General features: G+C 26.9%; 42 protein-coding genes. 20 read left to right on the top strand and 22 right to left on the bottom strand.

Annotation, left to right across the window (positions count from 1 at the left end; all coding sequences use genetic code 11):
- Positions 1 to 131: 131 nt before the first annotated feature.
- Positions 132 to 1277: a glutamate 5-kinase gene (proB, locus tag Q0K52_RS06935; RefSeq protein ID WP_297297874.1), complete on the top strand. Its 1146-nt coding sequence runs from the start codon at positions 132 to 134 to the stop codon at positions 1275 to 1277.
- Here proB and Q0K52_RS06930 read toward each other — a convergent pair.
- The 7 genes from Q0K52_RS06930 to pyk form a co-directional block, all read right to left on the bottom strand.
- On the bottom strand, positions 1272 to 2273 hold the full coding sequence (locus Q0K52_RS06930; RefSeq protein WP_297297873.1) for a DUF4931 domain-containing protein: 1002 nt from the start codon (positions 2271 to 2273) through the stop codon (positions 1272 to 1274). The two genes, proB and Q0K52_RS06930, sit on opposite strands and share 6 nt — an antisense overlap.
- 9 nt (positions 2274 to 2282) lie before the next feature.
- The gene (locus Q0K52_RS06925; protein ID WP_012670232.1) at positions 2283 to 2645 is read right to left on the bottom strand and encodes a response regulator; all 363 of its coding nucleotides are present in this window, start codon (positions 2643 to 2645) and stop codon (positions 2283 to 2285) included.
- Between the two features lie 138 nt (positions 2646 to 2783).
- A complete protein-coding gene (gene proC, locus Q0K52_RS06920; protein WP_297297872.1) occupies positions 2784 to 3575 on the bottom strand; it encodes a pyrroline-5-carboxylate reductase in 792 nt (263 codons plus the stop codon).
- 109 nt (positions 3576 to 3684) lie between these two features.
- Positions 3685 to 4107, bottom strand: coding sequence for a PaaI family thioesterase (locus Q0K52_RS06915; RefSeq protein ID WP_297297871.1), 423 nt, complete (start codon positions 4105 to 4107; stop codon positions 3685 to 3687).
- Positions 4108 to 4147: 40 nt separating this feature from the next.
- Positions 4148 to 4930: an EFR1 family ferrodoxin gene (locus Q0K52_RS06910; protein ID WP_297297870.1), complete on the bottom strand. Its 783-nt coding sequence runs from the start codon at positions 4928 to 4930 to the stop codon at positions 4148 to 4150.
- Between the two features lie 100 nt (positions 4931 to 5030).
- Positions 5031 to 6422: a sodium-dependent transporter gene (locus tag Q0K52_RS06905; RefSeq protein ID WP_297297869.1), complete on the bottom strand. Its 1392-nt coding sequence runs from the start codon at positions 6420 to 6422 to the stop codon at positions 5031 to 5033.
- A gap of 145 nt (positions 6423 to 6567) precedes the next feature.
- Entirely contained in the window at positions 6568 to 8001 is a 1434-nt protein-coding gene (gene pyk / locus Q0K52_RS06900) for a pyruvate kinase (protein WP_297297868.1), read from the bottom strand.
- A gap of 166 nt (positions 8002 to 8167) precedes the next feature.
- On the opposite strand from pyk, the gene Q0K52_RS06895 reads away from it, so the two are divergent.
- Positions 8168 to 8719, top strand: a complete 552-nt coding sequence (locus Q0K52_RS06895; RefSeq protein ID WP_297297867.1) for a hypothetical protein — start codon at positions 8168 to 8170, stop codon at positions 8717 to 8719.
- Here the strand turns inward: Q0K52_RS06895 and rsmA are convergent.
- Genes rsmA through Q0K52_RS06875 form a run of 4 tightly spaced genes read right to left on the bottom strand, consistent with a single transcriptional unit; the run spans position 8716 to position 12026 of the window.
- Positions 8716 to 9561, bottom strand: coding sequence for a 16S rRNA (adenine(1518)-N(6)/adenine(1519)-N(6))-dimethyltransferase RsmA (rsmA, locus tag Q0K52_RS06890; protein WP_297297866.1), 846 nt, complete (start codon positions 9559 to 9561; stop codon positions 8716 to 8718). The genes Q0K52_RS06895 and rsmA overlap by 4 nt on opposite strands.
- Positions 9551 to 11278, bottom strand: a complete 1728-nt coding sequence (locus tag Q0K52_RS06885) for a hypothetical protein (RefSeq protein ID WP_297297865.1) — start codon at positions 11276 to 11278, stop codon at positions 9551 to 9553. Before Q0K52_RS06885 ends, rsmA begins: the two co-directional genes overlap by 11 nt.
- The gene (locus Q0K52_RS06880) at positions 11275 to 11709 is read right to left on the bottom strand and encodes a tol-pal system YbgF family protein (protein WP_297297864.1); all 435 of its coding nucleotides are present in this window, start codon (positions 11707 to 11709) and stop codon (positions 11275 to 11277) included. Before Q0K52_RS06880 ends, Q0K52_RS06885 begins: the two co-directional genes overlap by 4 nt.
- Positions 11710 to 11720: 11 nt before the next feature.
- A complete protein-coding gene (locus tag Q0K52_RS06875) occupies positions 11721 to 12026 on the bottom strand; it encodes a hypothetical protein (RefSeq protein ID WP_297297862.1) in 306 nt (101 codons plus the stop codon).
- Between the two features lie 273 nt (positions 12027 to 12299).
- Between Q0K52_RS06875 and Q0K52_RS06870 the strand changes: the two genes are divergently transcribed.
- Both Q0K52_RS06870 and Q0K52_RS06865 read left to right on the top strand, forming a co-directional pair.
- Entirely contained in the window at positions 12300 to 12953 is a 654-nt protein-coding gene (locus tag Q0K52_RS06870) for a hypothetical protein (RefSeq protein WP_297297860.1), read from the top strand.
- 28 nt (positions 12954 to 12981) lie between these two features.
- Entirely contained in the window at positions 12982 to 13728 is a 747-nt protein-coding gene (locus Q0K52_RS06865) for a hypothetical protein (RefSeq protein WP_297297858.1), read from the top strand.
- A 76-nt stretch (positions 13729 to 13804) separates the two neighbouring features.
- Here the strand turns inward: Q0K52_RS06865 and rarD are convergent, their stop codons facing one another.
- From rarD to Q0K52_RS06835, 6 genes are all read right to left on the bottom strand, one after another.
- Complete coding sequence (gene rarD, locus Q0K52_RS06860; protein ID WP_297297856.1) at positions 13805 to 14662, bottom strand: EamA family transporter RarD; 858 nt, start codon at positions 14660 to 14662, stop codon at positions 13805 to 13807.
- A 167-nt stretch (positions 14663 to 14829) separates the two neighbouring features.
- The gene (locus tag Q0K52_RS06855; RefSeq protein WP_297297854.1) at positions 14830 to 16830 is read right to left on the bottom strand and encodes a tetratricopeptide repeat protein; all 2001 of its coding nucleotides are present in this window, start codon (positions 16828 to 16830) and stop codon (positions 14830 to 14832) included.
- 84 nt (positions 16831 to 16914) lie between these two features.
- Positions 16915 to 17562 (bottom strand): ribulose-phosphate 3-epimerase, encoded by a 648-nt coding sequence (gene rpe, locus Q0K52_RS06850; protein WP_297297852.1) that lies wholly within the window; start codon positions 17560 to 17562, stop codon positions 16915 to 16917.
- Between the two features lie 503 nt (positions 17563 to 18065).
- Entirely contained in the window at positions 18066 to 18788 is a 723-nt protein-coding gene (gene rnc / locus Q0K52_RS06845) for a ribonuclease III (protein WP_297297850.1), read from the bottom strand.
- A 103-nt stretch (positions 18789 to 18891) separates the two neighbouring features.
- Positions 18892 to 20355, bottom strand: a complete 1464-nt coding sequence (locus Q0K52_RS06840; RefSeq protein ID WP_297297848.1) for a VWA domain-containing protein — start codon at positions 20353 to 20355, stop codon at positions 18892 to 18894.
- Positions 20356 to 20363: 8 nt separating this feature from the next.
- On the bottom strand, positions 20364 to 22040 hold the full coding sequence (locus Q0K52_RS06835; protein WP_297297845.1) for an AAA family ATPase: 1677 nt from the start codon (positions 22038 to 22040) through the stop codon (positions 20364 to 20366).
- Positions 22041 to 22197: 157 nt separating this feature from the next.
- Between Q0K52_RS06835 and Q0K52_RS06830 the strand changes: the two genes are divergently transcribed.
- From Q0K52_RS06830 to pgsA, 4 genes are read left to right on the top strand one after another with little or no spacing between them, the layout of a single operon-like run.
- Positions 22198 to 23145 (top strand): ABC transporter ATP-binding protein, encoded by a 948-nt coding sequence (locus Q0K52_RS06830; RefSeq protein WP_297297843.1) that lies wholly within the window; start codon positions 22198 to 22200, stop codon positions 23143 to 23145.
- The gene (locus tag Q0K52_RS06825; protein ID WP_297297841.1) at positions 23146 to 23880 is read left to right on the top strand and encodes an ABC transporter; all 735 of its coding nucleotides are present in this window, start codon (positions 23146 to 23148) and stop codon (positions 23878 to 23880) included. It abuts the gene before it with no gap.
- A 41-nt stretch (positions 23881 to 23921) separates the two neighbouring features.
- Positions 23922 to 24944: a DUF4340 domain-containing protein gene (locus Q0K52_RS06820; protein WP_297297839.1), complete on the top strand. Its 1023-nt coding sequence runs from the start codon at positions 23922 to 23924 to the stop codon at positions 24942 to 24944.
- 30 nt (positions 24945 to 24974) lie between these two features.
- Positions 24975 to 25532: a CDP-diacylglycerol--glycerol-3-phosphate 3-phosphatidyltransferase gene (pgsA, locus tag Q0K52_RS06815; RefSeq protein ID WP_297297837.1), complete on the top strand. Its 558-nt coding sequence runs from the start codon at positions 24975 to 24977 to the stop codon at positions 25530 to 25532.
- Positions 25533 to 25647: 115 nt separating this feature from the next.
- Here pgsA and Q0K52_RS06810 read toward each other — a convergent pair whose 3' ends face one another.
- The 4 genes from Q0K52_RS06810 to galK form a co-directional block, all read right to left on the bottom strand.
- Complete coding sequence (locus Q0K52_RS06810) at positions 25648 to 26220, bottom strand: DUF3996 domain-containing protein (RefSeq protein WP_297297835.1); 573 nt, start codon at positions 26218 to 26220, stop codon at positions 25648 to 25650.
- A gap of 133 nt (positions 26221 to 26353) precedes the next feature.
- Positions 26354 to 26926, bottom strand: a complete 573-nt coding sequence (locus Q0K52_RS06805) for a hypothetical protein (protein WP_297297833.1) — start codon at positions 26924 to 26926, stop codon at positions 26354 to 26356.
- A gap of 114 nt (positions 26927 to 27040) precedes the next feature.
- A protein-coding gene (prfB, locus tag Q0K52_RS06800) for a peptide chain release factor 2 (RefSeq protein WP_297297831.1) occupies positions 27041 to 28145 on the bottom strand; the annotation gives its coding sequence in 2 pieces (ribosomal slippage) (positions 27041 to 28072 and positions 28074 to 28145; 1104 coding nt in all).
- Positions 28146 to 28181: 36 nt separating this feature from the next.
- Complete coding sequence (galK, locus tag Q0K52_RS06795) at positions 28182 to 29363, bottom strand: galactokinase (protein ID WP_297297829.1); 1182 nt, start codon at positions 29361 to 29363, stop codon at positions 28182 to 28184.
- A gap of 237 nt (positions 29364 to 29600) precedes the next feature.
- Here galK and Q0K52_RS06790 point away from each other — a divergent pair, with 237 nt between their 5' ends.
- The 12 genes from Q0K52_RS06790 (at position 29601) to fabF (ending at position 41626) form a co-directional block, all read left to right on the top strand.
- On the top strand, positions 29601 to 30869 hold the full coding sequence (locus Q0K52_RS06790) for a serine dehydratase subunit alpha family protein (protein WP_297297827.1): 1269 nt from the start codon (positions 29601 to 29603) through the stop codon (positions 30867 to 30869).
- Between the two features lie 700 nt (positions 30870 to 31569).
- Positions 31570 to 32412: a hypothetical protein gene (locus Q0K52_RS06785; protein WP_297297825.1), complete on the top strand. Its 843-nt coding sequence runs from the start codon at positions 31570 to 31572 to the stop codon at positions 32410 to 32412.
- Positions 32372 to 33295 (top strand): tetratricopeptide repeat protein, encoded by a 924-nt coding sequence (locus Q0K52_RS06780; protein WP_297297822.1) that lies wholly within the window; start codon positions 32372 to 32374, stop codon positions 33293 to 33295. The genes Q0K52_RS06785 and Q0K52_RS06780 overlap by 41 nt, the downstream gene beginning before the upstream one ends.
- Before the next feature lie 47 nt (positions 33296 to 33342).
- Complete coding sequence (locus Q0K52_RS06775) at positions 33343 to 33798, top strand: DUF721 domain-containing protein (protein WP_297297820.1); 456 nt, start codon at positions 33343 to 33345, stop codon at positions 33796 to 33798.
- Complete coding sequence (locus Q0K52_RS06770) at positions 33791 to 34669, top strand: sigma-70 family RNA polymerase sigma factor (RefSeq protein ID WP_297297818.1); 879 nt, start codon at positions 33791 to 33793, stop codon at positions 34667 to 34669. Before Q0K52_RS06775 ends, Q0K52_RS06770 begins: the two co-directional genes overlap by 8 nt.
- 3 nt (positions 34670 to 34672) lie before the next feature.
- Complete coding sequence (locus Q0K52_RS06765) at positions 34673 to 35164, top strand: hypothetical protein (RefSeq protein ID WP_297297816.1); 492 nt, start codon at positions 34673 to 34675, stop codon at positions 35162 to 35164.
- Positions 35165 to 35179: 15 nt separating this feature from the next.
- Positions 35180 to 35737 (top strand): DNA-3-methyladenine glycosylase I, encoded by a 558-nt coding sequence (locus Q0K52_RS06760; protein WP_297297814.1) that lies wholly within the window; start codon positions 35180 to 35182, stop codon positions 35735 to 35737.
- Between the two features lie 57 nt (positions 35738 to 35794).
- A complete protein-coding gene (locus Q0K52_RS06755) occupies positions 35795 to 36970 on the top strand; it encodes a cyclic nucleotide-binding domain-containing protein (protein ID WP_297297811.1) in 1176 nt (391 codons plus the stop codon).
- A 65-nt stretch (positions 36971 to 37035) separates the two neighbouring features.
- Positions 37036 to 38484, top strand: coding sequence for a phosphoglucosamine mutase (gene glmM, locus Q0K52_RS06750; protein ID WP_297297809.1), 1449 nt, complete (start codon positions 37036 to 37038; stop codon positions 38482 to 38484).
- 726 nt (positions 38485 to 39210) lie between these two features.
- A complete protein-coding gene (gene fabG / locus Q0K52_RS06745) occupies positions 39211 to 39960 on the top strand; it encodes a 3-oxoacyl-[acyl-carrier-protein] reductase (protein WP_297297807.1) in 750 nt (249 codons plus the stop codon).
- 88 nt (positions 39961 to 40048) lie between these two features.
- Complete coding sequence (acpP, locus tag Q0K52_RS06740) at positions 40049 to 40285, top strand: acyl carrier protein (RefSeq protein WP_013115070.1); 237 nt, start codon at positions 40049 to 40051, stop codon at positions 40283 to 40285.
- Positions 40286 to 40372: 87 nt separating this feature from the next.
- Entirely contained in the window at positions 40373 to 41626 is a 1254-nt protein-coding gene (gene fabF, locus Q0K52_RS06735) for a beta-ketoacyl-ACP synthase II (RefSeq protein ID WP_297297805.1), read from the top strand.
- A gap of 101 nt (positions 41627 to 41727) precedes the next feature.
- On the opposite strand, the gene Q0K52_RS06730 is transcribed toward fabF, so the two are convergent.
- Entirely contained in the window at positions 41728 to 42354 is a 627-nt protein-coding gene (locus Q0K52_RS06730) for an SIS domain-containing protein (protein WP_297297803.1), read from the bottom strand.
- Positions 42355 to 42554 lie beyond the last annotated feature (200 nt).

Below are 42554 nucleotides of genomic sequence, written 5' to 3'. Positions count from 1 at the left end.
TTTCTAGAAATTTAAATTATAAGGAATACCTTCTTTTTTTAAAATAAAAGTGTGCAATATCTATGGCTCTTAAACAAATAAATAGTAAATTATAACTTTATTTTTTTAATTTTTAATTTATAATACTTCGCATGAAAAAGATAGATTTAAACAATATAAATAGAATAGTATTCAAATTTGGTACAAATGTTTTAAGAAATGATGAAGGATATATTTCATTAGCTAGAATATATTCTTTTATAGAGGCAATAGCAAAATTCCATAGAATGGGAAAAGAAGTTTTAATAGTAACTTCCGGAGCTGTTGGACTTGGTGCTAAAAAAATTAATGTAAAAGATTTAGATGAAGTTGCTCTAAAACAGGCTTGTGCTGCTATAGGACAATCTCAGCTTATGTCTATATATGAAGACGGATTTTCAAAATTCGATATAGTAACAGCTCAAATTCTATTAACTGAAGAAGATTTTTCTAATAGAAGAAGATATTTAAATCTTAATTCTACATTAAGTATGCTTTTAAAATATAAAGTTATACCTATAATAAATGAAAACGACACAGTTTCTAGTGATGAACTTAAACAATTATATGATGTTACACAAATAAGTTTTTCTGATAATGATAAACTATCTGCTTTAGTAGCAAGCGAACTAGATGCTAATTTACTTATAATACTTTCTGATATAAATGGTCTTTATGATGATAATCCTAAAACTAATCCTAATGCTAAATTCATACATGAAGTATTTGAAGTAACAAAGGAAATAGAAAGTTTAGGTCTTGATGCTTCTAAAGGCGGACGAGGCGGAATGAAAACAAAACTTCAGGCTGCTAAAATAGTTACAAGATCCGGATGTGCATTATTCATAGCAAATGGAAAAAGACCTAATGTTCTTAATGATATATTTGAAACTAAAGATAAAACAATATTCTACCCTGTTGAAGAAACAAGCGAACTTTCCACTAAAAAAAGATGGATTGCTTATGCTACAACTATAATAGGAAAATTAATAGTAAATGCCGGAGCTAAAAAGGCAGTTTTAGAAAAAGAATCAAGTTTACTTCCTATAGGTGTAATAAAAGTAGTTAATACATTCAAAAAAGGCGATATAGTAAGCATTGTAGATGAAAGCGGAAATGAATTTGCAAGAGGTATAATCAATTATAACTCTGATGATGTAGAAAAAATAATAGGCCATCATTCTGATGATATATTAAAAATATTGGGATATAAAAATTACGATGCTGTTATTACTAGAGATTATATAGTAATATTATAATACAGATTTAAGGTGTTCGGTAGCATCTTCAGGTGTAATTGAATTAATAAATACTCCGCTTCCTAATTCATAACCTGCCAATTTACTCATTTTTGGCATTATATCTAGAAACCAATGACTTGAATGATCATATTTATTTTCAAGTACTGGCAAAAGTGTATGAAGCACATAATTGAAACTTACTTCACCAAGAAGTTTATACAATCTATCAAATATATTCTTAAGTAAACTAGCAAAATCTAATATTTGAGGACTAGATGCATAAGTTATACTGTTTGAATGCTGTTTAGGTATTACATATATTTGATAAGGCGACCTTGAGGCAAAAGGAGAAATAGCTATAAAACTGTCATTTTCACATATAACTCTTTTATTAATTATTTTTTCTTCTTTTATTATATCACAATAAACACATCTTTGATTTTCATTATAATATTCTAAAGCACCGTTAATTTCATCAAGCATTTGTATAGGTATGAAAGGTGTTGTAATAATTTGTGAGTGGGAATGGGAAAGACTGGCACCAGCTTCAGGTCCGAAATTTTTAAAATGAAGGCTGTATAACATATCTTTATTTTTAGCTAAATCTTTAAGCCTCATCATTACTGCTTTAAATATATAGAAAAAATCCTCTGTTTGAGCATGATAAAAATTAAAATGATGATTAGGGTGTTCTATAATAACATCATGAAACCCTTTAGAACTGCTTGCACAAAAAAGCTTATTTGTTTTAGGCAATTCATTTTCACGAGTTTCAGATATTATGGGATATTTATTAGGCACTATTCTGACCTGCCAAATTTCTTCCTGTTCAGCATAAACCGTATAAACAGGATCAGGTGTTTTCATCTCATGGCCGCGGCAAAAAGGACAACTTAATTCAGAATTAGCTACATGCTTTTCATTCATATTAACATAATCACTAGGTCTTCCTGTCCTTTCCGATGAAATAATAACAGACTGCTTTGTTACAGGGTCTTTACGAATATGTGGCATAAAAAATATTTAACCTATAAGTCTCTTTATCTTGTCCTTAATCTCTGTAAGATTACCAGATTTTAATATATAACCGTCAGCATTCCAAACAGAGAACTCATGTCTATAATTGTTATAAGCTGTACATATTATAATTGGTAACTCTCTATGTTTCTCTCTAACTTTGGCTAAAAAGTCTAAACCGTCCATTTTTGGCATTTTTATATCCAAAGTTATCAAATCAATATGAGGAGTACCTTTGTCAAGCATTTCTAAGGCTTCTTCTCCACTATCAGTGGATACTACATCATATCCCTCATCTTTAAACTCTTCTTCAAAGAGAGTTCTAATGCTCTTTTCATCGTCTAAAACTAAAATTGTTTTCTTAGGCATATTTTACTCCATATATCTTATATTCATATTATAATAATTGAATTAAAAAAGTCAAATAGAATTTTTTAATTTGATTATCATAATTTTGTTTATTTCATACAAAAAATTATTTATTGTATATATATTATAGTACAATTTTTACTTTTTTTCACTTTCTATTGACTTATTATAACTAGCAATAACACTTTCTATAAGTCCGCTTCTAAGTCCTTTTTCCTCTAATACTTCAACACCTTTAATAGTAAGTCCGCCAGGTGTACATACTCCGTCTTTTAATTGTGCTGGGTGCTTTCCAGACTCTAAAACCATTGCTCCTGTACCTTTAAATACTTGAGCAGCCATTTCTATAGAAGTTTTTCTGTCTATTCCCATAACTACACCAGCATCACTCATAGCCTCTATTAATATATACATAAATGCAGGAGAACATCCGGCCATAGCATTATAAGCATGTATTTGTTCTTCTTTGATCACCTTAACCATTCCAACACGTTTTAATAGCTCTACAACACCATTTTCCACAACTTTATTTTCTGTTTCTACAACGGATATAAAACCATTACAAGTTTTTACAGGTGTATTAGGCATTATTCTTACTATTCTGCTTCCGTTAAAATACATAGCTAAATCTTTTTTAGATATAGAAGCAGCAACACTTATTATTGTAGCACCAACTTTAATAGATGATGATATTTCAGCAGCTACAGCTCTAACCATATACGGCTTAACTGCTATAAATAATACATCAGCCTCAGAAGCTACTTTTCTATTGTCAGTATAAACTTTTATTCCTAAATTCTTTTCAAGATAATCTTTTTTTTCCATAGTTTTTACGCTTGCTATGATATTTGTATACTCTATTCCAGATTTAATAAATCCTTCTATTAAAGCTCCGCCCATAGCACCAGCACCAATAAAACCTATAATCATATTAAAAACTCCATAAAAATTATTTATTATTAAAAATTATTAGCTTTTAAAATATATTAAATTCATAAAATAAAATATTAATAATTTTTGTATTTTAAATATAAAAATATTATTTTAAAGAAGTATCAATTACAAACATAGTTGCTATCATTTTTGAAAGCATATTATCTTCTTCATCTTTCACTACTGATTCTACTATAATGAGATTTTTTCCCTCACTAATAACCTCGCCTACTGCTATTACTTTTTTACAAACAACAGGCTTTAAAAAATGTATTTTCAATTCGGAAGTTACTACTCCTTTTCCTTTTTCAAGAACGGTAGAAGCAGCATTACCTCCTGCAGTATCAGCCAAAGCAGCAACCATTCCGCCATGCATATAGCCTAAATACTGAGAAAACTCTTTTTTATTTTCGCATGATATTATAACCTTGCCTCTTTCAACATGCTCCAGTTTCATTCCAACGAAAGACAAAAAATCTTGAGAATAAAATCTTTTTTCTACTTTTTGATATATTTCCTCATCTGTCATTTAATTATCAGCTCCTAAAATTTATACAATAAATATCAAACTATTTCAGTAAATTTAAACAGTCCTTAATGCTATATTGTGAAAAAACTTTTTTACCAAGCAAAGTAATAGCCTGAACCGGACATTCATTTACACATCTATAACACAAAGTACAATTATGATTACTGCAAGCCTTTTTATTTTCATTCAAATTTAAATTTTTCATAGGACATAATTTAACACATTTTCCGCATCCTATACATTTACTTACATCTATTTTTAATTTATTACTAAAATCTCTATTACCAAACCAAGCTCTTTGAGATAAATATCCAAGCATAAAACTTAAAAAACTAAGTCCGTCTTTTGGATATTTCCCATTTTTTAATAATTTTACTGTTTCCTCTATTTTTAATTTTGTTTTTCTTATCATATTGGTGTTATTTTCTATAGTTTTGCAGGTAAATTTTCCATCGCTTATAGAATCAGGCATTTTTAAATGAATTGCTCCAATTATATTAGCTTTATATTTTTTTAATTCTCTTGCCAATACTCCAGCACCATCACCGCTGAACATATACATAGTAGCTATTATAAATACTTTTTTATTATTAAAAATACTTCCATTACTATTCACAAACTCCATTAATATTCTAGGTACTGAACTAAAATAAATAGGATAAGAAATAAATATATTTTCATCATTAGAAATTTCATTAATTAATTCTTTATTATTATTTAATTCTTCTACAGAAAATATTTTATAATTATCAGTATAGCATTCCAAAAAATATTCCAAACAATATTTACTATTGCCTGTACCGCTGAAATAAATACCAGTCATAAAAAAACTCAAAAAAATAATTTATATTTACAATAATAATATTTTTTATAAATAAAGCCAAGCATAAAATGTACTTGGCTATTATATTTAATATAGTAGTTTAATTAATAAAAAATTTATATATATAATTAATAATAAACATAGCAAATAATATTATTGGAAGAACATAAGTTACATAAAATCTTGAAGAATTTGGAAACTTGATTCCGGTACCAGAATCAACTTCTTGCAAGAAATTATTCCAGCCCCAGCCATATTTAGATACGCAGAATATTATTATATATATTCCTCCAAGCTCAACTAAATTATAACTAACTATAAAATCAAATAAATCTAAGAAGCTTGTATTCGCTCCCATAGGCTGAATAAATGATAAAACATTAAAACCCAAAGCAGTACTTAAAGAACATATAAATACAACTATACCAACTATTATAGATGCTTTATTACGCTTCATATTAAATTCTGACATTGTAAATGCAATCAAATTTTCAAATACTGTAACAACAGTAGTTAAAGCAGCCATTGATAAGAAAATAAAGAACAATGTTCCCCATAATCTAGGCAAAGGCATAGAATTAAATATATTAGGCAATGTAACGAATGCAAGTCCGGCACCTTCTCCCGGATTTACTCCAAAAGCAAAACATGCCGGAAATATTACAAGACCTGAAAGAAATGCTATTAAAGTATCCAATATTACTATTATTATAGATTCATTGGTAATAGATTTCTCTTTTCCTATATAACTTCCAAATATAGTCATGCTTCCTATACCAATACCCAATGTAAAAAATGCCTGGCCAACTGCGGCATATATAACTTCAAAAAAATTCTCTATTCCTCCGTTAAACATCTTTGATAAATCTGGAAGTAAATAGAATTTTATGCCTTCTATAGCACCATCTAAAGTTACAGATCTTATTATAAGAACTATAACTATAACAAATAATGATGACATCATAAATTTAGAAGATTTTTCAACTCCGCCCTGAAGACCTTTAAAACATATCAATGTCCCTAAAAATACAGCTATAAATAAACTTATAACCATTACTTTAGGATTAGAAAGCATATTTCCAAAGAACTGTGCAACTCCATCTGGACTTAATCCTAATGTAGCACCAGTAGCCATATAATAAGCATAAGTAATAGTCCAGCCTGTAACACTGGTATAAAACATCATCAGTATAAGACAGCCAAGCATTTGTACATATCCTATTAGATGCCATTTTGAACCTTCTTTTTCTAATACTTTATAAGAACCTGCAATATCTCTTTGACCAGCACGTCCTATACTGAATTCCATTATTAGTATTGGAAGACCTACAACTGCTAAACATATTAAATAAATAAGTACAAATGCAGCTCCGCCATATTTACCTGTTATGTAAGGGAATCGCCATATATTTCCAAGCCCTATAGCACAGCCTGCTGATACTAATAAAAAACCGAGCCTGTTTGATAATCTTTCCCTCTTTTCATTATGCATAATAGCAACTCCATACAATTATTTTAATTCAAATATTATACATCATAAAAATATTACTTCAAGCAGTAATAATAAAAATATTTAAATTTATTATAAAAAAAGGACCACTAAATATAGTGATCCTTAAAATTTCATAATATTGATATTAGTGTATTGTAACTATACGAACACTATTTTCCTGCCATCTTCCCTGCCATTTACTGCCGCTGACAAGTATAGCTGTATCTCCATGTGAAGCCAAATTATGTTTAACTAAAGTATCTTCAAGTATATCAATTTGACCGCTATGACTAATACCTGCACTAAAGTTCAAATCTTCAGGCATATTTATAGTATAAACATTATGACATATAGCAAGACTATTACATAAATTACTATCAGCTGACATAAATACAATAGGAGTTTTTGGTCTTTTCTTAGATAAATTTTTAACTGTTCTTCCAGACCTTGAAAGAGCTATTATTATTTTATTAGGCAAACTATATGATAAATAAGATGCACTATCTGCCAAAGCATCATTAAGGCCTCTGTCTAAATATGTCATATTTTCATGAGATGTTTTTACAATAGATTTTTCAGCAGCTTCAACTATAGAAACCATAGCTTTTACTGATTCTACCGGATAATCACCAGAAGCAGTTTCTGCAGACATCATAACAACATCGGTACCATCTAAAACAGCATTAGCGACATCGCTTGCTTCAGCTCTTGAAGGAACAGGGCTTTTTGTCATACTTTCAAGCATTTGAGTAGCTATTATTGTAATTTTACCCATATTGTTAGCCATTTTTAATATTTTCTTTTGCCAAACTGGTACTTCTCCAAAAGGTATTTCAACACCTAAATCTCCTCTAGCTACCATAACACCATCAGAATGCTTTATTATATTTTCTAAATTTTCTAAAGATTCAGTATTTTCTATTTTAGATACTATTCCAACATGCTGTAAATTATTATCATCTAAAATCTTTCTAAGTCTGATTACATCTTCATCTCTTCTTACAAAGCTCATTCCTAAATAATTAACACCATTTTTTGCAGCAAATAAAGCATCGTTAACATCTTTTTCCGTTAAAACTTCTGTTGTAACATGTGCTCCCGGCAAATTAATACCTTTACTGCTTAATATAGTTCCTCCGGTTATAACTTTACATACAACAAGTTTTGAAGCTTCATCACTAGATTCTACTATTAATTGTATTGTTCCATCTGCTATCAAAAGCATAGATCCATTTTTTACATCATGAGCTATATTACTATGAGTTGTAGGAATTATACTTTCATCATTTGTTTCTTTATAACCGCTTAATTTTACTGTATCGCCCTCTTTTACTGTAATAGGTTCTTTTAATTTTCCTATTCTTATTTTAGGACCTTGTAAATCTGCAAGTATAGCCACAGGCTTTTTTAAATCATTTGAAACTTTTCTTATTATATTGATTCTTTCCAAATGCTCATCATAAGTACCAAAAGAAAAGTTTAATCTGCATACATCAGCACCATTCTCTATAATCTTTTTTACCATATCTTCACTAGACCATCTAGGGCCTAAAGTCGCTATTATTTTAGTTTTTCTCATTAATACTTCCTTTATTCAAATTTACACTTATTAATCATAAAATTTTATAATATAAATATAAAAAATTATAGAGTAATGTAAAAATAATTTTTTAATTTTTCTAAAAAAATAATAATATAATAAATTTTACACTTTAAAAAATACATTAATAGTATATAATAAATATATGATGAAAAATATAATTATTATTTTTATAATTAGCATATTAATATTGCCTATATATGCATGCAAAGCTCAAAATACAACTATAACATTTAATGATATAACTGTAGATATTCCAAAAGATTTTAAAAAAGGTTTTTTAGATAACACTGTTGCTGTTGATAATTCTGTGGAATTTAGTGAATCTTATGGAGTTGAAAGAAAAACAGCTATATATACTGTAGTATATATAAAATATAAACTAGCTTACAGCGGAAGAGTAAGTTTGGAAAATGCAAGAAACACAGTAATAGATGGACTACGAAACAACAAGGCAATACAAGAATTTCAGATAGTTAATGAAGGCCCAGTAGAAGGATATGAAAACTCCTATCAAATTTTACTCAGTTTTTATTATGGCCCAAATAAAACATATCATAAGTCTTTTTTAATGCTTCATGATAATGCACTGCTTCAAATAATGTGTATGTATAATGCTAACAGTAAAAAAGATGATAAAGAAATAAATAATATTATAAATTCAGTAAGAATATTAGAAAATAACACTAATAATTAAATATATTCAAGTAATATAGAAGCTAATTCTTTAACTTTATCTATATGTAAAGTTTCACCTCTTATATTTCCATCTATATTGGCTTTCTTTAATATTTCATCAGCATATTTTTTATCTATATTTAAATAAGGTGAATTAACAAAGTTATTTTTTATTGTTTTTCTTCTATTATGAAATAAAGTTTTTGATAAAGATTTGAATATTTCTATCATATTAACATCAACTTCTTTAGGTACTACACTTATAATAGACGATGTAACTTTTGGTATAGGATAAAAAACATCTTTGGAAACATTATATTCCAATTTTATAGTTGACATAAAATTAGCAAATAAAGTTAAAGAAGAATAATCCTCTGTATTTTCTTTGGCTATCAATCTATTTGCAAAGTCGCTTTGAACCATAAAAACAGCATAATTCCATTTACCGTAAGATTTTTCTAAAAGCCACTCCATTATTGGGCTTGCTATATTATATGGTATATTTCCATAAACATCATATTTATTTTCTGAATTTGAAATATCAACAGTAAGTATATCTTTATGAATTATATTAATATTTTGAAATTTCTCTATTAAATGATTATATAAAGCATTATCATATTCTACTATAGTCAAATTTTCTTTATATATGTCAACAAGCATATTACTTAAAGCTCCAAGTCCTCCGCCTATTTCTAAAGCAAATTCACCTATTGAATAATTTTCTGGAACTGTAGATGCTATATTATATGCTATATTTCTATCGCATAAAAAATTTTGACCTCTATTTTTGTTTGGAAATATAGATTTATCTTTTAAATATTCTATTACTTCTTTTTTTGAGTATAAATTATCTAACATCTCTTGGAATTCTAGCCATTTGGAATAATACTATTAATATCAATATCAAAGCTATAACAATAATAATAATTACACTTAAAGTAATTTGAGATACCATAACAAGAAGCATAGATATATAGCTTACAATTACTTTAAATACTAAGCTTAAAAGCAATGTACCAACTACTCCAGTAACTCTATTATATATATGGAAATAATCTGTACAAGTTGACATTCTAAATCTAAATGAATAATAAGCTATTATAACAAATAACAATAAAAATGTTATAGGTTCTATACTTTTTGTTATTAATTCAAAATTTATATCTTTATCTGAATATCCAAATTTAGTAATTTCTTTTCTCAAAACAAATAAATCAGATAAATTTATATATTTTAACTCTAAACTTGCATAATTTTTGATAACATCTATAGTATTATCTGATATAGATATAGGAATAATTATACTATTTGTATCATCAAATGTATAATTTTTATTTACAGTATCAAAGTGTCCTTTTAAAATTATATTTTTATTATTATTCGTTCCTTTAAATACATCAGCTATTTTTCCATACATATAATCTTCGCATGAAATAATTTTCAATTCATCATCTAATTTAATTAAAGAAATATCAAATAGATAAAAACTATCTTTAAAAATAGCACTGCTTGCTGATGATAATAAAATATTTTTATCCACCATTAAATTGATGCCATTATGATTCAATGCTGAAGAATATTGTAAGATAGCAGGATTATTAATATATGCTTCTCTGATTTCTCTAGCTTCTTTTATAAAGAAATCGTATCTGCTAATAGCATCTTTTATAATAGAATAATAGTTATTTACTTCTGCAACTGTAGGAGCTTCCATATACAATTTAGAAATTCCATCATAAGCTTCCCATAATCTTCCAGTTTCATAAAGAGTAATGATTTCTGATAATCTGCTGTATGTAGAAGCTTCTTCCGTAGTAGTACTATGATAAAGCGGTTTCTCATTATTAGCTATGCTTATTCTATTTATATAATATAATGCTAATGGATTATATTTATCTAATGATACAACTTTATCAAAATACTTATATGCTTCATTATAATTTGATAAACTAAATGCTCTTGTACCTTGTTTTATCAAATTATTAATATTATCAACTTCTGTTTTATGAAGCCTAATATGTTTCTTTCTTTTCTCTTCCTGAATACCTTTTATAAGAAGCAAAGTATTTCCGTCATTTTTATCATAAAATAACGCTTCTTCTGCAAAAGATGAAGCCATTTCTAAATTACCATTTAAAAACTCATTTCTAGCTTTTTCATAAGCTTCATTTTTTAACTTAAGACCATATTCATAGTATACTTGCATATCTCTTTCAGCATTATGATTTCTTACTGTAGAGATAAAAATATTTACAAAAGAATAATCATATACAGCATAAAAAACTACCATTAATACAATGGTAGCAATAGGTACTGCTATAACTTTAGATACACTTTCCTGATATAAGAACTTAGCTTTGAAAAAAGCAAAATATACAGATAAAGATATTATATAAGGCATATAAGTTTTATAAAATATCAAACTTAATAATACATAAGTAAACAGTGAATAATCTCTACCTGCCCCCCTAGAGTATAAAACATATAATACGAGTATTATGGTTATACTTACAATACTCATTATTAAGAAGTCTAATACAAGTCTAGTAGTTATGCTATGTTCTTTTTTCATCATGAATCTATATTTTCTTCAATAACTTCTACTTCCTCTTCTATAATCTCTACGGGTTTTAATTTAGGCTTTTTATCGTAAATATCCTGCATAACCTTCTGAGCCAGAATTCTAGGAGGTAAAACTGTAAAATTATTTATAACTATATCGAAATAATTTAAAGCTTCTTTATACTTATTTTGATAGTAATAACAAAAACCTATTTCATAATAGGCCCAAGCTACATCTTTAGCATAATTTTCCCTATCAAAATTATCTATTATGTATTGATAATATGCTATAGCTTTTTTGTAGTTTTTATTACCAAATTCAGTATAAGCCTTCTCTGCTATTATTCTAGGGTATCTCTCTTCCTCTACAGATATTTTAACAGCAGAGGCACATGAAATTAGTAAAAATAAAAGTACAACTAAAAAAACAAAACTTTTTTTCACCAAAAATTCCACTATTTTTTTATAGTATATACTTCATCACGTACAGGCAAACTTTTGCGTAAAGCTTTTAGGAAACTTCTTAAATCTCCCATTTCCTTATAGTCGTCACACTTTTCCACTGTTCTTCTGGCAACTGTAAAATACTTGTACATCTTTTCTTCTCCAAGTTTTTTACGCCATTGTTCTTGTGTGCATTTTACTCTTAGCAAATATTGATTGCCGTCTATGCCGCTAGATTTTCTAAACAAGACGCAATATCTGCAATTAGCACAATAAATACCTGTTTCTGACAATTGTTCATTTTGTTCTTCGCTCATAAATACTTACCATAAATTATATTTGTTTTATTTTGATACTGCAAGTATAACAAACTTTAAGATTAAAGTCAAGATTTCAGCTTTGCTAAAACATTTTATATTTTCATAAATTCATAGCAGCAAACAAAGCAACAAAATTTAATTATCTTATATTATTAGATGAAATATATCATTTAAATAAAAACGAAAAATATTACATTTGTAAAAAAAATATAATATTATTTTTTATTATTGCTAATAAAAAATTTTACGAGAATAAGAAAAAGGATAGTTATGAAAAAAATAATATTAATATTTATTTTATTATATATCACAGCATACTCGCAAGATGTTTCAAGTAACTTTGAATCTTTATACGAACAAATAAGAGAGAAATATTCTGCTATATATCCCAAAAAAATTGAAGCATATATAAACGGTAAAATAGTACAAAGACAAATTGATACTATACCTGCTAAAAGCTACTCAAAAACAAAAGAAGATATAAAATTAAAATTCACTTTTTCTCAAGGCGGCAAACCTACCCTAGTACTTGAAAATGTTGATAGTTTTTATAGAAATATGTTTTCTGTTTTTGATGGGGCATTAGAAACGGTTGGTATTTATACTATTGTTGGTGAAAGCGATGATTATGCCTCATTATCAAAAAAATTCACTTATGAAACTGCTGAAGAAAACAAAGATAAATATGAAATAACATTGAGAGCAAAAGGCGAGAACAGCAATTACACAATTACATACATAGTAGATAAAGAAACTTTGCTAATAGAAAAAGCTGAATATTATAATAAAAAATCTAAAATATATGATGTTTCTATAACCTACGAAAGTATAGAAGATTATATTATTCCAAAAATCATAAAATATAAAAGCTCTGACGGTAAGGTAAATTCTGAAATAGAATTTGTTGATATAAAAACTTCTTAAAAAATAAAAAATTACGGACTGGAAACTTATGAAAAAATTATTATTAATTATAACTTCTTTAGCTTTAAGTATAAATCTTTATGCCATTGATGTAGAAAGTCTATTTAATCTTTCAAATAATGGAGATATTGTATATTATAAAAGTGATGATATAAATAATAATGATTATACTCAAGCTGAAAATTTAAAACAAAATTTAGAATCTAAAGGCTACAAAGTAAATTCTATAGTTATAGCTGATGTTCTTCCATTTGAAGGAAATGAATTTATTGCTTTGATATCTTCAGCACAGGGAAATAAAATTTGCATATACAATAACGGAGAAGAAGAATTCTCATACAGTACTGATAAATTCGGTAAAAATACTGCAGTAGATTTAGAGAACTTTTATGACAAAAAAAATGAAGTTGGAATAATTAAATATTATATCATAAATGAAAATGGAAAAGACAGAGATATTTATATGTATATGTTTAGAATAGATGGTGCAAGTATAAAATTCATTGCTGATATATCATTTTATAAAGAAATTAATTCTATGAAAAGTTCCGTAGTAACACAAATGGATAATATATTTGAAGATATAGACGGTGACGGAATATATGAGATGCTAGTAGAATCAAGAGAAACCATTGACGGCGGAAATGACAGAGTTGAATATCAAATATACAAATTGAGTAAAAGCAAAGGAAGATACGAATGTATTATGTCTTCTTGGCTTGAGGAAACTCCTGTTGATTTATCAGGATATTTTAGAAAGAGAATACAAAAATAATTAATATATATAAAATAGTTATAAAAGCCTTAGGTAAGAAAAATTACTTAAGGCTTTTTTATATTATCTATAATACTTAATTATTTTTATTAGAAGAATTTTTAAATATAGATATAGCATAAAGAACAGCAGCTAATATTATTATGCCCAAAGTAATAGCTCTATTCAAATTAACTTCTTCTTTATAAACAAAAATTGCAAGTAAAGTAGCAAAAAACGGAAGCAAGAATTGTAGAAATCCAAGAGTAGAAACTTGAAGTCCTTTAGCTGCTTTGGCATATAAATATAAAGGTATTCCTGTAGCAACTCCTGCAAACATCAATGATACCCAAGAATGAATAGGCTGAGAAGTTTTAGGAAAATATATTGTACTTAAAATTATTGATGGAATTAATATAGCAGCTGTTTCTAAAAATAAACTTTCCCAACTTGAATATATTGTAAGTTTTTTAAATAAACCATATATTGAAAAAGTAAGCCCTATAAAAAATGCCATTATAGGAGGTCTGCCTAATGTGATAGTTTGATAAATCATTCCTATAAACATTAAAATAATTGCTGCATATTCCAATGGAGTTTTTCTCTCTCTAAAAACTATAATACCTACTAATATACTTAAAATAGGTGCTATATAATAAGCTAGTCCTGCCTCAAGAACATGCCCTGAATTAACAGTATAAATATATAAATACCAATTAAGTCCTAAGAAAATTCCAGCTATTATTATAGATATTAAAGGCTTAATACCTCTATACAGATTTGATTTTTTATATATTATAATTATTAAAGTAAATATAAAAGTAGTTATAACTCTGATTCCCAAAACAAAAGCTGAATCAAAATTTTGAACTGATTTCCAATAAAGAGGAAGAAGCCCCCATATTATATACGCTGTCGAAGCCAGTAAAATAGATTTATTATTATTATTTGACATCAATATATCCTAAATATTTTTTGACGGTAATAATAAAATTTAATAAAAATATTTTCAATATATTAAATTCAAATATTTATAAAAAATTCAATCTTATACTTTATGAAACTTATTTGTAGATATTACAAGAGTTTATTTTTAAGTTTTTTAATAACAAATATTACTTACTATTTTTTTAATAATGAAACTGTCTTAAACATTAGAACAAAAATCACTGTAAATAAAGGTAATGCCATACCAAGATTAGCTTTTGCTTTAAATAAAAATATACCGCATACAATAAGAACCAAAATGAACAAAATTGCTACCCAAATATATGCATACTTTAAAAAATTTGATCCTACACTTTTTAAGCCTTCTTTATATGTTTGATTATAAGGATTTATTTTCAAAGCTTTTTTATATGCTTCTTTAGCTTCTTTATTTTGATTAGTATTTTTCAATGAATTACCTAAATAATACCAATATTCTGCCTCATCTGGATGTAATTCTGTTAATTTCAAAAAAATATTGATAGCATTATTATATTCTCCTATATCATAATATGACTTTGATAAAGATTTTAAATTATCTGTATCATTAGGATTTAAACTATCATATTTAATAAAAATTTCTATTGCCTTTTTATGATTGTTAATAGAACTATATGATTTTCCTAATAAAGCTAAAACCTCCAAATTGTTTTCATCTTTTTCTAAAACTTTCGATAAAATGGAAGAAGATTTTTCATATTTTTCTGATTTGTAGTAAGATTTTCCTAATATTGATAAGTATTTTATATTGTCATCATATATTTTTAAATTATCTATTTTTGATGAATTCTTTATAACTTTATCATATTTACCTATATTATAATAGGAATCAGAAAGCCAATAATAACTATCTATAATGCTGCTGCTTAAATCTATATTTTTTAATAGAAAATTTATTGATGCATTATAATTTTTATTTTGATTGTATGTAGAACCAATCCAATGAAGATTGTAAATATTATCATTATCTAATTCATACGCTAATAAGAAAAAACATATTGATTTATTATACTCTCCAATCTTATTATATGCTTTTCCTAATAAATGATAATAATCATAATTTTTTTCATCTAAATCTAAATTTTTACAAAGCTCTTCTATAGATCTATCATTCAATTCAATTATTCTATTTTTTAATTTTCTAGATTTCATATTTATTAATTTTTCTTCTTTGTGATTGTCTTTTAATAATTTTAATGTATTCAATAATATTTCTATAGATTTATCATAATCTTTATTTTCATAAAATGCCTCAGCTAATATATACGAATTACAAACATTATCTTTATTTAAATCAATAGCTTTTGATGCTGCCTCTATAGCTTCTTTATATTGATTTGTTAATATATAAACATTTGCAAGCAAGTTATAATTAAAATCATCATTAGGATACAAATCTAAGTTTTTTGATAATGTTTCTATTGCCGTATTATACTGCTTATTTTTCATATATAGTATAGAAAGATATTGATATGCAAAACATTCATTTGTTTTTTCTGTATGCTCTAAATATTTTAATGTAGATTTTATAGCTTCATCATATTCACACTTAGCATCATAAATATAAGCTAATAAAATCCAATTATTATAATCATCATTTCGTAATTCTATAGATTTAATAATTAAACTTAAAGCATTATCATATTGATTAATACAATAATAAACTATTCCAAGTCTTTGAAAATATTTATAATTATTAACATCTAATCTTATGGCATTTAATAAATGATTTTCTGCTTCTTTATAATTCTCATTTAATATATATAATCCGCTGAGCTTATATAGATATTTATGATTATTAGGAGATAATTTTACACATTCTGATATAGCATATACTGCATCATTATATCTTCCGCCATTTAAATATAAATAACTTAAATGCTCCCAATATTCTGTATTATTAGGATCAGTCCAAAGTATTCTAAAATATGCTTCTATAGCTTTTTCATATTCGCCTTTATCAGCATATTCTTTTGATGTTCTTTTCCAATCTTCAAAAGTTTTTTCATCTGGTTTTGGAGGAGTTATTAATATTTGACCTGATTCAAGAATTTGAGCATTATTTATAAATACTTTTGGAGAATCTTCATTTTGTTTTTCTTCTTCGTTTTTATTGTTATTATCTAATTCTTCCATTTTTCCCTTTCTTATGTTATATAAGACTTATATCAAAACTAAATTAATAAATATTAATAACAGCTCTATGGATATTTTATAAAATTAATTTCCTCTCAATTTATTAATAGTATCTTTTTTATTATCGCTGTCAATAATTGCACTTCCAGCTACAAGGAAATTTGCACCTGCTTCTAATACTTTACCGCAAGTTCTTAAATTAACTCCGCCGTCAACTGCAAGAATTATATCTCTATCACCTATTAATTTTTTAGCTTCTTCTATTTTTTTTATAGATGACTCAATGAATTTCTGTCCGCCGAATCCAGGATTTACACTCATTATAAGCAAATAATCAATATCATCAATAATAGGCTCTATAACATCAACTCTAGTATGAGGATTAAGTACAATACCAGCTTTTATATTATGTGCTTTTATTTGATAAATTAATCTATGAATATGTATATTACCCTCAAAATGAACGCTTATAATATCACAGCCTGCCTTAGCAAAATCATCTATATGTTTTTCTGGATTAACTATCATAAGATGTGCATCAAGAGGTATTTTACTTACTTTTTTTATATCTGAAACAACTTTTGCTCCGAATGTAATCTGAGGAACAAATACTCCGTCCATAATATCCAAATGAAGATAATCGCTTCCTGCTTCTTCAAGCTCTCTGATAGTTCCTTCCAAATTTGTAAATGATGCTGTAAGTATTGATGGTGCTATTATAATATTATCCATGACATTTCCTTTATTACTATGTTCGCCTTCGCTATTAATAGATGCCAACTAAAGTTGTCATCTGCTTCGGCTCACTTGGTTTATTACTATGTTCGCCTTCGCTATTAATAGATGCAAACTAAAGTTGTCATCTGCTTCGGCTCACTTGGTTTATTACTATGTTCGCATTCCAATTAATAAACTAAAAACCAAAATTGTCAACTATTTAGGCTTATTCGTTTATTGCTATGTTCGCCTTCGCTATTAATAGATGCAAACTAAAGTTGTCATCTGCTTCGGCTCACTTGGTTTATTACTATGTTCGCATTCCAATTAATAAACTAAAAACCAAAATTGTCAACTATTTAGGCTTATTTGTTTATTGCTATGTTCGCATTCGCTATTAATAGATGCAAACTAAAGTTGACACATTTATCACTATGTTCAACTTATTTATTAATTACTATTTTCAATTAACAAAAATACTAAAATTGATCTTTTTTAGTATTTCAACATTCAAATTATTATTTATTTTTCTTTATTGTTATACTAGCCTTCTCTATTCTATCCAATGCTTTTTTAGCTGCTTCTGTTTCTGCCTCTTTCTTGCTTTTACCTATACCTGTAGCAAAGTTTTTATCATTAACATATAGTTCAGCTTTAAACATCTCATGATTATTTTCATCATGAAATTCATAAGACTTATATATCGGGCTTGTTTTATGTTTTTTCTGTATCAATTCTTGGAATATAGTTTTATAATCTTTATCAAAATTATCAATATCTAAATTATTAAGTCTATTTTTATAAGCCATCATAACAAATCTAGTAGCATTAGTTATACCAGAATCTAAATATATAGCTCCAACTATAGCCTCAAACAAATCTTCAAGCATATTATCTCTATAACGTCCGCCTGAAGCCTCCTCTCCATGTCCTAAAAGTAGGAAATTACCAAGTTTAAGTTCCTTTGAAATATCTGCTAAACTCTTTTGAGATACCAAAGATGATTTTACTTTTGATAATAAGCCTTCTTTACTTGTATTATATTTTCTAAACAAATAATCTGACATAATAAGAGAAAGTACAGAGTCCCCAAGAAATTCCAATCTCTGATTATATTTCATTTTCTTTTTTGACTCATTAGCATAAGTTCTATGAGTAATAGCTTCCAAAAGATGAGATTTATTTCTAAACTCATACTTTATAGTTTCTTGACAATTAGTTAAGATTTCTTCTATATTCATACAATAACTACCTAAAAAGATAGAATTATAATACAATGAAAAAAATAACAGTCAAGAAAATAATATCATTTTTTTATATTTATTTATCATTTTAATAAAATAATTAGCAATTAATTATAGATGAATACATATTTTCTGTGATTTCTTTAATAGATGATGTAGAACTGTCATAATACCAATTATAATCAAACAAGCTTTTTTCAGTATTAAGCATATTAGTATTTCCTATTATGAGAGAATAAAATTTATTTTCATTTTTCTTTTTGTTTTCAGCCAATTTATAATCTTCATCAGTAAATCCATTAAATACAAAATCGGATATAAAAAGCAAATCAGATTTTTTATAATTTTCACTATTCATAGTTTTTATAGCATGCCTTAATGCTGGTATAGGATTCGTACCTCCATTGAAACTTAATCTTAAAAAATCAATTAAATTATCAATAGTATTTGGATATGTTAAATCTATTGTTTTTATTTGCGTGCTGAAATTTATAAGATAACAATCTCTTTTTTGTTTCATTGCTCTTGATGCTAAATATAATGTAATAGCCTTTGCAACTGTTTCCGGAACGCCTTTCATAGAACCGCTTGTATCAACACATATTATAATAGGCCCTTTTTTATCTTCTTCTTTTACCTGAATTTCTTCTTCAATATCAGCATCATAATAAGAATCAATATATCCTTCTTTTTTGAAAGTTAAAAGCCTATTTTCAAAATATTTTACCCCAAATAAAGTTTCAAGTACTCCTTCAGCTAAAAGAAGTTTTTCCTGAGGAAGTATATTATGTATATCTTTTGAATATGTTATACCTACTATTTCTTCTTCTGAATTAATATCTTTTATTTTTGTGCTGAAACTTTCTTTTCTTAAAATCTTTTCTATTTTTATGGTTTCTTCAGACTTTATAAATCTTCCAAGAATATCGCATAATCTTTTTATATCAGAATTTTCTTTTAATAAATTCAAAAGTCTTTTTATATATTCAATATCCTTTTTCAATAATTTTCCTATACCCAAATCAAACAATAAACCTATATCCTCTCCGAATGTATCTTGTATATATTTCAAATCATTCAAATAATCAAAAAACTTTTCTATATCTTGAAAAAATTTATTTCTGTATTTTTCTATTTCATCTAATACCCAATTCATATATTGTTTATCAAGTTCATCTTTCCAACTATTTAAAACTGATTTCCTAATGGCTATTATTTCATTATTATATTCATCTTCCTCTAAAGAATTTATTTTTGAATAAAAGAACTCTGCATTCTCATCGCCTGCAATTAATCTATAATTTTCAATATCCTTAAAAAGTGCCTCCTTATCAGCTTCATTTTCTATAAAACTATTTTTAGCTTCTTCATAAACAGAATATAAATCTTTAAATGGATTATCATCTTTTAAATGTTTCTCTAAATTATAATTAAAATCATTTATTTTCTTAGTAATTTCTTTTTGCATATCATCATTGCTCATAAAAATATCATACTGAGAAAATCTTTCTTTTATTATAGATTTAGTTTCTTTTAATATGCTGTCAATATTATCAATATTCATACAAAACCTTAATAATTACTCTTTAATTTATCTATACAATGCTCAATATTAATTTTAAGAGATTTCAAACTAGATAAATAATCATTATTATAAATAAATTTTTGTAAATATTTTTCATTTATAAAAACAGAATCGCATTGTTCAATCATAGATTTTAAATTACTTTCATAAGACTCTATTTTATTATTTAACGTATCAAGCAAATCAGAGCAAACATGCATATAACTATTTTTTTTATTTATTTCTATAGGTTTTATATCTCCTTTTCTAAACTTAAAAGGAATAGATACATTTAATGATGATACCACATCTCCATCTTGATTAACAAAACGGCTGTAATAATTATTAGTTTTTATCTGAATAGTATTTGAATTTGTAAATAAACAAAATACACTATCAGCTACAACATAATCATTAGCATTTTTCAAATTACTATAATTATTATAATAGTTATTATATCTTGGGCTTCTAGTATTTGAATTATTAAAAGCATCATTATCATATACATTTATTAAAGGACTAAATTGAGTATTATTATTTATTTTATCAATTTCAATATAAAATTTCACATTGCTCATACTATTATTTCCATAAGTATTTTTATATTCATAAAATACATCTATATAAAAATACCTTTTACCATTTATATTAATTTCATTTTCATACTCATCTCTGTCACTTATAGAATCTTTATCTATATTTGTTCTAAGTTCTTCTGCTTCATCATATATCTTATCATAATCAAAGTCATCAATATTATCATTCAAAAAACGCATTATAGATTTTTTTACTATGCTATTAACAGCATTAATATTTCCTTCTAATGTCCAAATACAATTAGAAATTAAAAAACAATCTGAAGGAACTATTTCTTTTCTATCTGAAAAATATGCAGAAGCCTTTAATATATAAACAATATTCTTCCATCTTCTATCTGAAATATAAATAGGTTCATTATTTCCGTTATTATATTCATCTATTTCATTTTTTATTGAAATAATAATATTAATAATGTTAGAAGGTACTTCCACTTCTTCTATATCATTTTTTAAACTTTCCAAATCTTCAGCTGATATTTTATCTTCCTCGTTTAAGTCAGCATTAAAATCAACATCTTTATCAACTATTAATGATTTAAAATTATCTATATCTTTAGCAGGATTAACTAATAAACGCATTATAAATCTATCATACATAGCATCAAGTCCCTGACCTTTAGGAGGAGTTTCATTACTTGCTGCAACTAATATTTTTAAAGGCACTTTTTCTTCAATGCTTCCATTTCTGTATATTTTTTCATTTATTATAGTTAATAATGTATTTAATATTGCAGGACTGCTTTTCCAAATTTCATCTAAAAATACAAAATCTGCTTTAGGTAAATAACCTTCAGTTTGTCTTTCAAATTTATCCTCTTTAAGTTTTGATAAACTCACTGGACCGAATACATCTTCAGGAGTTGTAAATCTATTCATAAGCTGACCGAAATATTTAGAATCTTTAAAAGCTGATGCTATTCTTCTCACTATTAAACTTTTAGCAGTACCTGGAGGGCCGTATAAAAATACTGATTTTCCGGCTAATGCACATAAAAAAGTAAATGATATAATATCCTCTTTTTCATAAAGTCCATCTGAAAGTTTATTTATAATATAAGTCAATTTTTCTTTATTTAATTCCATCATAACACCTTAATTTTTTTATTAATATTATAATTTGAACTATATTAATTAACAACTTAATAATTGTTTTTTTACTTTATATATATTATAATGTTTTTCTACCTATATATTTTGATTTTTTTAATTAATAATAAATTATTATAACTAATAAAGGAATAAAATGATATCTGTAGAGAAATTAAGTAAATATTACGGCGATTTTCATGCTTTGAAAGGTGTGAGTTTTGAAATAAATGCTGGTGAAATAGTAGGAATACTTGGCCCAAACGGAGCAGGCAAATCTACTACTTTAAGAATACTAACTTGCTACCTATCACCAACAAGCGGAAATGCAATTATTGACGGAAAAAGTATATTAAATAATGAAAGAGAAGTAAAAAGAGTTATAGGATACTTACCTGAATCAGCACCTCTTTATGATGATATGAGCGTATTTGATTATCTTGTTTATATGGCAGAAATTCAGGAACTTGAAAGAAGCAGATTAAATGACAGGCTTCATTATGTTGTAGATGCATGCAATCTTAAAGATGTTATATCCAAGTCTATAGGCGAGCTTTCAAAAGGTTATAAACAGCGTGTAGGTATTGCCGGAGCCATTATACATGACCCTAAAATACTTATATTAGATGAGCCTACTAACGGACTTGACCCTAACCAAATAGTAGAAATAAGAGAGCTTATTAAAGAATTAGGAAAAGAAAAAACTGTTCTAATATCAACACATATATTAAGCGAAGTTGAAGCTACTTGTTCAAGGGCTATCATAATAAATCAAGGAAATGTTATTGCTGATGCTGATCCTAAGCATTTAAGCTTAAATAACAGCAAAGAAAATAAAGTATCTACTAGAATAAAATTATCAATAAAAACAAATGATGATAATAACAAAATAATAGAAAAATTAAAAACTATAGAAAATGTTTATGATGTAAAAGCAGAAAATAATGAAAATTTAAAAGATATTGTCATATATTCAAATGATGAGGAACCTAGAGAAAAAATTTACAAATTAATAAAAAGTACTGATTGGATAGTATTTGAAATGATGAAGGAAAGAGAGAATTTAGAAGAAGTGTTCCATACATTGACTAAAGGAGATAAATAAGTGGAGAATACATTTTCAATTAATAAAACAATTAATAAATCTAATGTTATATTAAAGAAAGAATTAAGACATATATTCTTTTCACCTATAGCATATATATTTTCAGCAATATTTTTGATAGTAAGCGGAGTATATTTCTTCTCAAGATTTTTTATACTTCAGCAAAATGATATGCAGGACTTTTTCAGCATATTGCCGCTAATACTTTCGCTTATAATACCGCCTATAACGATGGGACTTTTATCAAGTGAATTTTCAAGCGGTTCTTATGAGCTCATAAGCACTCAATCAGTTTCGCCATTAGAAATTATACTTGGAAAATTCTTTTCAGCAGTAATATTTATGCTTTTTGCATTAATACCTACTATACTCTACCCTATAACATTAACATTTTTGGGAAGATTAGATATAGGCCCTGTAATTACTGGGTATATTGGAAGTGTATTTCTTATTATGGCATTATGTGCTATAGGAATATTCGCATCATCTACAACTAAAAATCAAATAGTGGCTTTAATTGTAGGACTTGCAATTATGATATCATTGAATATGTTTTTAAGATATTTAACTTTGCTTTTCCCAGCAGCTGTTAATATTATAGAAGTTATAAGCGGTGATTATCATTTTGCCAATATAGCAAGAGGCGTATTAGACTTAAGAGATATTATATATTTCTTGTCTGTTACTGTAATATTTATATATTTAGCAAATATTATGCTGGAAAATAGAAAATAATTTACGATATAGAAAATAAAATAAAAATAGGATATATAAAAATGAAGAATAAAAATCTGACAAAAATAATAATTTTACTTGTAGTATTAGCTGTAATAAGCGTTGTAGCTTTCTACACTACAAGACAAAAACGTATAACTGTAGAGGCAAATAAACCTAGAAAACAAATTTTCGAACTTAATGAAACAAATGTTACAAAATATGAATTAAGATACGCTGAAGAACCAATAATAGTTGAAAAAATAAATGATATTTGGAAAGTAACTTCACCTTCTAATGATTATAAAATAGATCAATTAGAAGCTTTTGCTAATGTAAAGAACTTCAATACTCTTAATATAGACATGATTATAACAAACCTTGCTGAAATAGATTCATTCGGTTTAGAAAATCCAAGCAATGAATTTACAGTATGGGAAGGTGATAAAGAATATAAAATCTTTGTAGGAAATAAAACACCTGATGAAGAAAGATACTATGTAAAATATAATGACGAATATTTCAGCATAGAATTCGTATATATAGAAGCTTTAAAGAAAACTATTGATATGTTGAGAGATAAACAAATATTTGACAAGCAAATATACATAGAATCTGTAGTGGAAACAGAAAGTAATATAAGAGATTATACAAATACAATAAGAAAAGAAAATAGAACTAATTGGGTTGTTGATGGTGTAGATGAAGAAATCAATTTAAATAAAGCATACAGAGATTTTGAAACATTATCTTTAGTAAAAGCTATAGGATTTGTATATGATAATAATACAATAAGATATTTAGAGAGAATGTTCAAAATACCAGATGCTAAAATAACAATATATATGGAAGATAACACTAAAAAGAGTTATGATATAATATATGATAATAATGACAACAGAGTATATGTAAAACCTGAAAGCGGAATAATATATGAAGTTGATTATTCAGTATATGCTGCTGCTATGCGTGACAGAAGTTATTATATCAAAACAGAAGATGATGAAAAGGAAGAAACTCCGGAAGATCCTTATGCTGATATGGCAGAAGAAAGTATGAGATTAGATGAAAATATGAGGCAATAATTTTTATAAATATAATATATAGGAGCAATTATGAAAAAGCAAATACCTAATTTACTAAGTATTAGCAGAATAGTTTTATCGCCGCTTGTTATATTTTTATATTTTTATAATTCTATGATAAGTGCAGTATTGGCATTAATATTTCTTATTATACTAGAGATAACAGATGCTTTAGATGGTGCTATGGCAAGGAAATTTAATCTTGTAAGTGATTTAGGTAAAGTACTGGATCCTTTTGCTGATACAGTATTTCATATAACAATGTTTACAATCTTCTTATATGAAGGTTCTATGCCTATATGGATGTATATAATTTCACTTTATAGGGATATGTTTTCAATGTTTATAAGAATTTTAGGCGGACTTAGAGGTTTTGCCGTTGCTGCCAAATTTAGCGGTAAATTAAAAACTGCCTCAAGAGCTGCTGCTGTAGTTATAATATTCCTATTGAAAATATTAAAACATACAGATATAGTTCTTCCTTATGAACAAATAACATATTACAGTTTATTAGTGGTTACAATAATAACTATATATTCATTTTTTGATTATATGCCTTTAATAACTGGAAAAGCAAACAAAAAATAATTAAGTGATAAACTATAAATAATAACTATATAAAAAATGGGTATTCATAAATATTTGAATACCCATTTTATTATATAATATTCAATTCTAACAGTAAATCAATAATCAAAACCTATTAGAACCAATATCTAAATCCAAAATCACCAGAGAATCTAAAAAATTTAGAGAAAGTCCAACCTGTATGACTAGGATACCAACCAAAAGTTCCGAATCCCTCATTACCAACAGCTATTACATTGAGCCCAGGGGCAATCTGTAAAAATATTTCCCAATCTCTATCAACAATGAATGAAATACCAAGAGGAAGCCTGAAACCTAAACCTAAATTCCAATAATTATTTCCAAACTCAGCTACAGCCTCAGCACCAGGCCCGAAATAAAGCCAAGAATCTGATTTCCCAACCTTTCCTATTCTGTACTTTAATCCCCACCAATCAGCACTAACACTTAGACCCATCCAAGACCAGCCTTTAGTTGATATACCAACATTAAATATACCGCTAAACATAAACGGCACAACATCAAATTTACCAGTAACACCTAGAGATACCTGACTTGGGAAACTAAATCTAAGAAAAAAACCAGCCGCACTCCCTTCTGGATAATTAGCATACAATTTTGACGATAATGAAAATACAGAAGTAAAAGACATTATTATCAATGTATAAATTATAATCTTTTTAGCCATAATAAAACAAACCCATTTAAATTAAAAAACTATTTATAAATATAAAAAATAATATCGAAAAGTGAATAAATTATCTTTAAAAAAAATAAAGCCCCGTTATTAACGGGGCCATTAATTTCAATACTGTATAAAATTAGAACCAATATCTGAATCCAAATTGGAATGTCAAATGTAAGAAGTGACCAAAGTACCAACGATCATGTCTATCATCATCACCCAAATATAAACCAAGTAAAGAAACTCCATCTCCATCAGCATGAAGTACATTAACAACAGGGGCAGGTTCTAAGAAAATTTCCCATTTTTGTTTAATCAAGAATGAAAAACCTATAGGCATTCTTAAACCAGCATTAACAGACCAATAGTTAGATCCAAAAGCAGCATCGGCAGCAAGTCCTGGTCCTAAGTAGAAATGTACATCAGATTCACCTGCTTTTCCCAAAGGTATTTTTAAGCCCCACCAGTCCATAGTAAGACCAATACCAAAATAAGGATAATTTCCAAAAGGATTTGCTACAGCTTGAACTCCAAACATCAAAGGAACACCTTTAAATTGACCAACTAAAGTCAAACCTTGGTTTGGATAACCAAAAAACAATGAAGCACCTATTGCTGCACCATCAGAATAAGCAGCTTGTGCTTTTTTTGGCATGGCAACTGCTAAAATTAATATCATAGCAGAGATAAGTGTAATCTTTTTAACCATAATATTCTCCATCTTTAGTATATCTACACTATACAATCTATGTCTAAAAATGTCAATAAGTAACATAATATTATTAAATTTTATTTACATAAAAAGATCAGAATAAACCATTTTTTACTTTTTTATTTGCTGTTTTAGATAAGCAGAAATGAATTCATCTATATTTCCGTCCATAACAGAGTTCATATTACCAGTTTCATGACCAGTTCTTAAATCTTTAACCATCTGATAAGGTTGGAAAACATAACTTCTAATCTGATTTCCCCAAGCTATATCAGTTTTTTCTCCAGCTATTTTTTGCTTCTCTTTATCCAATTTTTCTTTTTCTAATTGATAAAGTTTAGCCTTAAGCATTTTCATAGCCATATCTTTATTGTTATGCTGACTTCTTTCTGCCTGACACTGAACTACTATATTTGTAGGTATATGTGTTATTCTTATGGCTGATGAAGTTTTATTAACGTGCTGTCCGCCTGCTCCAGAAGCTCTATATGTATCTATCCTTAAATCAGCAGGATTTATTTCAACTTCAATATCTTCATCTATGTCCGGCATAACACTTACTGCTACAAATGAAGTATGTCTTTTAGCATTGGCATCGAAAGGAGATATTCTAACAAGTCTATGAACTCCAATTTCTGAACGCAAATAACCGTAAGCATAAAGCCCTTGTACATAAAAGCTTATTTGTTTTATACCAGCTTCATCGCCAGGCAATTCATCAGTAGTCTCCACTGTAAAACCATGTCTTTCACAAAAACGTACATACATTCTTGAAAGCATAGAAGCCCAGTCACAGCTTTCAGTACCGCCTGCTCCAGCATTCAATGTTAAATATGCATTCTTACTATCAAATTCACCAGAGAAAAGGTTCTTTGTTTCTAATTCATCAAAAACACGCTGCAATTCCAAGCATTCTGTTTCTAATTCTTTTTCCATTTCCGGGTCATTTGACTCTATAGCCATTTCAACTAATTCATATATATTATTAGAATTCTTTATCAAATTTTCAACAGGTTCTATTTTATCAAGAAGCAGCATTCTCTCTTTCATAAGTTTTTGTGCTGCTATATTATCATTCCAAAAATCATCTTTAGAAGATATTTCATCAATTTCTTTTACCCTTTTATATATTGAATCAGGGTCAAAGATACCCCCTTAAAATTTCTGACTGTTCCTTAATATTTGATACTATATTTTTTATCTCAGATAATGTCATAAGATTTTCCTAATTTACTTAATTCACTTCCAAAAATTATTCTTCAGTAGGCAATATGCGAGTACCATTAGATGGTTTTAATATATAAACATCTGCATCTCTTCTAGTTCTTTCTTTATAACTAGCATATAGATTTTCTATAACATTTTCAACTTCAGTTTTCTTTAAGAATAATAATACTCCGCCGCCAAATCCAGTTCCTATCATTCTAGCCCCTAAAACGCCGTCCATATTAGTAGATTCTTCAACTAAAATATCTAATTCAGCAGTAGATACTTCATATAACTTACTTAAACCATCATGTGTTTTTAATATCAAACTAGCTAAATCTTTTACAGAACCTTTTTTTATAGCTTTTACAGCTTGATTAACTCTATCCTGCTCTGCTGAAACATATAAAGCACGTCTTTGTTCTTTATTTTGCAAAGTTTCCTTTATAAAATCTGCATCTTTAGGCTTTAAATCTGATAGAGATTTTAAATTAGGTTTCTTTTCTTTAAGTTTTTTCAATGCATTTTCGCATTCTCTTTTTCTAGCATTATATTCACTGTCGCTGGAAGTTCTCTTTTTATTACTATTAACTACTGCCATACAGCAATCACCTAAATTGAAATCAAAATATTCATATTTAAGTGTTTTCATATTAAATAGAAATAATGTATTTTCTTTTGCCATGAATATAGTAACATGGTCGCTTAAAGAAGTTCTATGAGAAGCATATTTTATCTCACCTTCATAAGATAATTTTGCCATTTCAATAGGATCTACATCTTTTATATTGTTAATATCTAAAGTAGCATAAGTCAAACAAGCACATAAAGAACTTGAAGAAGCTAATGAAGTATTAAAAGGTAAATCTGTATAAACGAACAAATCCATTCCATGAAGTTTATAGCCTTTTTCTAAAAGCACAGAATAAACGCCTTTGAAATAAATTGCCCATTCATCTTCTTTATTTTTCTCTAAATCTTCTAATGTAAATGATTTTCTGGCTTTAAAAGAATGAGCATATATATTAATTTTATTATCAGGTCTTTTTCTAGCTACTATATAAGTACCTCTGTCTATAGCAGAAGTTATAGTATCCCCGCCTGAATAATCTATAAGCTCTCCTATTATTGTAACTCTTCCGGGAGCAAAGTATAATTTTGTATCTCCCTTATGTCCGAAAACTTCTCTAAATCTTGCTACTATTTTTAAATGTAATCTAGGTATCATAATTATATCTCTCAAAAATTATCTGTTATAAATATCATAAAATGAAAAAAAATCAATAGTATAAACTAAACTATCCTAAAAAAAATAATATTATTCATATAATAAACTGTATAAAGTAATAAATCGTAAATTTTTTCAAAAACTAAAACAAATAATTTATTAAAAATATTGATTTTGGCAATAAAGAATAATATAATATTTAATGTGATGAATATCATTTTAAAGAGGTGTTATAATATGGATAAAATATTATATGATAATTACATAAATATTCTAAAAGAAGAATTAATACCTGCCCTTGGCTGTACAGAGCCTATAGCAATAGCTTATGCTGGAGCAAAAGTTAGAGAAGTTATTGGAAATATACCTGACTCAATAACTGTTAAATGCAGCGGAAACATTATTAAAAATGTAAAAGGTGTAACTGTTCCAAATTCCGGAGGATTAAAAGGAATTGATATTGCTGCTACTTTAGGTTTAGTTGGAGGAGATCCTAACAAAAATCTTGAAGTATTATCAACTATCAAACCGGAAGATATAGAAAAAACTAAAGAACTTATAAGCAAAGGTTTTTGTAAATGTGATTTAATAGAAGGCTCTGAAAATCTACATATTATAATAGAAGCTAAATATCAAAATTCATCAGCATTAGTTGAAATAAAAAATGCCCACACTAATATAACAAGAATAATAAAAGACGGCAAAGAATTATTTACTTCTGATAATTCAGCAGGTCAAAAGGATTCTGCTGACAGAGATTCTTTAAATATAAAAGAAATCTTAAATTTTGCCAATGAAGTTAATATAGAAGATATAAAAGAAGTTATACAAAGACAAATAGAATTAAACTCAAATATAGCAAATGAAGGTCTAAAAAATGACTATGGTTCTTCTGTAGGAAAAACATTGATGAAATATTATGGAAATGATGTAAGAAACAGAGCTAAAGCTTATGCTTCTGCAGGTTCTGATGCAAGAATGGGAGGTTGTCCTATGCCAGTAGTAACTAATTCTGGAAGCGGAAACCAAGGTATAACTGTATCTATGCCTGTAATTATATACGCTGAAGACATGAAAGTGTCTGAAGAAAAACTATATAGAGCATTAGTTTTATCCAATTTAATAGCTATACTTCAAAAAAAACATATAGGAAAATTATCAGCATTCTGCGGAGTTGTTTGTGCCGCTACTGGAGCTGCTTCCGGAATAGCTTATCTTAATGATGCTGACTATAAAATAATTTCAGACACAATAACTAATGCATTATGTACAATAGGCGGTATGGTTTGTGATGGTGCTAAAGCTTCTTGTGCATCAAAAATTTCTGAAGCTGTTGATTGCGGAATACTTGCATACAATTTAGCAAAAGATGGCAAAGTATTTAAATCTGGTGATGGACTTGTAAAAGATGATATAGAAGCTACTATTGACAGTATTGGAAGAATGGCTAAAGAAGGTATGAAAGGTACTGATATAGAAATACTTAATATAATGATAGATAAGTAATCATTATATATTTATTATTATTCAGGTTTTATAATATAGTATTTTAAACTTAATATATAATGTAAATAAAAATCCATTTTCATAAAGGTTTGTATTACATTAATTATAAGACCTGAATAGTATATCTCATATTCAATTTTATATGATGATTTTTATTCATAGCTAAAATATATCTTTTTTGTAATTTCCACTCTCCTATTTTATCCAAGATAGCATATACTTAAACAATTATATTTTGTCAAAAATCAATTTATATTTTTGTTTTTATATCTAGGGCTTTGCCCTTACGAAGTACACAGCGTGCAGCATCCCAGTTCTTTTACATTTACTCTCTGGTACCCCAAAGAAGCTTATATTCTAGATAAGATAGGATATGCTTCGCGAAAAACTGCATTTTTAGCCTATCTTACATATAAAACATTTTAGTATAATTTAGTATTAATTTTTTAATTGCAGTTTTTTCAACTTGGACGAAGTCGCGGTAAAAAAGTTGATAATTCTATATAAAGTGCATCGGTTGAGAAAGTTAAAAATTTTTGGTATATACAAAAAAGATATATAGAAACAATATTTTTCATGCTGGATTTATTTTAAAAAAAATTGTATAATTAATTAGTAAAAGTTTTCGATATATTGTAATGATATTTTACACGGTTTAATGGAATTATAAATATTTTCAATTAAAAAAGGAGTCTTAAAAATGGCTAGTTTAAGTGATAAAGAAATTAATGCTACTTTGGCAAAAATAAGACGCGAGTATGAACAAGGTGCTGAAAAATACGGCAGTAAAATTTATAATGTAAATAGTTTTAATGACAGATATAGAGAAGCTTTACAAAACAGACAAGATTTATCAAACTTCTTAATAGTTGAAATAAAAATATTAGAAGATATAAAAACTACATTAAGAGATAGAGAATTAGAACGTCAAAGAAAAAAGGCTGAAGAAGAAAAAGCTAAAGAAAATTCTTTTATGGATAAAGTTGATAATATGATAGAGAGATTCAAAAGTGCTACAGAAAAATATCCTTTAGAAGATATGCATCCTAGAGCAGATGAAGAAATAAAACATTTATATGGTGCTTTCAAAGAATTATATAATTGTTTTTCTGTTATAAGATTCTTTTGCTGCGGACCTGCTAGCGATTATGTTGTAGAAAGTGCTATCAAAGATTATGACAATCAATTCCAAAAATTTATCATACCTGTAGGTGAAACAAAAGTACCTCAGATATTTGCTGATTATATTTTTGCTTTAAATAATGGTGATAACTCAAGCAGAGCTGAACAATTTATATTAAAAGAATCAGGTTTCTTCCTTCATGCATTTATAGAGAAATTATCTAATATTAAATCTATAGCACTTAAAGCTACTAGCGATGGAGAAATGGTTCTTCCAGATTATTTAAATACTCAATCTCCTAGAGTATATAAATTCTTTAAAGGCAAAAGTAAAGAAGAAATATATGATGCTACAGTAGCTTATGCTAATGCTATGATAAATGACTTTAGATTACAAAGTTTCAAAAAAGATGGACGTTAACAAGGTCTTTATTATTTTTTGTATATTTACACTATCATTGTTTTCTCAAACTAATGATGTATTTATATACAATAAAAAAAATTTATCAAATGCATACAGATATTACAATGCAAAAAATTATAAAAAAGCAGCAGAACTATTTGAATATGAAATAGCTAATTCTCCTGTATTAAGAATAGAATATTTTGAAAATCTTGCCAATTCTTATATGAATTTAAAAGATTATACAAATATGCTTAGAGCAGCAAGAAGCGGAATAATAGTTAACAGATTTTCTGCAAAGCTTCATTTCCAAAAAGGATATGCATTATATAAATTAGGCGATACTAATAAAGCAATAGAATCTATTACATATTCTGTAAATCTAAAACCTAATGATGCTTATATGAATAATTTTTTGGGACTTCTATATCTATATATAGAAGATTATAAGCAAGCGGAATCATCTTTCTTAAAAGCAACTGTATATAGTCCAAACAATGTAGTTTATATGGTTAATTTGGCTGCCACTTATGAAAGAGATAAAAATTTCAGTTCAGCATTAAATACTTATGAAGAAGCATATAAAATAAATCCTAAATATAAAGGATTAAAAGACTCTGTAAATAGAACAAGAACGATACTTGCAAGAATATCTGGAAACACTAATGATTTAATAATAGAAAATACGGCATCTAAATCAACAAATGATAATTCAAAACTCACTTACGATGAAGATTTAGAAGTAAAGCCTATAGAATTAGAAAACAATTACACTAACCAAATAGATACAAATAATGTTATAAATAATATTACTAATACTATTATAACAAATACCATAATAACTAATGTAAATACTAATACTATAATAACAGAAACAAATATACAAAATACTAATAACTAATTGATAATATAAAAAAATATTGTATGATGTTTAATAGGGTTATTATTATGCGTGAAATAAAAAATATATTAGAAGAATATTCTAATATAAAATCATACCAAAATATAAATTTAGCTAATTACATAAAAATATCTCAAAAGTGGGACGATATTATGGGGAAAGTATTATCAAAAATATGCTATCCATCATTCTTTAGAAATTCTGTTTTAACCGTTACTATAATAGATAGTGTATGGGCTAATGAAATATTTATGAATAGATCAAATATATTCAAAAATATAAAAAAAGAAACAAATATAGAAGTTACTGAATTAAAAACTAGAATCGGAGAAGTTAATAATAGAGTACAAGAAATTCCTAAAACTGAAAAAACTACTAAAAAAGAAATTAGAAAAGAACATAAAGAATGGATTGACAATGTAATAAAAGAATCCAATATTCAAGATGAAAGAATGAAAGAAATATTCTATAATATATTAAAATATGAGGAAGACAATGATTGATGATGAGTTTATAAAAAAGACTATTTCAGAGTACAAAGCTACAAGAAGTATTATTGCTTTAAGAGAAATAAACGAACATTTGTCACATTATATATACAATTATCCAAGAAAAGTTTTTGGAGCTTTTCATGATAATGCATTGGAATTTTATTCATACTATATAGAAAGACTTGAAAATATAATATTAAAATACAATGAAACAGATGCTAAATTTATAACTTGGTTCACATATACATTAAGAAGTCATTATTTAAATTTCATAGATCATAAAAAAAGAAAAGAAAAACATAATCAAAAAGAAATATCCATCGATGCTCCATTATGCAGCAGAGAGGCTATGACATTGCATGATGTACTTTATGATACTAAGTCCTACTCTATCAATGAATATACTGAAAATTATAATGGTGATGACAATATAGAAGAATTAGCTTTGAATATATTCAAATATATAGAAAACAAATTCAATGATAGAGATTCAATAGCTTTCTTTATACATAATCTTGAATTGTTTATAAATTTAATAATAAATCCTTTAATGAAATATTTTAATATAAATTATGAAGAAGCATATTCAATAGTAGAGAAAGCAAGAGCAACATACATAAACAAATATAATGACATAATAAAACAGCAGGACAAAATAGCAAAAGTAAATGCTCAAATAGAAGAAAATCATAAAAGAGGAATATTTACAGTTCATTTAGCAAGCAAAAAACAAAATTATATAAAAAAACTTCATTCTATAAAAATAAATGTACCTTATAATTTCATAGCTGAACTTTTAAATATTACAAGCAATATAGTTACAAAAATTATAAATAAAATAAAATCTAGCTTAAAAGAAAATTTTAATAATTTATTGGATTAATATATGGATAAATATAATTATACAGAAGAAGAAATTATCAATTATGTCAATGGTATTAAAGTATCTGATGAGTTTTTAAAAGCTCTTGAAATAGATATATCCCTACAAAAAGAAGTAAGCAGCTTAAAAAATGATTTATTTATTATGGAAAATGTAGAAGACTCTGATATGTTTAAGGAGTCAAAACAAAAGTCTATTATAAACATAAGAAATAACATAATAGATTATATGCTTTATTTCAGCAAAATAACACCTCTAGCATCAAGAGGAGATAAAGAGAATGAAATATATGTTTTTAAAAATATAGAAATAAGCAAAAGCAATAATGAATATTATATTAATATAAGCAATATAAAAAATTGGTGCGTTATAGATTATAATGGGGAAAAAATAGTAAATATATTTGGAGAAAAAGATAATTATTCTACAACTCTAAAAAACGGAACATATAACATAAAAGTAGATAACTATGAATGTACAGTAAATATAGAATAAAGGACTATTATATTAATGCAAAAAATATGTAAATGGGCTAAAAGTGAAATAGAAATAAAATATCATAATGAAGAATGGTGCCGAATTTGTCATGATGAAAATAAATTATTTGAAATGCTTATACTTGAATGTATGCAGGCTGGATTAAGCTGGAAATGCATACTAGATAAAAGAGAAAATATGAGAAAAGCATTTGATAATTTTGATTATAAAAAAATATCTAAATACGATAATGAAAAAATAGAAGAATTGTTAAACGATAAAGGAATCATAAGAAATAAAAGAAAAATTAATGCACTTATAATAAATGCAAATAAATTTATTGAAGTACAAAAAGAATTTGGAAGCTTTGACAAATATATATGGTCTTTTACAAATTATAAACAAATAGATAATAAATTAAATGATGATGATCCGCTTCCGGCAAGAAATGAATTATCTGATACTATAAGTAAAGATTTAAACAAAAGGGGATTTAAATTTGCGGGAAGTATAATTATTTATAGTTATTTAGAGGCTATTGGAATAATAAATGACCATTCAGTAAATTGCGATTATTATAAAAATGTATAACATATTGGTAAAAATAAAATATTGTACTATAATAAATTATATTGATATGGAATAATTATGATTGGATACACTAATTTAAATTTCAAAAAATCGTCTATGATTTATATTAAAGATCAAAATCCAAAAAACTCTTTTTATATTATAACTAAAGGTAAAGCTATATCCTATGGTACTTTTAATTTTAATATAGAATTCAATAAAGGTGATATAATAGGTTTAGTAAATGCCTTTTTAAATGAACCGTATTTTTTTAATATAAAAGCTTTAGAAGATGTTGAAGTCATAGAAATAGAAATTGATGATATAATAGAAATGAATAATAAAGAATTGATGGTAAAAATAGCAGATAATTTAGATTCAGCATTTGAAAAATGGCTTGGAAGATATTATTTATTATTATCAGAAAATAAAGAAATTACTAATGGAAAAACTAAAGAAGAAATTCTTAATATGATAAAAGTTTATCATAAAAACGGATTTCACAATATATCATATAAACTATGTAAAGAATATATTAAATCATTTCCTAAATGTGAAGAAATTGATGAAGTAAATAAATATTTATCTGAAATAACTCCAATAGAAGAACCTAAAAAAATAAGCAACAATCTTTACAAGTATAAAAAAGGATATTGCATTTATACAGAATTAGAATATACAGATAAAGTATATATAATCGAATCAGGAAAAATAGGTATATACAATATAGTAAATTTAGAGCAGGTTACAAGAGCTATTTATTCAAAAAATCATATGATAGATGGATACCAACCAATTTTATCATATCAGCCTTTATCTACATGTGCTGTCATTTTAGAAGATTCTACAATAAAAGTATTAACAAAAGATGAATTAATAAGTATTATGGAAAATGATCAATCTGTAGAACTTTACTATTCAAAAATGGTATGCATGAAAATAAGAAATACTATATTAAAAATAATAGTACTTAATACTGATGATATTCTTGCAAAAATATTAATAACTCTATATTACATATTAAAAACAGAAACAATCACCGAAGGAAGTAACTCAGTTAATTTATTATATACTCTTAATGATATAAAAACGATAATAAATGTCAAAGATACACAAATATTAAAAAAAGAATTTAATAAAATAAGAGGAGCCCAAATATCAGTCAATAATTATATTAATATAGTTGACATAAAAGCCTTTTTTATAGAATATAAAAACTGTATGAACAGAATAGCAAATATACATCATATTTAATTTTATTATGATAAAAATATATAAACAATAAAAATTATTTTAAATAATTATTCAGGGAGAATTTAATGCCGACATTAAAAACAAGTATATCAGGAATAAGAGGTATAATAGGGGACGGTTTAGATATAAGAACTGTAGTAGATTATACTTCAGCATTCGCATGTCTTTTTCCAAAAAAAGCAAAAGTTTTAGTGGCAAGAGATACAAGAATAACAGGAGAATCAATATTAAATGCCGTTGTTTCAACATTAATGGCATCAGGTATAAATGTTATAGATATAGGCATAACACCAACACCAACTGCATTATATATGGTTGAAAAATTAAAAATACATGGCGGTATAATGATATCAGCAAGCCATAACCCTATAGAATGGAATGCATTAAAACTTATAGGAAAAGGCGGACATTTCTTAGATGAAAAAGCTGTTAATGAACTTATGAAGCTTTATGATAAAAAATCTTCAAGATTTGTAAAAGCATTAGAAACAGGCACTTATGAAAAGATTGATAATGCTATAGAAGAACATATTAAACGTATATTAAGATGGATAGATGTTGAAAAAATAAAAAAAGCTAATTTCAAAGTAGCATGCGATTATGTTAATGGTACAGGTTTATTTGCAACTCCTCCCCTACTTAAAGCATTGGGAGTAAAAGAAGTTTCAATAAACAATGTACATACAGGAAAATTTGCCCATGTCGCTGAACCTTCTGCTGCAAGCATGAAAAGTTTATCTGATTTAGTAAAGAAAAATAAAGTAAATATTGGATTTACTCAAGACCCAGATGCTGACAGATTAGCATTGGTACTTGATGATGGTACAATAATAAGCGAAGAATATACTTTAGCTTTATGTGCTAAATATTTATGGCATGTAGGAAAAGGAAATGCAGCTGTAAATTTATCAACTTCAAGAATGATAGATGACTTAGCTAAGGAAAAAGGATACTCTGTTGACCGTACAAAAATAGGAGAAATAAATGTTTCTTCACATGTTGTAAAAAATAAATTATATTTCGGAGGCGAAGGTAATGGAGGAATAATAGTTCCTGCTGTAACTCCCGGCAGAGATTCACTTTTAGGTATATCTTTAATATTAGAATTAATGGCTACAACAGGGAAATCTATTACAGAACTTGTTAATGAAATACCAAAATATGAAATAGTTAAAGAAAAATTAGAAATAGCAAAAATAGATGAGGATAATTTCTTAAAACAAGTAAAAGAAGAATATCCTAAAGCTAAAATTACAACTATTGACGGTATAAAAATAGATTTAGAAAACGGCTGGCTTCATGTACGTTCTTCTAATACTGAACCTATAGTTCGTATTATTACTGAAGCTAAAAGCAAAAAAGAAGCTAAAGAATTAATTGAAATAGCAATGAATATGATAAAAGGCGAAAAAACTGCTAAAAAGGCAGCTAAAACAACTAAAGCAGTTAAAGAGCCTAAAGAAGCTAAAGAAGAAAAGCCAAAAAAAGCAGCAAGTAAAAAAACTAAAAAATAATATTATTTTAAATAAATAATACAAAAACCTCTGGTAATTTATGTATACTAGAGGTTTTTTATTATTTAAATTTTATAAAATTAACATTAATAAAACATTATACAATTTTATAGTATATATCTAAACAATTATATTTTGTCAATTTTAGTTTTTCAATTTTATTGTTTGTGCTGGATTTGCCCCCCAGTTCTTTTGCGACTGAAAGGAGTGCCTGCGACCATAGGAAGTCCTTTAGGGTGGTATTGCCACAAAGAAGCAGGCACAGCCCGCCTTCGGCGAAAGGCTACATTTTGGCTTTAATTTAATAAATTATCTTACATGTAAGACAACTTTAATATGATTTAGTACTAATTTTATACTTGCACTTTCGCGAAGCGTATCCGAATTTATTGAGGATATAAGGTTCTTTGCGAAGTCACCACTACCATAGGCAATCCCTATTAGGTATGGCTTGCGATGGAAAAAGAACAGCATAAAAATCGACAAACTTAAATATTTTCAATATATTTTGTTAATTAAATTAAAAATAGTTATATACTCCTAGCTATTATTTCTAATAGTAAGAATTAACTATTTCGACTTTTAAACCAAAAAAGTCGAAAATTTTAAATTAATAAAATTTACTTGACAAATTTAGTATATTTTGTTTTAATATAGCGTATATTTAACTAATGAAAAATTTTTTTGTTATAATATATGTCTTTACATATCTAAAAAAGGGTAAATATGGACTTAAATCTAAAAAATAAAACAGCTATAATAACAGGCTCAAGCAGAGGAATAGGTAAAAAAATAGCAGAAACTTTGGCTAAAGAAGGCGTAAATTTAGTAATCACTGCTACTAATTTTGAAAAAGCTTCACAAGTTGCTGAAGAATTAAAATCTGCTTACAATGTAGAAACATTAGCATTACAGCATGATGCTAAATCAAGCGAATCTTGTAAAGAAGTAGTTGCTAAAACTATAGAAAAATTCAATTCCATTGACATACTTATAAACAATGCAGGAATAACTAAAGATATGTTAGTTATACAAATGGACGATAACGCTTGGAATGATGTAATTTCAACTAATCTTTCTGGTGCTTTCTATATGTCAAGAGAAGCTGCTAAAAATATGCTTAGAGCTAGAAAAGGCAAAATAATTAATATATCTAGTGTTATAGGTAAAATGGGTAATGCAGGACAAGTTAATTATTCTGCAGCTAAAGCTGGTATTATAGGAATTACTAAATCTATGGCTAAAGAGTTTGCACCTAGAAATATATGTGTAAATGCTATAGCTCCAGGTTTTATACAAACAGATATGACAGATGTATTGCCTGAAGATACAGTTAAAGGAATTATGAGTATTACTCCATTAAAAAGATTAGGAACAGCAGAAGATGTTGCTAATTTAGTATTATTCCTTTCTTCAGATATGAGCAATTATATTACAGGAGAAGTTATCGCTGTTGACGGCGGTATGTCAATGTAATAAAAATTAAAATAAAAAAGCATATAAATGTTGCTTTAAAAAGCACTTTATTAATAAAAAATAATATTTAATATTAAGGAGATTAAAAATGGCATTAATCGATGAAATCAAAGATGTTGTTGCTAATCAATTAAACATCTCAGACAAAAGCAAAATCACTGATACAGCTTCTTTCGTAGACGACTTAAACGCTGATTCACTTGACTTAGTTGAATTAATCATGGAATTAGAAAAACGCTATGACATCAAAATTCCTCAAGAAGATCAAGAAAAAATCAAAAATGTAGCTGACGCTGCAAAATATATTGAAGAACATAAAAAATAATAATTATATTTAGATTTTCCCGTAAACAGCCTAAAGTCTTTTACGGGAATTTTTTAATATAACGGCAAAATTATAGGAGTTTTATATATGAGTGAACGCAGAGTTGTGATCACAGGACTTGGAATAGTAAGTTCTTTAGGAAATGACGTAAAAACTTTCTGGGATAATTTACTTAATGGTGTTTCTGGAATTAAAACATTAAGCAAATACTTTGATCCTGAAAAAGAGCAACTTATTACTAAAATCGGTGCTGAAGCTTTACCAGTTGAAGGCGACTATTATTCTGATAAAAAAATGTTAAGAAGATTAGATCCTTTCATTAATTTTGGAATATATGCTGCACATCATGCTTTTAAGCAGGCTGGTATAGAACCTAAAACAGGCTTTGATCCATTAAGAGCTGGTTGTGTTCTTGGTAGCGGTATTGGTGGTATAACTACTCTTTTATCAAATCATAATGTTATACTTGCTGACGGCCCTAGCAGAGTATCACCTTTCTTTGTACCTATGCAGATAATAAATATGACACCTGGCTTAATTTCAATGGAATATGGTATGAACGGCCCTAACTACAGTACTGTTACTGCTTGTGCTTCTTCAAACCATTCTATAGGTTTAGGTTATAAACACATAAAAGACAATGAAGCTGATATTATGGTAGTTGGAGGTTCTGAAGCTACTATTAACCCTCTTACTATTGCTGGTTTTAATAATGCTAGAGCTTTATCTACTAGAAATGATGAACCAACTAAAGCTTCAAGACCTTTCGATAAAGGCAGAGATGGTTTTGTTATTGCTGAAGGTGCTGGAATATTAATACTTGAAGAATATGAGCATGCTAAGAAAAGAAATGCTAATATACTTGCTGAAGTTTGCGGTTATGGTTTTACTGCTGATGCTAACCATATTACTGCTCCTTTAGAAGACGGTGCTATGGGTGCTAGAGCTATGTCTTTAGCTATTCAAAGTGCACAAATATCACCAGACAAAATTGATTATGTTAATACACATGGTACTTCTACTCCTGTTGGAGATATAGCAGAAGTAAAAGCTATAAAAAAAGCTTTAGGCGAAGATCATGCTAAAAAGATAAAAATTAACTCTACAAAATCAATGACTGGTCATGCTTTAGGTGCTGCTGGCGCAATAGAAGCTATTGCTACAGTTATGAGTATGATTGAAGGTAAGGTTCACCCTACTATCAACGTTGAAGAACAAGATCCTGAATGTGATTTAGATGTAGTTGCTAATACTGCTCAAGATTACAAAATAGAATATGCTATAAGCAATTCTTTCGGATTTGGCGGACATAATGCTTCTATAGTATTCAAAAGAATATAATTTATAATTTTTTATAAAATAAAAGCTCTATTATTAATAAAAAATAATAGAGCTTTTTTATTTCTAAAATATATTCAAATAAAAATAGCATTTAATTATATTTATCTATTTTCCTTAAAAAAATGCTCCTCTACTCTTATACAAATTTCATGGTATATTGCCTCATGATATTCTTGTGAAATATGTGTTTCTTTAGCAGGTGCTTTAATTGCAATATCTGCCATTTCAGCAAGTTTTCCTCCATTCTCATTTGTAAAAGAAATAACTTTTATACCCATAGCCTTAGCAAGTTTAGCAGCATAAATAATATTTTTAGCATTTCCTGAAGTACTTATAGCAAAGAAAATATCGCCTTTATCACCAAAGCCCAATAATTGCTGGGCAAATACTAAATATGGCTCTTTATCATTCAAATAAGCACTTGAAAGTCCCAAATGTGAAGTCAAAGCAACGGCTCTTAATGGAGATTCCAAATTATTTGCTATATACTCTCCATCTTCTATTTTTAAAAGCTCATTTCTTATTTCTTCTTTTATAGGGCGTTTCTTTAAAAAACTTTTTAATAACTCCCCTGCTATATGCTCACTATCGCATGCACTTCCGCCATTTCCTGCTATTAGTATTTTATTTCCTCTTTCATAGCATTTTATACATTCATTTATAGTATTTTCTATATTTTCTTTCATTCCTTCCAATTTTGGTAATCTATTTATCAATTCTTCTATCATTAAATTCCTCCATTATTAATTTATCAAATGATTAAAAATATGAAATAAATTATATACAATATTATTATTTTTACAAGATTATTTAATATTAGAATGTGTTTAAGAGCCATAGATATTGCACACTTTTAGTTTAAAAAAAGAAGGTATTCCTTATAATTTAAATTGCTACAAATAAACCCAAAGGAATACCTATGAAACAG

This window comes from uncultured Brachyspira sp., assembly GCF_944390845.1.
Classification (GTDB): domain Bacteria; phylum Spirochaetota; class Brachyspiria; order Brachyspirales; family Brachyspiraceae; genus Brachyspira; species Brachyspira pulli.
This window is presented reverse-complemented; position numbering and strand designations above follow the sequence as displayed.

Bases quoted from the DNA above. Each gene is read 5' to 3' on its own strand.
- pgsA (WP_297297837.1), top strand. From the start codon at position 24,975: ATGAAAAAGCAAATACCTAATTTACTAAGTATTAGCAGAATAGTTTTA.
- Q0K52_RS06875 (WP_297297862.1), bottom strand. From the start codon at position 12,026: ATGAGCGAAGAACAAAATGAACAATTGTCAGAAACAGGTATTTATTGT.
- Q0K52_RS06755 (WP_297297811.1), top strand. From the start codon at position 35,795: ATGATTGGATACACTAATTTAAATTTCAAAAAATCGTCTATGATTTAT.
- Q0K52_RS06820 (WP_297297839.1), top strand. From the start codon at position 23,922: ATGAAGAATAAAAATCTGACAAAAATAATAATTTTACTTGTAGTATTA.
- Q0K52_RS06930 (WP_297297873.1), bottom strand. From the start codon at position 2,273: ATGCCACATATTCGTAAAGACCCTGTAACAAAGCAGTCTGTTATTATT.
- rnc (WP_297297850.1), bottom strand. From the start codon at position 18,788: ATGAATATAGAAGAAATCTTAACTAATTGTCAAGAAACTATAAAGTAT.
- Q0K52_RS06760 (WP_297297814.1), top strand. From the start codon at position 35,180: ATGCAAAAAATATGTAAATGGGCTAAAAGTGAAATAGAAATAAAATAT.
- Q0K52_RS06770 (WP_297297818.1), top strand. From the start codon at position 33,791: ATGATTGATGATGAGTTTATAAAAAAGACTATTTCAGAGTACAAAGCT.
- Q0K52_RS06785 (WP_297297825.1), top strand. From the start codon at position 31,570: ATGGCTAGTTTAAGTGATAAAGAAATTAATGCTACTTTGGCAAAAATA.
- Q0K52_RS06730 (WP_297297803.1), bottom strand. From the start codon at position 42,354: ATGATAGAAGAATTGATAAATAGATTACCAAAATTGGAAGGAATGAAA.
- pyk (WP_297297868.1), bottom strand. From the start codon at position 8,001: ATGAGAAAAACTAAAATAATAGCGACTTTAGGCCCTAGATGGTCTAGT.
- Q0K52_RS06805 (WP_297297833.1), bottom strand. From the start codon at position 26,926: ATGGTTAAAAAGATTACACTTATCTCTGCTATGATATTAATTTTAGCA.
- Q0K52_RS06855 (WP_297297854.1), bottom strand. From the start codon at position 16,830: ATGGAAGAATTAGATAATAACAATAAAAACGAAGAAGAAAAACAAAAT.
- fabG (WP_297297807.1), top strand. From the start codon at position 39,211: ATGGACTTAAATCTAAAAAATAAAACAGCTATAATAACAGGCTCAAGC.
- rarD (WP_297297856.1), bottom strand. From the start codon at position 14,662: ATGTCAAATAATAATAATAAATCTATTTTACTGGCTTCGACAGCGTAT.
- rpe (WP_297297852.1), bottom strand. From the start codon at position 17,562: ATGGATAATATTATAATAGCACCATCAATACTTACAGCATCATTTACA.
- proC (WP_297297872.1), bottom strand. From the start codon at position 3,575: ATGATTATAGGTTTTATTGGTGCTGGTGCTATGGGCGGAGCTTTAATA.
- proB (WP_297297874.1), top strand. From the start codon at position 132: ATGAAAAAGATAGATTTAAACAATATAAATAGAATAGTATTCAAATTT.
- Q0K52_RS06810 (WP_297297835.1), bottom strand. From the start codon at position 26,220: ATGGCTAAAAAGATTATAATTTATACATTGATAATAATGTCTTTTACT.
- Q0K52_RS06790 (WP_297297827.1), top strand. From the start codon at position 29,601: ATGGATAAAATATTATATGATAATTACATAAATATTCTAAAAGAAGAA.
- acpP (WP_013115070.1), top strand. From the start codon at position 40,049: ATGGCATTAATCGATGAAATCAAAGATGTTGTTGCTAATCAATTAAAC.
- fabF (WP_297297805.1), top strand. From the start codon at position 40,373: ATGAGTGAACGCAGAGTTGTGATCACAGGACTTGGAATAGTAAGTTCT.
- rsmA (WP_297297866.1), bottom strand. From the start codon at position 9,561: ATGTTAGATAATTTATACTCAAAAAAAGAAGTAATAGAATATTTAAAA.
- Q0K52_RS06765 (WP_297297816.1), top strand. From the start codon at position 34,673: ATGGATAAATATAATTATACAGAAGAAGAAATTATCAATTATGTCAAT.
- Q0K52_RS06780 (WP_297297822.1), top strand. From the start codon at position 32,372: ATGACTTTAGATTACAAAGTTTCAAAAAAGATGGACGTTAACAAGGTC.
- galK (WP_297297829.1), bottom strand. From the start codon at position 29,363: ATGATACCTAGATTACATTTAAAAATAGTAGCAAGATTTAGAGAAGTT.
- Q0K52_RS06870 (WP_297297860.1), top strand. From the start codon at position 12,300: ATGAAAAAAATAATATTAATATTTATTTTATTATATATCACAGCATAC.
- glmM (WP_297297809.1), top strand. From the start codon at position 37,036: ATGCCGACATTAAAAACAAGTATATCAGGAATAAGAGGTATAATAGGG.
- Q0K52_RS06885 (WP_297297865.1), bottom strand. From the start codon at position 11,278: ATGATGAAAAAAGAACATAGCATAACTACTAGACTTGTATTAGACTTC.
- Q0K52_RS06925 (WP_012670232.1), bottom strand. From the start codon at position 2,645: ATGCCTAAGAAAACAATTTTAGTTTTAGACGATGAAAAGAGCATTAGA.
- Q0K52_RS06905 (WP_297297869.1), bottom strand. From the start codon at position 6,422: ATGCATAATGAAAAGAGGGAAAGATTATCAAACAGGCTCGGTTTTTTA.
- Q0K52_RS06895 (WP_297297867.1), top strand. From the start codon at position 8,168: ATGATGAAAAATATAATTATTATTTTTATAATTAGCATATTAATATTG.
- Q0K52_RS06865 (WP_297297858.1), top strand. From the start codon at position 12,982: ATGAAAAAATTATTATTAATTATAACTTCTTTAGCTTTAAGTATAAAT.
- Q0K52_RS06835 (WP_297297845.1), bottom strand. From the start codon at position 22,040: ATGATGGAATTAAATAAAGAAAAATTGACTTATATTATAAATAAACTT.
- Q0K52_RS06910 (WP_297297870.1), bottom strand. From the start codon at position 4,930: ATGACTGGTATTTATTTCAGCGGTACAGGCAATAGTAAATATTGTTTG.
- Q0K52_RS06915 (WP_297297871.1), bottom strand. From the start codon at position 4,107: ATGACAGATGAGGAAATATATCAAAAAGTAGAAAAAAGATTTTATTCT.
- Q0K52_RS06840 (WP_297297848.1), bottom strand. From the start codon at position 20,355: ATGAATATTGATAATATTGACAGCATATTAAAAGAAACTAAATCTATA.
- Q0K52_RS06830 (WP_297297843.1), top strand. From the start codon at position 22,198: ATGATATCTGTAGAGAAATTAAGTAAATATTACGGCGATTTTCATGCT.
- Q0K52_RS06775 (WP_297297820.1), top strand. From the start codon at position 33,343: ATGCGTGAAATAAAAAATATATTAGAAGAATATTCTAATATAAAATCA.